The sequence below is a fragment of the Candidatus Phytoplasma tritici genome (assembly GCF_000495255.1).
Taxonomy (GTDB): domain Bacteria; phylum Bacillota_I; class Bacilli_A; order Acholeplasmatales; family Acholeplasmataceae; genus Phytoplasma; species Phytoplasma tritici.
The window spans coordinates 1-57,671 of sequence record NZ_AVAO01000001.1 but is presented as its reverse complement, the minus strand read 5'-3'; the positions used below and the strand labels follow the sequence as shown (position 1 = coordinate 57,671).

The window sequence follows — 57,671 nt, the reverse complement described above, 5'->3', positions numbered from 1 at the left end:
GAGGTCCTCATCACGGAAACAACGCGCTACTTGAAAATACCTTTCAAATCCTGCAATCATGTATAATTGTTTAAAAAGTTGGGGAGATTGAGGAAGAGCATAAAAATTACCTGGATAAATCCTAGAAGGCACTAAATAATCTCTTGCTCCTTCAGGAGTTGATTTAGATAAAATGGGAGTTTCTAGTTCTAAAAAATCATTTTTCAAAAGAGTTTGACGAATACTTTGGGTAATGTGGTGTCTTTGAATCAAAAAATGTTTAACTTCAGGATTCCTTAAATCCAAATAACGATATTTAAGCCTGGTTTCTTCTAAACTTTCTTGACTTTGAAACACATTTAAAGGTAAGGTTTGAGCCTCACTTAAAATTTCAATATGAGATACTAAAATTTCAATATCACCAGTTGGCAAATCAGGATTTTTATTGATTCTTTCAATTACTTGACCTTTAATTTGAACGACTGTTTCTAGTTTAATTAAAGCTATTTTGTCGTATTGTGGATTGTTTTCTTTAACTAATAATTGAATGATTCCAGAAACATCGCGTAAGTCAAAAAAAAGAGTTTTTCCTAAATTACGTTTACGAAAAATAAAACCTTTTAGAAAAACTATTTTTCCTTGATGGACTAGTGTTAATTGATTATTATAATGACTATATTTATTTTTCATGAATTAATTTAACTCCTTGTTGTTTTGAAAATAAGAAACAACATCTTTTTGCAATATGGTGGTTTGCTGTTGGGTGTAAGTATTTTTGATTGTAATTTGATTGTTGGCAAATTCTTTTGGTCCCAGAATTAAAAGATAAAGGGGTTGTTTTTTTAAGGCTTGTTTAAGGCTTTTGGAAAAAGATAAAAACTGATAATTAAGATCGGCGGAAAAACCTTGATGGCGGAGAGTTTTTGCAAGTGAAAGACCTTGATAAAAAAAATGCGGCACACTAACTAATATAAAGGCATCCAAAGAAGGTAAGACATTTTTGTTACAAAAAGAACGGGTAGCTAGAATTGACATTAAGCGTTCCATACCTAAGGCAAATCCAATACCAGGCGAAGGGTTTCCTCCAAATAAAGTAACTAAATTATCATAACAACCACCCCCACCCAAAACTGCTTGATGTCCTTGTTCGTTATTATAAACAATTTCAAAAACGCTATGAGTATAATAATCAAGCCCACGGACTAAATCATGACACAATTCAAAATTAACATTCATTTGTTTAAGTCCTTCTAAAACTTGTAAAAAACGAACTTTAGCATCGTCAACAAGGTGATCAAAAATGCGTGGTGCTTGCTTTAAAAAAGGTTCATTGTGACAATTTTTACAATCCGAAATACGCAAAATATTTTTTTCAAATCTTTCTTGACATAAAGGACATAATTGTTGATAATGTGTTTGTAAATAGTTTTTAAAAACTTGTAAATAATTATTGTATGTAATTTTACATCCCAAAGAATTAATTTTCACAGTAATATCACAAATCCCTAATGATTTAAGGGTTTCATAAGCAAGAGTAATTACTTCTACATCTAAAAAAGGGCTTGATTGTCCTAAAATTTCTACTCCTAATTGATGAAATTGACGATAGCGTCCTTTTTGAGGTCTTTCATAGCGAAAACAAGGTCCATAATAAAAAAACTTGTGTAATTGTGAGGTTTTATCTAATTTATTTTCCACATAACTACGAATAACACCAGCAGTTCCTTCAGGACGCAAAGTAATAAAACGTCCTTTTTTATCTGCAAAAGTGTAAGTTTCTTTGGAAACCATTTCTGAATGTTGAGCTGCTCTATCAAAAACACCACGATATTCAATTATAGGAGTTCTTATTTCTTGCAAATGATATTTAGCAAACAAAGTGCGAATGTGATTTTCTACTTTTTGCCAACAAACCGTTTTATCTGACATCAAATCATAAGTACCTTTAATTTTAGAAAACATCTTTGGTCTCCTTTGTTTTTTGGGGATTGTTTTTTGTTATTTTTTGGGATAAAAGTTTTAATAAAGATTTTTGAGGATTTGTTCTTGTTGGGGATTTTTTATATTTTTTAATTTTTAGCGCTAATAAAGCTTTAAAAAAGCATAAAAATAATTTAAAAAATACACACAAACACACAATAAACAAAATAATTTTAATAAGGAGAGGCATCATTAATAATTGAATAAAATAGAATAAATGGAGTAATAAATAATTGTCTGAATTATAAATAATAAATTATTTAATTATTGATTCTTTGAATTTGACAAATTTGCGGAATTTTATATAAATTAGTAATTAAATTATTTAATTCTTTAGTATTAGCTATTAAAATCCTAATCTTAATAATTGTTTCTAATTTTTGTTTATTAATAACATTAAATTCTAAAATACTTACATTAAAACTGTTGATTTTATTAATAATTTGTTGCACTAAAGTATCTTTGGTAAAAGCAATAATACTAATCCAAGCAGGATATTTAGCAATGGTGGAATCTTGTTGCCATAAAGCAGTAATTAGTCTTTTTTCATCACATTGAGCTAAATTATTACATTCCTTGCGATGCACAATAATACCTCTTCCTTTAGTGACAAATCCTAGGATTTCGTCGTTATAAACAGGGGTACAACAACTTGCCAATTTTAATTTAGGATTTCTAAGACCTTCAATAATAACGCCTGTCTCACTTTGATGTTTGAGTTTAACATGCGATTTTGCCATTTGTTTTTGTAAAATATTTTGACTTAAAGTTTCTTTGGCTAAAACAAACAATTTATTAATTACTGACTTAGGATTTAATTGTTTTTTAGCAATTTCATAATAAAAATCGTTAAGAGTTTGAATATTGTAACGCTCAAAATGTTTTTGGACAAAATTATTATCAAGTAAGGAAAGTTCAATTTTATTGGCAGTTAATTCTTTTTCAATAATATCTTTTCCTTTTTGAATCTCTGCTAAATATTCAGTTTTATTTTCTTTGATATCTTTTTTTAAAAAACCTTTAATTTTTCTTTTGGCATGCGTTGTTTTTACCATGCGCAACCAGTCTTTATTAACTGATAAAATATTTTTATTGGTTTTAATCGAAATAATATCGCCATTTTTTAGTTGATAATCAATTGGTACAATTTTCCCGTTAATAATAGCTGCTGTCATTTTGCTTCCTACTGCGGAATGAATACGAAAGGCAAAATCAATGGGCGTAGAACCTTTGGGAAGTTCAAATACTTCTTGAGTAGGAGTAAAAACATAGACATTATCACTTAAAATATCATTTTTAATAGCATCTACAAATTCTTTGGGCGTTTCTTCGGGATGATTTTTGGCATCCATAGTAATTTTAACCAATTCTTGATACCATCTTAATTTTTTGGCAAGTTCTAATTGTTTATCTTCTTGGGAATAAGTTTTATTTTCTTTATAAGCCCAGTGAGCAGCAATTCCTTTTTCAGCAATTTCATCCATTTCTTGAGTTCTTATTTGCATTTCAAATAAAGAACCATCCTTAGTTAAAACAGTTGTGTGCAAAGATTGATAAAGATTGGGTTTAGGAACTGCAATATAGTCTTTAAATCTTAGGGGCAATGGCGAAAAATAACCGTGAATAATCCCTAAACATTGATAACACAAATCAACAGTAGGCACAATAATTCGGATAGCTAAAAGATCAAAGATTTCTTCAAAACTAACTTTTCTTTTAACAATTTTTTTATAAATGCTATAAATATTTTTGACACGTCCTTTAATAGTGTAATTTTTGAGTTGGTGGCTGTCTAAAAGAGATTTGATATTGGTAATAATTTTGGTAATTGATTCTTCACGTTGTTGTTTTTTTAACCGAATTAAATTAGAAACACGGTAATATTCTTGAGGAAAAGCATATCTTAGAGACAAATCTTCTAATTGTGATTTAATTTCAAAAAGTCCTAAACGATGTGTTAAAGGAGCATGAATTTCTAAGGTTTCTTTGGCAATGCGTAATTGTTTTTCTGAAGGCATCGCATTTAAAGTTTGCATATTGTGCAAGCGATCAGCAATCTTTACAATAACAACTCTAATGTCTTTTGCCATTGCTAAAAACATTTTTTGTTGATTATCGGCATGTCCTTGATTTTTGTGAAAAGCAATTTTGGTAAGTTTGGTTGCTTGATAAACTAAATAAGCTACATCTTCGCCAAACAAAGAAGTTAAATCTTGCATAGTAGCATTAGCATCTTCCAAAACGTCATGGAGCAATCCTGCCATTAAAGTATTGGGTTCGCTGTTTAATTGTGCCAAAATTTTAGTCACTGCATAAGGATGAATAATATAGGGTTCTCCTGTAAAACGTGTTTGCCCGTGATGTTTTTCTTTGGCAAAAAGATAGGCTTGAGTAATTTTTTGCAAAATGGTAGCATCTTGAATATTTTTGGAAATCACAACCATTAAATCTTGATATAATGTATCTTTTTCTAAAGTTAAATCGAAATTTAAAATCATCTTATCACCTTCTTTTTTAAGGATTTGAAAAAAAACGAAAAGAAAACAAAAGGAATCAAAAAAAATTAAGTGTATAGTCTTTTTGTGCCTTTAAAATAAACTTCTTTAATAACACCTGCACCACAACAAATATTGTTATCATAAAAAGCACATATTTGCCCTGGAGTTACTGCTTTAATTTTTTGAGGATAATGAATTTCTAAGGTGTTTTGGTCTATCCAAGTTAAAATAACATCTTGATTGGGTTGGCGGTAGCGCATTTTGGCTTGCAAGTGCAAATTGGTTTTTTTGCCGCGCCAAACAATATCACAAATTAAGGCTTTGTCACTATATAAATAAGGATGTGTACTACCTTGTTCTACGTATAAAGTGTTAGTTGGAAGATGTTTTCCCACGACAAACCAAGGTTTTTGGCTGGGAATATCACCCAAACCTAAATTTTTGCGTTGCCCTATGGTATAATACATTACTCCTTTGTGATGTGCTACAAAAGTACCATCCAAAGTTTTAATATCACCTTTTTGAGTGGGTAAATAGTTGCTTAGAAATTGAAAAAAATTTCTTTCACCAATAAAACAAATCCCTGTGGAATCTTTTTTAGTGGCATTAATTAAATTATTTTCTAAAGCAATTTGGCGTACTTCTTTTTTGGTGAGATTACCCAAAGGAAACAAAATATTTTGTAATTGTTTAGTTGTTAGTTGTGATAAAAAATAAGTTTGATCTTTGTTTTGATCCACAGCACAAGCAAGTCGCGGAACTAATTTTTGGTCCGAAAAAGTTTCATATATGATATTAGCATAATGTCCCATAGCAATATATTGAGGGTCAAGTTTTGTTGTTGCATACTCAATAAAAGCTCTAAATTTAATTTCATTATTACACAAAATATCAGGATTCGGAGTAAGATTATTTTCAAAGGTTTTGATAAAAGACATAAAGACTTTTTGCCAATATTCTTCAATAAAATCAACACGATGCAACTTAATTCCTAGTTGTTCAGACACTTTTAAGGCATCTTTATAATCTAGTTCTTGCGGGCATATGTCATTTAAAGTGGGATTACCTTGGATATCAAAATTAAGATTGCTATCCCAATTACGCATAAAAACTGCTTCTACCAAATAACCTTGTTTTTTTAAAAGAAAAGCAGCAACAGCACTATCAACTCCGCCTGATAAACCAACAACAACTTTTGTCATTTTTTGCTCCTTTTCTTTGTTTTTAATTTGTTATGTGTTTTTTAATTTGTTATTTGGATGATATTTTATGATGTTTTGGTATTATTATGTTTTTGGAACTTTGATTTATTAATTTTTATTCTTGTCTTTGTAGATAAATAGGAAGTAAAAATTCATTTCTGGGAGAAAGACTATTTTCTAAAACTTTAGGACCTGGTGCCATATTTTGTCTTTTAAATTGGTTTTGATAAAAAGTTTTAAGATATGAAATAACTAATTGATTGCTTTTTTCTGGACTTAAATCAAAGGCAATTTGTAATAACCAAGCAATTTTGGTTTTGGTAAAACCTTTTTTGATATGGCAACAAAGAATAAAATCTTCCATAATTAATTTTTGATTAATGTTTTCTTGTACTAATTTTTGATATAATTTTTTTAAGGCAGGTGCAATTTGTAAATGGTTGTTTTCTAAATGATAAAGTAATAATTCTTTAACTAAAACGTTAGGAACGCCAACATTGACATTATAAATGTGGTCGTAATGACTACGAGGATTGTTTTTTCCTAAAGCCATATCCGAAAAATTATTATTTTCTAAAAACAAAAACTTTTGCGTTTGGGAAGCAAATTCCTTTAAAAAAACTTGATCTAGGTCTTTGGGACAAGAAGCAAACTCGTTTGACAAAGTAGAAATGTTGTTAATATAGTTGACTAAAGTAGCTGTTTCATTTGCTTCATTTGTTGCGCTTGTGTCGTTTATGGCATGGGTTAGATTAGTAGTGGCATCAGTTTTGTCAAGTCCCAAAAAAGCTAACAAATCTTTTTTCTTTAAAAAACTACTTTCACAAATGTGGCAAACTCCTTTAGTTTGTAAAAAATCTTTGAGGAGTTGATAATGAGTTGGGTTAGAAAAAAGAAGTGGATTTAGGATTATAATGAAATCTTCTAACGGTTTTTGCAATAAGGAAAAACTTTGAAAAGCAACTACCAAAGTTAATAAATCTTTAATATTTTCAGTAATTTCTACAATTATTTTGGCATTCAAATTACTAAGTTTGGTTTTAAGTGCTAATACTTGGATTTCGTTTGCCAATTTTAAGTGTGAAGCGACATTTGATTGAGGAATAAAAGGTGTTTGATTAATTGGTTTTTCAAAATAATAATGAGGCGTTTCTTTAAGTTCAAAATAAGCTTTCAAAAAAGGATGTTGTTTGCCTATTCTTTGGTCACCATAAGTAGTATCAATTCTTCTTTGAAATTTAATTAAATCAACACAAACATCAACTACTAAACTTACATCTTGATTAAATAAATCTTTTTCGGCGACCATTTCACCTAACAAAGCAGCCATTTTGTGGTTAGAAAATAAATTATCAACAGTGGATTCAGTAATTCCACTACTGGTGTAAAAATAGCCTCCAATTTGTTTGCGAGAATGATCAAGAACAGCATTTTTTCTTAAATCAAGTTTTCCTATGTGATCGGTTGAAGCAGAAGGATTAAAAATTAAATGAGCCCCATTTAAAGAAAGTAGATCGCCAGGAGAAAAGACAGTCCATAAATCTTGACAAATTTCTACTCCAAAAATAATATCAAATTGAGAATTAATAAATAAAACATCTCCAAAAGGAACTGTTTGACCCAAAATTTGGATGTATTGGGATTCGCAGGTGTTACCTGATTGAAACCATCTTTTTTCACTAAATTCTTTATAATTGGGAATAGTTTTTTTAGGGGTTATTCCTAATATTTTATCTTTTTGAATGATAACTGCTACATTAAATAAAACTTCATGCAAAGCAAGAGGCATACCTAAAATATAGACTCCTTCAAAAGAATTATTTTTTAAAAGCCAATCTAGAGCTTGAAAATTTTGTTCTAAAAAAGTAGTTTCAAAAAAAAGATCTCCTGCTGTATAACTACTTAAACAAAGTTCGGGGAACAAAACAAAACTGGCTTTACTTTTTTTTAGAACATTTTGCATACTATAAGCATTTTTTAAGGGATTGCCTACTGTTAAAGGAGGACTTGCTAATTCAATTTTAATAGCACCGTTTTTGTACATTTTCTTTAATTTGCTTCCTTAGTTATTAATTATTTAATAATTAAAGATTAATATTTATGATAATTAATATTTTTTTATTAAGATAATTTAATGATAATAACTATAATTTTTATTGTTTATATTTAAATAATTTTTTATAATATTAAATAAATTGATAAGTATTTAATTTATGGTTTGGGGGATGATAAAAAAATAAAAACCATTATATATATTATATAATTTTTTAATAATTTTCCCAAATAAAACCTTATAATTAATTCTTTTTTATTATTAATAATAATTTTTGATTATAATTGTATTTATAAAGATTATTTTATTGCTAAAAACTATTATTAATAATAAAGATAAACAAAAAAAACTAGGTTAAAAAACCTAGCTTTTTTAAAAAGAATATAATTTAGGGATTAATTAGTTTTTTTTGTTTTTTTTAACAAAGAAAACAACACCACTAGCAACAGCAACAACTGTAACAACTAATAATGTTAAAAACCACCATGATTTGTAAAAAGGTGTAGCAGCAGCAACGCCTTTATTAGCGTCAACTACATAATTTAAAGATAATTCACCTGTAACAACATCAGTTTTTGTAGATTTAGCTTTAATTATTACTTTTTTTGAATTTGTGTCAGTTGAATCGGTTGAAACATCAACATTTGCTTCTGTTAAAATATTAATTAAACTTTGGTCTGCTTTAAGAACTTTTAAAGCTTGAACAACAGAAGGTAATTTCCCAGCTTCTTCGTCTGATGAAAAAGTAAGTGGTTGTTTAGGTGCTTGTAATGAACCTAAATTGGTAGCAGTATCAGCAGCAAAAACTTGAACGCCAACAAACATTAAAAAAACAGCAGCAAATAAAACTATAACTTTAGAAACTAAATATTTTTGATTTTTTTGATTTTGCATTGTTTGTTCTCCTTTCTTGTATTATATAATCATATGGTTTGAGTTGTTTTCTAACAGAGAGTTAAAAGACAATCAAAACCTATTATTATTTTAACACGAAAAAAGAAAAAATGAGAGATAATAATTAAAAAAATAAAGCTTTATTAGTTACAAAAATTATTCTTGTGTCCCTAAATCAAAGTTATTATCTTTATTTTCTTTCAAACTTACAACAGCAGCCTCAGTTGTAATCATCAAAGCAGAGATAGAAGCAGCATTAAGAATAGTTTGACGAGTTACTTTAGTAGGATCAATTATACCTTCTTTTAAGAGACAAACATACTTACCTTCTTTAGCATTAAAACCAAAATTTAAGGGTTGTAAAAGCTGTTGTTTTACTACATCTTCACCTGAAAATCCTGCATTATAAGCAATTTGATAAGTAGGCACTAAAAGACTTTGTACTACTACATCAATTCCTTGTTGTACTTCTTTCTTATCAGATAATAAAGTATCTTTTAATTCTTGATAAACCTCAACTAAAGCTTTTCCACCACCAACTACAATTCCTTCAGTAATAGCAGCTTTAGTAGCATTAAGAGCATCTTCAATACGTAATTTTTTATCTTTTAATTCAGTATCAGTTGCAGCCCCAACTTTAATTAAGGCAACTCCTCCTGATAATTTAGCTAATCTTTCTTGCAAATTTTTAGTTTCATAATCAGAAGTAGAATTTTTAATTTGGGTTTTTAATACTTGAATACGTTTTTCTAATTCAGGACTTTTAGAATTACTTATCAAAGTAGTATTATCTTTTTTAATAATAACTTTATTGATATTTCCTAAATCATCTATTTTCAAATCTGCTAATTTCATATTAAGATCTTTAAAAACAAAATTAGCTTTTGTAAGTACTGCAATATCTTTTAACATTTCTTTTTGATTATCACCAAAACCAGGAGCATTAGTTACAACTACATTAAAAGTTCCTCTTAATTTATTAGCTACCAAAACCCCTAAAACTTCATTTTCCACTGATTCAGCTACAATTAACAAAGGTCTAGATGCTTTTACTACTTCTTCCAAAATAGGTACAATTTCTTGCACAGTACTAATTTTATGATCAGTTACCAAAACTAACGCATTTTCTAAATGTACTGTCATACTTTCTCTATCAGAGACAAAATAAGGAGAAGCATATCCTTTATCATACTGAAATCCTTCAACAACTTCTAATTCTGTTTCAAAACCTTTGGATTCATCAACATTAATAACTCCATCTTTACCTACTTTTTGCATCGCTTGGGCAATGATTTTACCAATTTCTTGACTACCTGATGAAACAGAAGCCACATTTTGAATATCTTCTTGGGCGTCTACTTTTTTAGATTTAGCTAAAAGTTTTTTGGCAACTGTTGATGAAGCTAACTCAATTCCTTCTTTTACTAAAACAGGATTAGCTCCTGCATCAATTGCATCAAAACCACGATGAATCATACTTTGTGCCAAAACGGTTGCTGTAGTTGTTCCATCTCCTGCTTTATCGTTAGTTTTAGAAGCTACTTCATATACTAACTTTGCTCCCATATTTTGATAAGGATTTTTTAATTCAATTTCTTTTGCAATAGAAACACCATCATTTATAATAGCAGGTGACTCATAGGTTTTTTCTAAAATAACATTACGTCCTTTAGGTCCTAAAGTCACTTTAACAGTATTTGCAATTGCATCTACTCCTTGTAATAAAGCTTTTCTTGCTTCTTTGCCATAAAGTATTTTTTTACTCATTTTATTACTCCTTATTTATTGATTTATTAATATTTTTATGATTTATGATTTTAAAAAGGGTTTAAAATATTGTCTTTTTATTTATTAATATTTAGTTTATAATTATTTATCTTATCTATATTTTATCTCTTATCTATATTATCTTATTTAATTTGTGCCAAAATATCTTTTAAAGCAACAATTAAATAATCTTTTTCTCCTAAAGTAACTTTGCTACCAGAATAGCTTTTATAAACTACTTCATCATGTTTTTTTAAACCTTCAACTTTGGAACCTACTTCAACAACAACACCAACAGAGGATTTTTCTTTTTCTGATAAAGCCAAAATAATTCCACTAGCTGTTTTAGTTTCTTCCATTTTCAATTTTAAAACAACATTATCATGTAAAGGGATAATTGTTTTTTGTTTCATGATTAAACTCCTTTTAATTTAGTAATTTATTATAGTAAATAAAATATTTTTGTAATGAGACTTAATTTTAGCACTAAATAATTTAAGTGCCAAAGCAATTTTATTATATCATAAGATTTAATAATTAGCAAGTGTTAAAAGAATTAATTAGGTTTGGGATGATTCAAAAAATTATTTTATGTTTGTAGTAAATATTGTTAAATTATCTTATTGGAAATTGCAACAAAGTTTTTTATTTATTTTGTTTGTTATTATATTTATTCATTTATGTTATTATTTATTATCATAAAAATAAGTTTGATAAATAATCTTTAATCTTGGATTAAGATAAATAATACAACCCAATAATAATAAATTACAAGTAATAACTGTTTCTAAATTAAGAACAAAAATAGTAATAAAAGAAATTATCCCATTAGCAAAAAAGATATTATAATGGGGATTGTCTTTTAGAATATATTTAATACTTGGCAAATAACATAAATAACCATTTATAGCATAAAGACAAGTATGAATTAACATAATTATAATTAAAATGATTAATAAACGTATAATATTTTTTTTATTAATATTAAAATGACTTAAATCTTTACAATATAACAATCCTGTAAAAGACCAAGATAAAAGAGGCATTAAAGTTTTTAAAAGATAATTCAGTATAAAAAAAGGTACTTTATTAATATTTATTTTTTCAAGCAAAAAAATATCATAATCAGCTAAAATCCAAAAATGCCCCAAAGTAGTTACAAATTCACAAAAAATATAAATAAGAAGCATTAAAGAAGCTTTCTTAAATCCAAAGAAAAAACCTAAATAAAATAAAGGTACTAAAGCAAGATTCAAATAAGCTTTATAAGTTAAAGGAGACCTAAAATAATCATATAATCCCATTTGTTTAGAGAGATGAAATAATATAAGAGCTAAAGCAAGTATATGAGCTGCTAGAATATATTTATGCAAAGGCTTTTTAGTCTTTTGAGTGATTGAAGAATACAAAATATTGCTCCTTTTAATTTTCTAATATACTTGATAAATTTATTTTTAAAGAATTATTATATCACTTTTATCACCTCAATTATAACATATATCAAAATACAATAACATAATGTTAATATAAATAATTTATTCAAATTATCCAACAAAGATAAAAAATGTTAATTAATAATAAAAAAAATAATGGATATAAATATACATTATTTAATATAATTATTTAATTGTATTTATTATAAAGATTTATAATTATATATAATTTTCTATATTAATTTTAATATATTATTATATTTATTGATAACTATTATACTTTAATCTTTATATTTGGTTAATTTTTCTATGCCTCCATAAATTTTTTGAAATGCTGCATATAAATCTTTGTTTTTTAATTGTTCTTTATTTTTTTGAATAAAATTTCTTTAGGATACCACTAACTGTTCAATTAATTTATCAGCACAAACTTCTTCCATTAATTAATCAATTTTAGGATTTAAGGTTAGGTTGAAATAATCAATTTCTTCACCTGAATAAAGAGGTCTTCCAATTTTATCATTATAAGCATTAACTAATGTTTTAAATTCAGTAAAACGTTTTTCTGCATCAATGATTTTTAATACCATAAGCTTGATAAAAAGCCCCTCTTAAATCACTTAAAAAAATATCTTTTTTTTAATAAATATGTTTGTGATCTTTTAATTGTAGTTTCAAAAGGTGTTTGTTGTTTTTGTTTTAATGCATTCATTTAATCAAAGGGGGGTTTATAGGCGATTAATGAGTTTTTTCAAAATATTGTTTCTTTTTAAAAAAATCTTTTTCTTATTACTTATATTATAACATTAATAATTTTAATAATTTGAAATTTTTTTAAGTTTTTTTTACTTTATGAATAATTTTGTTTATTTTTTTCCAACAAAAAAAGCCGTCTAATAATTAGACAGCAAAATTAATTAAAAATATTTAATTTAAACTAATTTAATTAAATCAAATTAAATTAAGGAGAAGATTGAAAACTTTGAATATAATTATTTTCAAGATATCTATACCAATATTAACATTCAACTTTATTTAATATTTTAATATCTTGTTTTTCATAATCTTTTTTAAGTTTTAATTTAAGTTTTTGTAATTTAAAATATTTTTTAAAATTCTTATTAAGAAAATAATTTTTTGGTTGAATACTAGATAAATTTAAACTAAAATAATTAGAATTTTGAAATTGATTTGGAGCCATATAAGATTTAAACAACAAAGTTAAATTATGTGGAATTTTAATATTTCTTCCATTAATTGTTTGTTTAATATTCCATTCAAATATATTAGAAAAATTAAAATTAACCATTGGAAATGAACTTAATTCTATTTCTTTAATTATATCATAAGGAAATAACGCAAAAAAAGATTCTTTGGGACAAGAAAAACATGTACGAGAAAATCCAAACAAATGACGACTATAAAAATCAATTCCAATAGAAGCATTAGTTTCAATTTGTTTATCATTTTTAGTAATATATTTACTAACATAAGAAACAATTTTTGGAATATAATCTTTTATATCAAAAGTTCCTTTATCAAAAACTTTACATTTATTAATTTCAATTTTTAACATTTTTTTAAGATTAGTTTCTGATGGTCTATAATGGTCTATAAATTTGCACATTTTGACTAATTGGATTTAAATGTTTATAATGTTTTATATTATTTTTATTCATAACAGATGCATAAGCATTAGCCCAAAACAAAGTAATTTTTGGGACTTTAACATTCTTTTTCTCGTAATAATTTTGAGGTATTTTAATATTACCTTTTTCATCTATTTTATGCATTAAATAATCATCATAAAAAATACTCTTATTTCCTTTAATAGGTCGGTTTTTCAAACCCAAAGCATAATTCTTTAATCAGTACATAAATAACGAGAATATCCACCAAAAGACTTTAAAACATCAACACTAAAAAGAAAATGATAATGAATAGTTCCTAATCTAGTAGTTTCCAAAGAACAAAAATAACGAAAATCTTGCATTTTAGAATAAACCAAATCTTTTTGAGAAAACTTTTGAAGCAAATTTGATAAATAAGTTTTTCTTACTAAACGAATAAAACGTTTTCTTACTTGTCCCATAATATTAGGTTCACAAGTATATTTTATAGATTTACCTTATTATATAAAGGTTTATCCTTAGCATTTTGAGTAGATTCTCGATAATGCCTTAAAATTTTTAATTTTGGTTTATTTTCTTTAACTTTAACTTTTTTTAATTGTTTTTTCAAAGAATAATCAAAATTCAAATCATCATCACTTAATCCTAATTGTCTTTCTTCTTCTTTTAATTTTAGATATTTTTTATGATATCTAATTCTTTTCAAAGGTTCAAACATAGGATAATTAAAACCTTTTAAACAAGTCTCTAAACCATTATATATTTTTTTTACTTTATAAATATTTTTAGAAATTTCCTTAAATAAACACATAATTTCCAATAACATTTATTATAATCAGATTCAGTAATTTGATTTAATTTATGTTGTTTTTCTAATTAGTTAACTTTTTCATTATAAGTTTTAATAGTAGTAGATAATTCATCATAAATTTCTATATCTTCTAAATTAAGTAAATTAATTTTTAAATAATCTAAATTAAAAATTTTATCACTTAATCCTTTTGCAAAATCATAAGAAATTAATTCTTTTTTTACCAAAGAATAAAAATAATCTATAAAAATAGAAGAATCATTTGAAGTTAAAATTTCAATATCATATTCAACACGAGTTATTGCAGTATAAATTAATTTTTTTTCTAAAACTTTATCTTGTGATTCATTTCGGTTTTGCCAACCAATTAAATAAACACATGCATTTTCAGATCCTTTATATCCATGTATAGTTGACAAAATAATTTTGCAATCTTTACTGTTTTTATCAACAGTAGTAAAAGGAATTTGATTTTTTTCAAACTCATATTCAAGTTTTTGTAATTCACTATTACTACGACAAAGAACAGTTGTAGGATGAATTAAAGAATTTTTAATTTTTTCACACAAATAATTAACTTGTTGATAAAAATTATTAAAAAAAGAAAAATTTATAAAATCTCTATATTTTTTTTCACTAAAAGATAATTGTAAATATTCCTTATTATCAATTAATTCATTAGCTGCTTTAACAATATTAATACCTTTAGAACGATAATTAACATTTAAAAAATGTTTTTGAGGTCTAAAATCTTTTAAAAAAGTTCCAAAATGCGTTCACTAGAACCAAAAGAACTATAAATATAAAAAATAATTTAAATCTTGGAATTCATCAATAAAAACAGAACGATTATAAATTAAACCATTATTTCTTTCAACAAATTCAATAAAATCACTAGTTTCAATTAATAAACCATCAAAAGTTATTAAAGTTATAATAATTTAATTTTTTCATAATACAAATTTAATAACAATTCAAAAGATTTTTTAAAACTTTATCATCAATTTTAATAGATGAATAACGGTTTTCTTTTTGAAAAGTTAAACGTATTAAATTATTTAATTCCTGTAAAAGATTTCTAAATGAATATTTTCTTTGTTCTTTAAAATACAATTTTAAATCTTGATTTTCTTTTAAAATCAGTTTTAAAATATTTAATTTAGTTTCATCATCAATAAATTTTCGTTGTTTTGTTGTTTCATCAAAAATATTATATTTTAAATAACAAGAATAAGCAAAACTATGAAATGTTCTAATTTCATAATTATCTTTTAAATATTTTTCTAATTCATAATCATTATAAGAAGAATAATCTTCTTTTAATGATAAAAATAATTTATCATAAATAATATTTTTAGTAGCATTAGTAGCTACCAAAATTAAAGGTTTTTCTTTTTCTTTTTGTCTTAATTTTTCAATTAAAATGGTAGTTTTGCCAGAACCAGCTCCACCATATATATACATGCAAGAATCATCTAAATTAATAATATCTTTTTGTTCTTTTGATAAATTAAATGACATCTTGTTATCCTTTATAATATTAAAAGACCCTCAAACCCCCAAAAGGGGCCTTATACAAAAGGGGCCTTATAAGAGAGAGTGTAATATAGTTAATCTCAATATCCATCAGCTAGCCGCCTAATTCGCTATGCTCGTCTTTGAATATTTTTATACTTATTTTATTTGCTTATGCATGATTAATTATTTATGATTTCTTTAACGGTTCCATCAGGGTTATAATAAATTTTAATCTTTTTGCCTGTTTGAAGGTCGTATTTCTCAATATAATCAATTGTTTTACCATCACGACAAAAATAAGTTGTTTTAATTAATTTACCTATGTCTTTATTATATTCTTCAATATAATCAATTATTTTACCATCCGTTTTATAATATGTTTTTTTAATTAAATTACCTGTGTCTTTGTTATATTCATTAATATAATTAATTGTTGTGCAATCAGGTTTATAAAAAGTTATTGGAAGATATTTAAGTGATGAAGTTTGGTCTGGTTGTTTTTGTTCTATTTTGTATCTAATTTCTAATTCTTTATTATTTTTGGTAAAAAAATTAATATATAAAAATATACCAATAATTACACCAATCAATAAACAAATAAAATTATCAAATAAATTATATTTTTTCATCTAATTCTGTTTTATTAATAATTTTTCTTTATTATTTTTCAACCTTTTCATAATCTACTTTTTCAAATAATATTAAAGGATAATTTAAATTATCCTTTAATGAGTGCTTTTTAAAAAGCACTCATTATTTAATCCATGTAATTTTAGTTGAATCAAGAACAACAATGCCAAACTTATATAAAACAAAAATAAATATACCACTAAGGACAATAAGTGTTAAAACTTGTCTTAAAGTCATTATTTTAAATCTCTTTTTTTATTATTTAGCTATTGACAAATAACCTTTTGAAGCAAAATAAACAATCAAAGGAATAACAATACCTATTGTAGGCAAAATCCAATATGTAAAAAACTGCCTAAGGTTAATTTATTTCTTCTAAAAGATTTTTTACTGGATGCTGAATAAAAACGTCTGTAATTTCTCGCCATTTTAATCTTCTTTTTTTTATTTTTATTTATAAGAAAAATATTTTTTAATATTTAGAAACAATAAGGAAACCAACTTTAAAAGTTGGTATTTTTTTTAATGGTTCTTTAATCGCCTACATAATTCAAGTAATTCATTAATTTCTTTATTTATCAATTTTTTTTATTCTATAATCTATTTGTGTTATTTGTGGATATATATTTGTTCTATTTGTTGTTCAAATATTTCAATAAAATTATTTAATTTATCTATTTGAGTTTCTATTTTTTTTAACTTGTTGTTTAACTAAAACTTTTTCTTTGGCTTTAACTTCTTTTAATATTGTTTTATGTTTTTTAATGTTTTCTTCTATTTCATCTTGTTTAATTTGAATTTGAAGTAATTCTTTTTTTAATTGTCTTCTGTCGTTGTTTAATTGTTCTTTTTGTTCGGAATATAAATTAGATTTTATTAATTCTTTTTCTTTTTATTTCATTTGTTGTTCTATTTTACCAATATTATTATTAAATCTACTATCATTATTTCTAGCAACTTTTTCAATCATCATAATAAGACGTCTATTAGAATGGTTCTTCTTAAGCAAATTTATAAATTAAAGAATTAATGGTTTAAAAAAGATAATTAAGTGTATTTTCGCAACAAGGGGTTTTTCTTTTCTTTTTTTTAATCACGAAATTTAAAAAAATGTCTTGAAGCTTTTATCACCGACTTTAATTTCAATATGATATTCTAACTAAACCGACATAACTTTGCGGATATCTTAAATAATTTAAAAAATATTAAAAAGCAGTTATAAAATCACCCTTTGATGCATCTACTTTCATTATCTTTATCTTTTTAATTAACACCTTCATCTCTATTATCTGCTAATAAAACAATTTGATAAGTTAAACCACAACGAAATAATTTTTCAAATAATTTTAAATTTTCTTGTTTGTTTTCTGGTTTTTTACGTTCCTTTTTTAAACTTAAATAATGTTTTACTAATTGTTTAAAATATGATTATCATCTTCATTACCTAAACCGGCGTCTTGATAATCACGTGACATTAATGCTTTTTCTAATTGTGCGTTTTCTGTTACATCTTTAACTTCAAAAAACTCATCAGCTTGGGATTTAAAAGTTTTAAAATTATTTTTTCTCTTTTGAGTATCAAAAAAATTAGACAGCCTATAAAATCCCCATAAAAGCAACAGTATAAACAACTAAAACTACTAAAAATTAATACTTGCGATATCCTCTCCTGTAATTTTCTTATTCTTATTAATATTAACGCATATATTTATTCTAATTCCTTTCCAATATTGTTTTTATTATGAAAACAAAATATTTATAATTTATCAATTAGCTATTATTAAAGATTAGATAATAATAATTAATTTGATAATAAAAAAAGTTAGCCTTAAAAAATACCCAAAAAACAATTTTAATTAATTATTAATTAAAGATAATAATTTGATAATTTTTAAAGAACTAACTTAATAAAGATAAAAAGGAACATTCCTATAATAAAGAACAATTTATTCTTAAATTAGGGAATAATAATGTTCTTAAAATGAAGAACATTTAAGTAATACAAAAAATGATACTAAAAATAAATTATTGGTCCTTTTTTCAAATATTAAATGTTTTCAAACATGCAAAAAAAATAATTGAGGAATAACAAAATAATAATTTACTTAGCTTTATTAATGCAACAATTAAGATGCATGAAGGGGCAAAAAGTGATAAAATCGAGGTGCAAAACCAAAAATATGACACAAAAAATAGTAAAAACTAGTCTCTTTTATCTTTAAATAATAAATATTTGATTATAGATGAGATTTGCAATATTATTTTATTAGATTTAAAATAAATATACAAATATAATAACACAAAAAAATCAAATAAAATAATATTGCAATTAAAATCAATCCCTATACTCGATATAAAATTATCCCGAACTAAACAAACAACAATAAATTTATTTTTAAAAAAGTAAAAAAACATCATCCAAATAAAACCTTATTATGATATAATAATTTATATACTGTAATTAATAAAGGAGAAAAACAATGAGTAAATGTTATATCACTGGAAAAACCACCCTTTTTGGTAATCGTCGTAGCCACGCTATGAACGCAACTAAAAGAATTTGGAAAGCCAACTTACAAAACGTAAAAATTGTTGACGAAAACGGCAAGGTTCAAAAAGTAAAAATCTCTGCTAGGGCTTTAAAAAAACTCAAATTACAAAGAGCCTAAAAAATCTTGGATTTCTTATTTTTTATATTTTCTGATTTTCTCAAAAATAAGAAATCCAAGGATCAAAAAGCCAATAAAAAAAATAAATAATAAAACACAAAACACATCGCATAACACATAACAAAATAAAAAATAAAATCAAAAAAGGAGCTCTAAATGCATGAAAGCAAATATTCACCCTCAATTTGAAACAGTGGAAGTATCTTGTGCAACTTGTGGCAAACAACACCTAATTGGCACCACAGTTACTAGCATCAAAATAGAAACTTGTTCTAATTGCCACCTTTTTTACACTGGCGCCCAAACTTTTGTAGTTAAAGCAGGTCCAGTTGACAAATTTAACAAACGTTATGGAATTACCCAAGAACAAAAAATTAAAACAGTTTCTTCAAATGCTGATAAACAAAAAGAAACCACCAAAGAACAAGAATAAAAATAAATAATAAATTCAAAAATTAAATACTTAGCCTTATCACCAAATATTTAAAATAAAATAGCAAATCGCCTTCTAAAAGTTCTTTTGGACCAACTATCACACCACAAAAACCAAAAAAATTAATTCAAATTATCTTATTTATAAAGGAGTTCAAAAAGAATGACCCAAAAAGAACAAGGGCAAGGTTTTATTGAAGTTATTTGTGGACCAATGTTTGCAGGAAAAACAGAAGCATTAATTCAACGAAGCAATCAAGCATTACAACTCAACAAAAAAATTTTATCCTTTAAACCACGAATAGATGACCGTTATTCTGTTAAAGAAGAGATAATTTCTCACAATCGCAACACTATTCCTGCTATTTTAATTGACAAAAGCAAAGACATTCTCGCGTTTATTACTCCCGAAATTGATGTTGTCATAATAGATGAATCCCAATTTTTAGATAACGACATTATCGCTATTGTAGATTATTTAGCTAACTGCAATATTGAAGTTATTATATCAGGTTTAGAACTTGATTTTTGCGGAAAACCATTCGGACCAATGCCTTATTTATTAGCAATTGCAGACGCCGTTACTAAATTAACTTCCATTTGTGCTATCAGCGGGAAAAAAGCTAACCGAACTCAAAGATTAATTAACGGCAAACCTGCTCAAAGCAATGAACCTGTGATTTTGGTAGGTGGAAAAGAATGCCATGAACCTCGTTGTCGCAAACACCATTGTTTAGCAGATATTGATAAAACAAAAATTAATTGGCAAAATTTCACCGACCAATCTAAATAACTCCACTAAAATAATTCATCTCAATAATTCGTTTGGAATGCGGATTAACACTTAAAATATGGAAAATAATAAACAACAACATATTTTTTTTATGAAAGAAGCTTTAAAAGAAGCTTTAAAAGCCTACCTCAAAGAAGAAGTCCCCATCGGAGCTGTCGCTGTTTTAAACCAAAAAATAATTGCACGTTCTCATAATAACAGAAACACTAAAAAAAAATTTTTTGGACACGCTGAATTTTTAGCCCTCATAAAAGCAGGCAAAAAAATAAACAGCCGTTTTTTAAATGATGTATCTCTTTATGTAACTTTAGAACCTTGCTTAATGTGTACAGGAGCTATCATACAAACAGGCATCAAAAATCTTTATTATGGCGCAAGCATGGAAAAATCATATTCTTTTAATGATATGTTATCTATCAAAAATATGCCTTTTATGAATAAATTAAATATCCAATCAGGACTTTTAGCTCAAGAAAGCACACAACTTTTACAAAAATTTTTTCAAAAAATAAGAATCAAAAAAATAATTTATTATCCCCATTAAAACAATAAAAACAAATTCAGCAAAACAATAACAAATCTTATCACAATACAATTAGACCATCAAAACCGATGGTCTTTTATTTTCAAAAAAAATAATTTTATTTTAATATATTGACGCATCCTAAATAATGAACCTACATTAAAATCACAAATAAACACTAATAATAAAATTACTAATATTTACAAATATTTACCAAAAAATAAATAATAAAACGTACTAATGAAAAAACAAAACTTTAACAAACAAAATAAAAAAATTAGAAATATTACTAAAAAAACCAAAAATATGAAACATTCCAATCAACTAAAAATAGCTCAAAAAATAATTACTATCTTAAAAACAAAAGGCTTCGAAGCCTTTATTGTTGGTGGTACTGTCAGAGATTATTTACTCAAAATAAATGCTAACGAAGACATCGACATAACTACTAACGCCGATCCCCAACAAATAAAACTCCTTTTATGCCCAGAAAAAACAAACCAAATACAAATTTATTATGATAGCCTTAAAATAACTTTTGAAAATTATCTTTTCGAAATTACTACTTACAGAAAAGAAGGCACTTACAAAGACTATCGCCACCCTAGTGAAATTTTTTTAACTAAAAACATCCATCAAGACCTTTTAAGACGTGATTTTACTATTAATGCTCTTTTAATGGATGAAACTGGTAAAATATTTGATTTCACACCCGAAAAACAAGGGAAAAAAGATTTAAAAAAAAGATTAATTCGCACTATCAAAGACCCTTTTATTAGATTCCAAGAAGATCCTTTAAGAATTTTAAGAGCTTTTTATTTTCAATCTAAACTAGGTTTTTGCATAGAAAAAAAAACCAAAAAAGCTATCATCCAAAAAAACCATTTATTAGCTAAAATTTCTTCTCAAAGAATCTATGAACACATCGAAAAAATAATAACTCACAAAAACTGGCACCAAACTTTTAAAACTATGATAGAAACCAAAACCCATCTATTTTTACCCCAACTAGAACAAAGTATTCTTTGTTTAGGTTATCTACATGAAAATCAAATTAAATACATTCAAGCACACCACAAATTAAAAAGAAGAATTTTTTGGTCAATTTCACTTTTACTAAAAAACAAAATCCTTACATCTTTTCCTTTTACCAAACAAAAGAAAAAAAGCTACCAAAACATTGCCTCTTTAAGTTTATATCTTTGGGAAAATATTACTTTTAATTTATTTAAACATGGATTAAAAAATTGTCTCCTAGCTAATCAAATTAATTATCTTTTACAAAAAGAACCTTATGAAGCAGCCAAAATACAATATATTTATCAACATTTACCAATAAAAACAATTACTGAACTTAATTTTAATTGGCAAGAAGTCTTAAAACAATTACCCCATAAGCCCAAAGGAACATGGATTAAACATACACAAAAACAATTAATTACCAAAGTACTTAACAAAGAAATACCCAACATCAAAGAACAATTAATTAATTTTGTACTTAGCCAAAATCAAACCCTAGATAAAGAATAAAAAAATAAACAATATGAACTTAATTGTGTATTAACAAAATTATAAACATCAATTTATTTTTTTGTTTACAAATGTAATAATTCAAACTCACTATTTCCCATTTACAAACAACCTTCATCAATATATTTTTATCAATCACAATCTAGACCAATAGGAAACAAACGTATGAAAAAAAACCAAACCAACAACTTACCGAAATATCAAAAAGGACAAATCAACTTTTTTACAGGCAAAGTCACAAGCATCAATCAAGGACTTCATTTTTATAATATCACCTTGCAATTACAAGATAAAAGCGATATTAACATCAAATTAGAACCTCGAACCAAACCACCTATCCAAGGACAAATATATCATTTCAAAACTATTTGTCTTCTCAAAAATGAAGAAATTATTTTGATGAATCAAACATATAATTTAGCTTATAATGTATTAGATATGAAAACTTTGTACGAAATTTATTTAACTTTTTATGAATGTTCTCCTATTTCTTTTGCAATAGTAAAAGACGAGTTAGAAAGCTATTTAAATAAAATAAAAAATAAAATCTTAAAACAAATTACTTATAATTTATATTACAAAAACAAAAATAAATTTTTAATTTCCAAAGCAGCGTTAAAAATTCATCACAATTATTATGGTGGACTTGGTTATCATACTTTAACTATGTTAAAAATGGCAGACTCTCTTTTAAAAATTTATCCTTTTATCAATAGTGATTTACTATTTGCAGGTACTATTTTACATGACATGGAAAAAATTAAAGAACTAGATTTAGAACAAAAAAATTATACACCCAAAGGTTTGCTATTAGGTCATTTAGTCATGGGTGCTTGTGAAGTGGAAAAAGAAGCCCAATTATTGGGTTTTCAAGATAAAGAAGAAGTGTTATTATTAAAACATATGTTAATTTCTCATCATGGACTTTTAGAACATGGAGCTGCCAAAAGACCAAAAATAGGAGAAGCTCTTTTACTTTGGTATTTAGATAATATTGATTGTAAATTAACATCTTTACAAGAATTTTTAAAAAAAACCGATACCCAAAAATTTACAGAACCTATCCCTGTTTTAGAAAAAAAAGGGTTTTATAAATCATTAGATTTAAATCAAAATAATGATGATGAATAATTTTTTTAATTACAAAAAATAGTTATTTTCTAAATTTATTTATATTATTTATTATCTATTTTATTTTTGTATAATATCAAATATTAAAAGTTTTGTAATAAATTATTCAAGTAAGAATTCTTGCAAAGTTTGCCAAGGCAATAAAACACAATTAATTTTACCTGGCAATTGATAAACTATATCAAATGCTTTTAGAGCTGAATTAAGCAAATCATCATCATAAGTTTGATTTTGAACCATAGCCATAAAATGATTAGTTTTATTTAAGGCTTGTGATTTGGTTAAATGTTGCAAATAAAATGACATAACACTGGCAGAAGCAACACAAATAGAACAAGCATTAGCTTCATATTTAATATCTATAATTTTATTGTTATCACATTTTAATTGAATAATAACTTTATCACCACAATAAGAAGTTTGTTTTTCAAATTGAATATATCCTGGGAGTTTAGCATCAGTTTGATTTTGTGGATTGTGATAATGTTTCATAATTATTTCGTGTTTTTTAGGATCAAACATTTGGTTATTTCTTTCTTGTGGTTTGCGCTTATAATGCAAAATATGTTAATAATTTGATTATAACCATTTTTGTTTAATTTTTTCTCTTAACTCATTCTGGTCTTTTACCATAATATAATCCTGGGTTATGCCACCTTGTAAAAATTGTGCTTTTTTATAATGAATGTCATTTAAAACTTGTTTAAGGATTGTAACTTTAGAGCTTGTCTCAGTTCCTGTTTTAGCAGCTAAAATAACAGCATAAGATAAAAACACATCTTCTTGGGGTTCAATATTTTCTTCTTTTCCTAAACCAATAGAACCAACTCTTACAAAATTACTATCTCTCATCATACCAGGACAATTAATTGCAAGATCATATTTTTGAGTATCTTGAAATTTTTGAGAAATTTCTAAAAGATGTGAAGTTTTAATAAATTCAAAATCATAAATGTTTTTGACATCCTTTAAGGATAGATTAAAACCTTTTTCTTTAATGGTCTGTTCGCTTACTTCAACTAGTTCTAATTTTTTAAGTAAAAATAAAGAGCGAGCAAAATCACAAGGAGCTATATGCAATTCATTAAAAGGGGCGTACAAAACACGTAAATTTTTGTGTTTTTTAACATCTTCCAAAGTTTTGAGTCCTAGAGTGTTTTTTTTGTGGATGTATAATCCATATTTAGGATGAAATAAGGGGCTTACCATTGTTAAAGGCAAAGTTCCTTCTTTGGTTTTATAAATTTGATTATATCCTTGCATAGTGTGAAAATTATTACCAATATTAGCGTCAATCAAACCTTGTTTTAAGGCTTCATTACCTGACAATTGATATTGGATTTGAACTTCTTGTTCACTTAAAATCTCTAATTTAGCGTTGTATTGCAAAAAATCATCTTTAATTTCAACAAGAGCATCAAGAACTCTTTGAAAAGGGCTTGCAATTTTAATTATTTGTTCCATTGTTAATTCCTTTTTTGTTTTTGCTTTATAATGGTGTTGTTTTTAGATTGGGAATAGTGTTGTTTGTAGAATTGAATAAATAACAATATTAATAAACTAAAATATTTTTACTATCATATTTTAAATTTTAATGTTGTAGCCATAATTCTTTAAGGTGTTTAGTAGTTTTTTCTGGGTCTTTGACCATAACATAGTCTTGTTGGACACCACCTTCTTGTAAATGAAATGCTTTTACTTTAGGATTGTTTAAAATGGCTTTAAAGGTTTTTATCTGTTCGCTATCTTTATGACTTTTTAAACAAGAAAGCCCAATAGCATAAGAGGCAATAAAATCATCTGTTGGTTCTTCGTTGCCTTCAATGATAGCTCCGATGCGGAAAAAATCAGGATAAGGATTCATAAAGGCAGGCCAGTTCACCATAAGATCGTATTTTTGGGGATTTTGAGCAAATTTATCAGGAGTTTGAGAAGCCTTAATAAATTCTAAATTATAAGGATTTTGGATGTCTGCAAAAGAAATACCAAACTTTTTTTCTTGTAATACTTTAGGATCAATTTTAATTAAACCTAATTTATTTAACAAAACCAAAGAGCGAGGAGTATCGCAAGGACCAATATAAGAAAAAGCCACAGCTAAAAGAACTTTTAAATTAGAATGTTTTTTGACATCTTCTAAGTCTTTCAAAACGGGATTACGGTTTTTATTGATATAAAGTCCGTATTTAGAATAATAAAAGGCTTGAACATATTCAAACATTTCTTTATTGTTAGTTTTTAAAATTTCATTGTGATAATTAACAACATGAATATTAAAATATATTATACCATCAACTTTACCAGAAGAAATTAAATCTGTTCCTTCTGTGTAATAATTTACCTTAGTGACTTGGAGGTCAATGCCGTCTTTTTTGACTAAATCACTAGCTTTATTCAGGGTATTTACAACTGATTGCAAAGGGCTTGCAATTTTAATAATTTTGGGAATTTGCATAAATTTAAAACCTTTTTCAAGCAAATAAATAATTTATTTAAATTTGAGAATTTGAATAGCAATGTAGTTATTAGAAATATTTTAATCGATAGTATAAATAAAAAATAAATTCATAATATTCTTAATAATGGTTAAAGCGTTGCAAAACCTGTAATTTAAATTTTTTCATAAATTAAAATAGATAGATTGCAGTAAATAAAATTTTCATTATCTAATTAGATTATACAACAAAAGCAGTAAAATAAAATAATATTTTTTAGTAATTTTTAGTTGATGATTGATTTTGGTTATTGTTAAAATGTTTTAGAAATTTATTATATATAAATAACTTTGGAAATGCATGAAAATGATAGCAATTTAGTCAACAAAATAAAAAAAAGACCAACTTTTGTCATAGTTGATCTTAAATATTATATTCAAATTTGATTGTCTTAATGTTGAACAAATGAAATAGTTCAAAAAAAATTATGCTTTTGGAACAGTTAAAATAATAGTTAAAGGATTTTGTTTTAAGACTTTTTTTAATTGCTTTTTGGTTGAAACATAATTTAAGAAAAAAGGATAAGCAAAAGCTAAAACAAAAAATAAAACTATATTTGACAAAAATAAATAAAGAGGTACGATTGCTTTTAAAAATGAGCAAAGCTTGGGCAAAAACGTTAAAAATAATTCTAATTTGCCTTTCAAAGAAGCCGATATCACCATTAATAAAACAAATATAAAAAAGAATAAAGGAATCCCCAAAAATTGAATAATAGTTAATTTTATATTTAAATGATGAAATATTTTGTGAATATCCTGATCAGAAGCCCCTAAAGATTTTAGAATACCAATATCTTTGTTTTTTAAAGTGATAATATTTCTCATATGAATAATCATTTGATAAAAAGATATACCTAAAAAATATATGTGAAATAATAAAGGTGCTAATATCCACCAAAATGTCTTGTTTTTGGCTTGACTTTCTGGTGTTACATAACCTAAATTACAAATCCACAGAAACATATTGAAAAAAAATAAAAAAGAAAGAGTTAAGAATAAAGAACCATTACTAGATGTAGAAATGATTTTAAAAGCTAATTTCTTATTATTTTTTAAAATATTTTTAGTTACTAAAAGAGCTGTTTGTTTGGAAAGATGAGGAGTTTGTACTAAAGGCAAATGAATTGATTGGTGTTGATAATTATAATTTTCATTTGCCAAAGTAGGTGCAAAATCTAGTTCCATAACATTATTTTTTTGTTTTAATAAATTAACAACTTCTTCTTGGGTATAAGTTTTATTTTGTAATATTTGGGTTTTATCAGTAGAAGTTTTAGTTGCTTTTTTAATAAGGTCTTTTGCAATTTTACCATCAACAAATTCAATGATGCGGTCTGCATATTTATAAGCACTTTGTTTATCGTGAGAAACTACAACAACTAAGGTATCTTTTGATATTTGTTTTAAACATTCAAAGATTTTTTGTCCTGTTTTTTCATCTAAATTACCAGTAGGTTCGTCTGCCAAAATCATTTTAGGATTTTTAATTAAAGCACGAGCAATACTTACTCTTTGTTTTTGTCCGCCTGAAAGTTGATTAGGATAGCGAGTTTCTAGACCATCCAATTCTACTTGTTTTAATATTTGTTGCATTTTCCAATTGTCTACTGGTTTTGATTGTAGTTCGCAGGCCATTTGAATATTTTCAAAAACTGTTAAATTATCTAATAAATTATATTCTTGAAAAACAAATCCTAAAAAATAATTGCGATAAGCATCTAGTTCAAATGAAACAAATTCATTAATGTTGCGTCCTAAAACTGTAATATTTCCTTTAGTAGGTTTGTCAAGCCCTCCTATAAGATTCAATAAAGTGGATTTACCAGAACCTGATTTACCAGTAATAAACACTAATCCTTTTTGAGGTAATTGAAAAGAAACATTTTCAAGAACTTCTGTATTTTGAATTTTTTTAAATAAATGGTTGATTTTTAGCATAAAATTAATATCCTTTTTATTTTTCGTTTGTTGTATTTAAGGCAACTTTTTTACTTAGTTGTGGTTTTTTAATTTGATGTTTTTTAATTTTTTTAACTATGAACCAATAAAGAAATGCAACAACTAAAGAAGTAAAAGCAACAGCAGCAGTAATGACTTCAAATATATTGTCTTTAACCCCTTGTTTTAATTTTTCAGGAAAAGTTCTTTTAACATCTGCAAATTCTTTTGTAACTTCTTTTTTGGCTTCGTTTCCTAAATATTTAGCTAATATACGAGTTAAATTAGAAGCTATTAAAGAAACATCATTACTTTTTTCTCCTAAACACAAACCAAGAAGTTTAGTTGCAAATTTATGATTATTGAAAAAATTTCTAATAGTAGAGATTTCTTCTTGGGGATCTATGTTTAAAGATGAAGGAGCAACATCAGCATTAGCAGAAGGCCAAAAATTATTAATTTTATCTTGAATAGATGCCCAAAGGGAGGGTTTTTCTTGTTTATCTTCAGGGTTTTGTAATTTATCCAAATCTTCTTTCACTTGTTGAACTTTTTGTAAATTATCCAACGCAGTTTTATAAGCTTCTTTTAAGGGTTGAGGAGTTTGATTATCCAAAAAAGGAAAAAAACTTTTAAAAGATTGCCACCAACTTTTAGAAGGTTTTAATAAATTGGAAACATCTTGAAACTTATTTTCTTTTAAATTGTTTTCTACTTCTTTATATTGTTGTTCTGCTTTTTGATATGCTTCATCAGATTCTAAAATATTTTTTAATATTTCGTTTTGTTGAGTTAATTCTTTAATTTGTTCTTTTGTGTTTTCGATGGCAGTTATTTCTTCTTGTATTTGATTTAATAATTGTGTGTCAATATTTTTAGGGGTTTTGGTTTCTGCCAATTTATTATAAATAGATGATCCAGCTGCTTTGGTTATATTCCACAACCAAGAACCCCATCCTTCTTGGTTTTCTTCTTTTGGTTTGTTTAATTGATTATCTTTTGCATCATTTTGATTTTTATTATTCCCCTCATTTGCACTTTCTTCTTTTTGTGCATAAACAAAATTATTATTAAAATAAGAATTTTTATTCTTAAAAAAACTAAAACTACAAACATTAAAAACTATAAAAATAAAAAAAATAACTAAATTTAATATTAATGCTAAACATAATATTTTTTTACCTATAAATTTCATCGTTTTACTCCTTAGCTTTATAGGACATTTAAGTATTAAATTAAATGTTATGATAAGATATTTTATTGTAATTTAATTTATTTTTTTCTAAGTTAAATCAAATAAATTAATTTTTTGGATAGTTAGGTTTTTGAGATGCATAGTTAAAGATAATTCATGATGTTTTTGACTATAATAAAGTCTAAATATAAAATAGTAAAATGTTATTTCTAATTTCTATATAATTATAAATACTACCTTATTTATATTATAACTTAATTTTATAAAACAAAAGCAAATTTGTGATGTTGGCAAGCTAAAAATACCCTTTAGGGGATTTAGGGGGTTTTTTATTTAAGTGTTTTTTGAAATTCTTTAAATATGATAAAAACCCACTTTATTAAAGTAGGTTTTTTGGGTGTAAGTTTTTATATCCAAAGAGCAATTTTTTCTTCTAAAATATAATTTCCCGAATCATTTAGTATTACTTGATTGTTCTTTATTTGAATATAGCCTTTTTTAAAAGCATTGTTAAGACATTTATTATAACGAGATAAAGACCATTTTAGATCTTTATAAATCTCTTGAAAATGATTTTTTTTCAATTGATCTTGGTTATTTTTGAGATGCATTAGTAAAGAAATAATCATAAATTCTTTTTTTTGCAAATTATTTTTAATCATCTTAGCAACAATTCCAGTTTTGGGGGCTAAAAAGAAAAAGAGCAAAAAGTTAACTAAATTAATAAAAGCAATTAGTCCTGATACTGGTAAATTAAGTCCAATTGCCAAATAATAACCAAGGCTGGAATTCACAAATGCAAGCCATAAAGAAAGTAAAAAACTATTACATAGATTCTTGGTAACTAAAAGAGATATAGCAGCAGGTCCAATCATACAAGAAATTACCATAATAGAACCAACTACATCAAAAGAAATAACAGCTGTCATAGAAACTAAAAACATCAATAAATAATTAATTAAAGTAATGGAAAATCCTAGGATTACAGCAAGATTAGGATCAAAAATATAGATTTTTAATTCTTTATAAAAGAAAAGAACAAACAACAAATTAAGACATAAAAGAGGAATAATTTTTTTGAGTTGTTTAATGTGGGTAAGTTCAATATTGCCTAAAAAAACAGCATCAGTATCTAAATGTTCGTGCCTTGTATAAAGACTTATCAAAATAATAGCTATCGAAAAGAAAAAAGTAAACACAATCCCAATAGAAGCATCTTTAGTAACTTTAGAATGTTTGCCTAAAAGTTCTACCATATAAGCTGTAAGCACACCTACTAAAGCAGCTCCCATAATTAAAAGAGGAGAATTAATATTTTTAACTACCAAAAAAGCTACAACTATCCCTAATAAAACACTATGACCCATAGCATCAACTACCATAGAAGACTTTTTCAATACTAAAAAAACTCCTAAACTAGACAAAGTCAAAGAACAAAATAAAATAACTAAAAAAACATCTAGTTCAAAGCCACAAACAACATTATTTATAAAACTTATCATTAAACAATGCCATCAATTAAATTTTCAACTAATTTAATTCCTTTAGGTGTTAATTGGGCTTTTTGATTTTGTAACATTAAATATTTTTCCTTCCATAAAAAAGTTTCTATTTGAATTATTGGCAAACTTAAAATATGATTTTCTTCTTGTTCATAATAAAGATGAATAAGTTGACGAAATTTTTTAATCTTTTTTTGATATTTAATTTTTTGCACATATCTACTAATAACTCCATATTTAGGAGAAAACAACAAGGAAACAGCAATAAATAAAGTAGTGATAACAATAATAATTGGTCCTGTTGGCATATCTTGTATATTGTTACTTATAAAAACTCCAATCAAACTAGAAAAAAAAGTAACAATGGAAGCAACAATAACATTAGTGACAAATCTATCACTAAATTGACGAGCAATTACTCCTGGCATAATCAAAAAGGCACTTGTCAAAATAATACCAATAATTTTTAAACTAATAACTACTACTCCAATTAATAAGAAATTAAGAATAAAAGCCATAATTTTAGTATTAAATCCTATACTTTGGGCAAACTTATCATCAAAAATATAGATTTTAAATTCTTTCCACAAGCCAACTACCACAACTAAAGTAATTAAAGCCATAATGCCAGTAGAAATCATATCTAATTCAGTTACTAAAGCGATTTGTCCTAAGATAAATTTTTCCAAAGTAGCTATTTTATTATCCTCACCAGTATTTTGAGCAATGGCAATTAAAACATTCCCAAGACCAAAAAAAGAAGCAAGCACTAACGATAAGACTGTATCTGATTTAATTTTGGAATATTTTTTAATAATTTCCACCAAAAGCAAAGTAACAAACGAGGCAAGAATAGCACCCAGCCATAAAACCCAAATATCTGTACTACGAGCAAAAAGATAAACTAAGGTAATTCCTGGCAAAGCGGTGTGCGAAAGAACATCTCCAATTAAGGCTTGTTTTTTCAGGATAATAAGAACACCTAAAATACCTGATGTAAATCCTAAAAAGCTAGCTGCTAAAAGCACTTTAACAACAGTATAATTAAATTCTAAAGTAAACATATTTAATCCTTTCTTATCTATATTTAATTTTATTCTTTTTATTATATGATTATTTATTTTAATCATTTATATTTAATTTTATTTTGATTCTTTTTATTTAATTATCTTTGGGGTTTGCAAATTATGAATATCTTTTTTTAATTGTTTATTTTGAAAAGTTTTAGTTAAATTAGTTTGATTAAAAACTTCATCCGTAGTGCCACTTGCAATTTTTTGTACATTTACCAAAACTACATGATCAAAATATTGAGTCACCGTTTCTAAATCATGGTGCACTACAATAATGGTTTTATTTTCTTTTTGCAAATCTTTTAAAACTTGAATAATTTTTTTTTCTGTTTGGACATCAACTCCTTGAAAAGGCTCGTCCATAAAATAAATATATCCTTGTTGAGCTAAGGCACGAGCTAAAAAAATTCTTTGTTGTTGTCCGCCTGAAAGTTCAGATATTTGACGGTCCTTAAGATCTTGCATTCCTGTTTTTTCCAAAGATTGCATTACTATTTCTTTATCTTTGGCAGTTGGTTTTTTAAACCATCCTAAATGTCCGTAACGCCCCATTAAAACAACATCAAACACAGTAGTTGGAAAATCCCAATCAACTGAATTTCTTTGTGGTACATAGGCTACTTTTTTTCTTACTTGCCCATATTTTTGATTATAAAATAAAACTTCTCCAGACACTTTAGGAATTAATTCTAAAATGGTTTTAATTAAAGTAGATTTTCCAGCACCATTAGGACCCAAAATTGCTGTCAAAGAGCTTTGATAAATATCTAAATCAATATCCCACAAAACTGGTTTTAGATGATAAGCTACAGTTAGATCTCTAATTTTAATGGCTATTTCTTTTTTCATTATAATCTCCTTATTTCTTTGTTATTGTTGTTATTGTTTTAATTCTTTTTCTATTGTGTGAATATTGTGTAATAAAGCTCCAATATAAGTGGAATGTTTGTATTTTGTGGGATTTCCTTGTGCATCTTTATCGTCTTCAAATTCTATTGGCTCTTCACTTTCTGAACCCAAAGCATCAGCGTATAATTCTTCATCACTTTTTTTAATATTATGACCTTTACTTTTTACAGATTCTTTAAGAGAATCAAGCGTTCCTTCTGGAAAAGCACTTTCTACAAAAATAGCTTTTACTTGGTTTTTAACCAGTTTATTAGCTAATTCTTCAATATCGCTGATACTGGCTTCTGTTTGGGTAGAAATTCCTTGAATTGGGTTTAATTCGAAATCATATTTTCTAGCTAAATAAGAAAAAGCATCATGAGCAGTAACTAGAATAAAAATTTTGCCTTGAGAAACAAATTGTTCTTTTAATGCTTTAAATTTCTTGCCTACATATTTATGTAATAATTTTAATTTGTGTGCATATGTTTGGCAATTGTGTTCTAAATTATCAACATCACTTGGAAGAAAACGCGAATCTTTTCTTAATATTGTTTTTAATTTGTATTTTAATTGTTGTAAAACTTTAATCCAAATATCTATATCAAACCAAATATGAGGATCTGGTCCATGAGTATCTTCATCTCGTTTAATATCTCCTTCTCTAATTCGTTCATCCTCCTTGCCTTCTTGATTTATAACTTCGGTATTCGTTTCATCTAACTGCACTACTGTAAAGGAATTATTCGTTAAAAGCAGAAAGGCTTCTGCCATTTTAGCTTCCAAATGGAGTCCATTAATCACAACTAAATCAGCTTCTTTAATTTTTTTGCGATCTGATAATTTGGTTTTGTAATTGTGCGGATCAATTCCTACTCCCATCAAAGAATCAACTTGAATATATTTAATTTTGTTATATTTGTTTTCGTTTTCTTCTTCTGACACATCACCAACTAAATGCTTGACTAAATCTTTTAACATGGTAGTAGTCGTTACTATTTGTAAATCTTTTGAAACATTTTTGGCATTTTTGGCTTTTGTCAAAGATAAAAAAGGAATAGATAAAATCAGCGTTGTTATTGTTGCCAAAAGAAAAATGATTATTTTTTGTTTATGTTTAATAAAAAAATCCATAATTATAGTCTCCTTTTTTGCCTTTTTTGTGAGGTAAAAAAAATCAATGTTGTAAAATCAATGTTGTAAAATCAATGTTGTAAAATCAATGTTGTAAAAAATATCTAAAAATATGTAATTATAAATTAGTGATTTTGGAATTTCTTTATAAAATCCATCATTAAAAATTTCAATTTTGATATAGCTGTGGCTATACATTTATAATAAAGTAGCAAAATATTTAATTATAATAAGAACTAATTTTTTATTAGGGGTTTGTGGGGGTTAATTTTAGTAATAAAATGTTTTTATTTTATGTTTTACAAACAAGTTTATTATTTATGATTTTATTTTTTAAAATGTTTTTCATATTTACATTATAAAAAAACTACAACTTTAAAGATATTTATTATATCTTAATATAAATTAATGCAAAATGTTATGAAAGTTATTTTTTGAAATTGTTTTGCAATACCTTGTATAAATGACCCTGCACAAATACAAAAAAGGGAAAGTCCAAAAAATAAATTAAGATATTTAGGAAAAGGCGTGAATATAATAATTTAATACCAAAGTTATTAAAAAACGATACAAATATGGCTTTAGGGTGTAAAATTGATAAAACTTGCAATAATTAACAAATCTAAATTATAATTAACGTTCAATTTGTTGTTGGGGGGTTGCATAAAATTATTATGGCCAAGAACTAAATCAAAGAGGCTATTAGCACAATAATAAATCATAAAATATGCTTATTATTTTCTAAAACATTGCAAACATATTATAAAAATAATTATTTTAATTAAATACAATGGGGGTTACTATATAAATCATTATACAAATAAGGTATTACTTGTTTAAATCCAATTGCAAAAAATAGTTTTTGTCTTAAATTTAGAATTCATTGCAAAATAAAAATGTATCCATTATGTAAATTATATATAATTAAAAATAAATAATAAATATAGTTTTAATTTAATATCTTACTTATTTGGATAATATGTGATTTGTGAAAAATTAATAAATTTAGAAATAAATAACTTATAAAGTTGGTAGTTGCTTTTAAATATTTTAAATATAATAGAAGTAAGAGTTTAGAGTTAAGACTCAAAATATTTAAATAATTATAATTATATTATAATATAAAATTGTGAAAATTAAACATCAAAAAAACAAAAAAATAATTTTTGATAAAATATTTTAATTCAGCTTTTTTTATTTGGGGCGTATAACAAAATTAAGGGATGCAAAGTTATTAAAAAAGGCACAATAATAAAATGTGATAAATACAAATGTTGCATAAAAAATACAATTATAATGTAATATTTTAATGGGGTATTTTTTAAACCCTTTAATATTTATAGAAAAGTAAAATATTTGTAATATGAAAAACAAAAGCAAAGCAATTATGAGTTTGTTTCCCAAATACCTTACTTTAATTTTATTCATGATTTTATTGGGCATACATTTTTGCAATCAAATTAGTATTTATGCTGTAAAAAAACAACAACTAGAAAACATACAAGAAGAGGAAAATGGAATAGGGGTTAAAAAAAATGCAAATAACGCACAACAACCCCCCCAAATGATAAATAATCCACCTTCAAAAAATTTAAAGAACTCCAAAAATTTTGAACAATTATTTCCCCCACAAAAAAGAACAATCAATGATTTTAGTTATTATAAACAAAATAATCAATTAACCAAACAAGATATTATAATCGCTTTAAATGGCATACTTAAAGAAATAAATAAAGAATCAAACATCCAAATAGAAAGTGATGATTTTGAAATAGCAAGCGAACAATTAGAAGAAAAATATGAAGCACAAACACAAAATCCAGAAGAAATGCAATGGAAAGGCAGTTTTCAAATTGAAGATATATTGGGTAATAAAATAGAATTCAATTTTACTAAAAAAATGATAAACTTAGATGAAATTATTACAAATAATCATTTAGGAACAATACAAATAACACCCAATATTACTGAGGAACAAAGAAAACAATTAATATGTGAAGCTATTTGGCAAAAAAATCCTCAACTCCAAAATAAATTTTTACCTAAAGATTTTCAATTTACCAAAAACAAAGATGGCAGTAATAATTTTTGTAGAATAGAATACGATTTAATAAACGAAGACAAATATCACGAATATGAAGGCATAATTGACCTAGAAATTAACTATCAACAAGAAATAAGCACACCTCCAAGAACTCAAACTACTAAAACAAATTCAATAATTTTTTATAAAATTATAATAATTATAACTGGTCTAATATTTGCTTTTTTACTCATTTTAATTTATAAAATCAAAAATCAAAAAAAATAAATGAATTGTTTTCTTTACTTATTTTAATATCTTTCAAGAAATATCACAATATAAAAGCATAAAGAAAATGAAAGCCAAACTTTTCAGTTTGGCTTTTTTATTTATAATAAAAGGAATTGATAATTTCTAAATTACTTAAAAACAAATAAAAATACAATAATTATAAATGAATAATATAAATTAATATTAATTATAATTCTTACCAAAATATAGATATACCAAATAATAAATATAATGACAAACAAATAATCTTTATTGATTTTGAAATTATTTAATAAAAATAGGTCAATGTGCATAAGCCATGTTCTGTTCTTGTTAAACAAGTGTGGCTATTTATCTTCTACTAATAAGTAGTGCAAAACTAATTTCATTTAATCGCTTTGCATGCCCCTACCATTATTTTGGGTTGTTAGCTTGAGGGGTTTATCACGTTTCACTTAATTATTTCTAATTAACTCGTCTCTGTGACACTTTCAGTTTTTATCTCATAGATTAAAATAATGTAATTATCTCAATCCTTAGAGCTAAAAAACGCCGTTACTTTTTGAAGTACTCTAAGTTATTAATTCCTTAGACACAAACACTACATGCAATCGCAGCATGTGCTAACATGGACTTTCCTAAGCTTAAAATTAATTATTTTTAAACCTCAGCCACTTCCATTGACCTATTTTTATTGTATCAAACATTAAAGTAAAATGCAATCTTTAAATTATGTTTGTAGATGTTTTAATGATAAATTAAGAAAACAGATGTGTTTTATTGGGTGCTTTAATATTAGGATTTCAAACATTGGATAATTTTTTTGAAAAAACCCCCTTCATCAGTAGGAGTCAAAACACTTAAATAAGCAATATAACCCCCAAATAGGGTATAATTATCACCATGCCCAATAGCAAACAAATAATAGGAATATGCGCGAATTTAAAATAGCTTATATTATTAATAGGTCATTAAAATCAAATAAATTTATTCCCTCCTCCTCTAGCAATAATCAAAAAAATAACTTTTTTTATCTTTATTAATTGTTTCAATTTGATAAAGAATTTATTCTAAAGTATTAGTTCCTTACACTTCAACAGGAAATAATTGAAATTCTACTAGGTATATTTTTTTATTATTCAAAGCTAATTTTTCAAAAATCATAGTCAATACTATTAATTGGTTTTTATTAACATCAAAAGAACCCGCGATTAAAACAAAACCCTTGTTATCCCTCGATGTTTATAAATTTGGCATTATATTTATTGCTATAATGAGGAAATAAACATAATTTTAATTTCGGGCATTTCTTTTAAATAAATTTCATATATCCCATAAAGTTTTGTATCCTAAACAGAAATTTATCCACGAACTATTTTTTTAAATATTTTTGTTTTTCTATTGATTTATAAATACCACTTTTAGAGTAAACAATATCTCCTTTTATTAATTTTGATTTTGTTGATTTTATATAGTCTTGAATTTGATTGCTTGTTGTTAAACAATTATCTCATAATTGTTGTTTATTTATTTTCTTATATTTTTTAAGGTTTTTAAAAAAGACAATATCTTTTATATTTACAAAAAGTCGGTTTCTTTTTTTATCTAAATGAGTTTTTTTAGAATATTCACCTAATACCTAAAAGACAAATATCTTTTTCTAACAACAAAAACTTTTGAATATCTTCACAAAAATCCGTAACCATAATTTTTATTATCAAGAATATTTTGTTTATTATCTTTAGATTTTTTATTATCGGTTATAATAATGGAAATAACGTTTTTATTATAATTTTGTTCTTTAATGTTTTGTTTTTCTTTAACAATATTTTTTTCTTCCACTTTGGATTCTTTTAATGGAGAATTTTGGAATTTTTCTTCTTTACCATTATTTTAATTTTAAAAAGTTGCAAATTTTTCTTTAGTAAAATAATGTAAGTGTTAAGGAAGTTATACAAAAAATGTCATCTTCTGTATTCCCAAACGAGAATATGAATTGTTATACTTACTTTTTTTAAGATCTTTATAATTAACATAAAATGTTTTTTTAACTTAATTATAATTGGTAAACTAATTAACAGATTCTTTTAGGTAATAAATATCTTTTGGATTTAAAAATAAAGTGTCTGTCAATTCATCTCATATTGAGTTTGGTAATAGCTTTCTTTCCGAATTACTATTTTCATATTTGTATTTGATTTTTCCCACAAAAAATATATTGTAGCAAACAATCCTTTCCTAACTACAATACAATATTATCTATATTAAAAAATACTCAAATAAAAGAATAATGACACTTATAATAACTACTATATTTTATTATAGCACAAAAAAGATATTTAACATTTTTTATATTTTATCGCATAAAACAACAATAAATAAGCCAAAATAAGCAATAAAGATTTAGGAAGAAAAATAAATTTACAAATCATCAATTAAAATTATAAAATTATAAAAAATAAGTTACATCCTTTATATAGAAAGAATATAACTTATTATATGAATATACGAAATAAAAACTTAGATAACAATATTTTTACATATTTTGTAAACAAGTAGGGCAATATTTAGGAAAAACACACCAATTACTAGAATCTTTTAAAATAATGATATATTTGAATCATCAGGAATATAACAGGCTTTGGGAAAAATGATAAATTGGAGCTTCTCTCACGGATTGCATTATAAAAGATCCCGCATCTACCCATCCATATTTGGAAATAATAAAATCCATTACTTGTTTTCTTTCCCAATTTAATTTATTTTCACAAGTTTTAGAGACAAGATTTTTAATAATTTAATCTTTTTCATAATGTTTAATTTTTTTTGATATAATCTTTTAAAGATAGGTCCTTTGCCACACTTAATACTAGATTGACAGCCAAAGATTCTTTAATATTTAACTACTAAATAAACAGCATAAGAATAATAAAGTAACTTTTGGAGTTTCATATGATTAACACAATCAGATATATAAATTCTAGTGTTCCTAGTTAAAAAAACCATGATTTAGTGTTTTTTTGGATTAAAAATAAATTTCTTTGTTGTTATAATTCACCAAATTATAAAAAATCAAACAAACGATCACAAATTTTAACTTGATCTCCTGGTTTGGCTCCTTGTTTTTGTAATTGTTCTTCAATCCCTATTTTTTTCAATATTCTATTAAATCTTTTTAAAGCTTCTTCGTTGTTAAAATCGGTACGATGAAAAAAAGTTTCCACTTGCTTGCCAGACACAACAAAAACAGAATCACTTTCTTTAATAACAGAAATGGTGTTTTGATTATCAGGAAGGGTGTATAATTTAAAGTCATTGTTGTTATTTGAGTTAACTTCTAAAGGAGTATTTTGCAAAAGGGAGCTCATTTCATATTTTAAGATTTCTAAATTATCAAAAGAAATCAAAGAAAGAGGCATAATGGGTTGATCTTTGATTTGTTGTTTCAAAAGATGAAGTTTTTGTAAAGCATTAGGTAAATCCATTTTATTGGTAACAATAATTTGTTTTTTAAGTAATAATTGGGGATTATATTGACTTAATTCTTGGTTTAAAGTTTGAAAATCTTGGTAAGGGTTGGAACTTTCCATACTTAAAATATGAACTAAAACACGACATCTTTCAATATGTTTTAAAAATTGAATTCCCATACCACAACCTAAATGAGCATTGGCAATTAGGCCTGGTAGATCAGCTACTATAAAACTAAAACCATCTACTTCAACAACTCCTAAATGAGGTTTAATTGTGGTAAAAGGATAGGAAGCAACTTTAGGTTGGGCTTTGGAAATAGCAGAAATAAGAGAGGATTTACCAACACTTGGAAAACCTAATAATCCGATATCAGCTAAAACTTTAAGTTCTGTTTTAATTTTAAAACTTTCACCTAAATCACCTTTTTCAGCATAACTTGGGGCTTGATTTTTAAAATTAGCTAATGCTTTATTGCCTCTGCCACCTTTACCACCTTTAGCAATAACTAAAGTTTGTTGGTCGTATAAAATCTCTCCTAAAAATTTGTTATCAGCAGTGTAAAAAACTGTTCCCAAAGGAACTTTAACATAAAGATGAGGGGCATTGGCTCCATTTTGACCTTTATTTTTGCCATTTATTCCATGCGGTGCTTTAAGATGTTTTTGATATTTTAATTTTAATAAGGTAGTCTCACCTTTGTCGCCCACAAAAATAATAGACCCGCCGTTGCCACCATTGCCACCAGCAGGTCCTCCAAAAGCTACATATTTTTCTCTTCTAAAAGCAACGATGCCATGACCACCATTACCAGCAAAAACTTCATTAAAGGCTTCGTCAACAAAATGCAAACTAAATACCCGCTTTCATTTTAAATGTATAAAAAAATTATTGCAGATAAACAGAAACTTTTTTACGACCATGCTTTTTTTCAAATTTAATGATGCCACTCATTTTAGCAAATAAAGTGTCATCTCCGCCTCTACCAACATTAAAACCAGGGTGAATTTTGGTTCCTCTTTGACGATAAATAATAGCGCCTGCTTTGGCAAATTGACCGTCAGAAAGTTTAGCGCCTAATCTTTTGGAATGAGAATCTCTACCGTTTCGAGTAGAACCTGCTCCTTTTTTAGAAGCAAATAACTGAATTTGTAATTGCAATAACATGTTATAACCTCTTTCTTGTTTGAATTTGAGATATTTTTTTAAAATGATTGGGATATTGTTTGGCTAAATTACAGATAGTGTATTCTAAATTATCTAGCAAAGTAAAAAGGGTCGTATTTTGAGTGGTTTTAACTTCTAATTCAAACAACTTATCTTGTAGATTGTAGGTAATATCTGTTTGGAATTGAAGTTTTTCTAAAATATTCAGAGTAACAATAATAGCAGTAGAAACCGAAGCACACACAATATCAAAACCTTTAGGAGCGTATAAAGCGTGCCCCAAAACTTGAATACTAGTAATTTTTTTTTGTTCTTTGTAAAAACAATAGCGAATCATAATTTTTAAACATTGATTTTAGTAATCAAAAGTTTAGTATAGGATTGTCTGTGTCCTTGTTTACAGCGATATTTTTTACGTTTTTTATACTTAAATACAATAATTTTTTTAGCGCGGTTGTGCTTGATTACTTGAGCTGTTACTTTAGCGTCTTTAACAAAAGGGGTACCTAAAACAGGATTGGAGCCACCAACAGCTAAAACTTCTTGAAATTGATAAGTTGTTTCTGGCTCAACATTTAGTTTTTCAACATAAATTTCTTGTCCTTCAGAAACGCGGAATTGTTTTCCCCCAGTTTTGATGATTGCAAACATTTTCTTTCCTCCTTGTAAAAATTGCAAATTATCTTGGATAATTTATTGGATCTGATAATAATTAATTGTTTGAAAACAATGGTTTTTATATTTTTTTTATTGGGTATTACAACCAAACCAAAAAAATACAATAATCATACATTATTATAACATATCTTATTAAAATATGAGTGTTTTTTTGTTATGAGGTTTGATTATTGTGCTTTTTGAGATATCTATTTTGCGGATGGGTGCTACATTTATCACTACAAGCCCCTAAATATTTGTGTTCGTTGTATTCGTGGCACAAAATTTGTTTGTTGCATTGAGGATTAGAGCAATTAATATAACGTTCACAAGGAGTGCCATCAAAATAGTCTTTACCAACGATAATATGTTCTTTTTGATTAACAGGAACTGCTATTCTTTGATCAAAGACATACATTTTACCATCCCATAAAGCACCTTGAGTTTCGGGGTTTTTGCCATAAGAAATGATGCCTCCTTCTAGTTGATAGACATCATTGAAACCTTCTTTTTTTAAAAAAGTGCTAAATTTTTCACAACGCACACCACCAGTGCAATAAGTTACGATTTTTTTATCTTTTAATAAATGGGCGTTTTGTTTGACCCAATTTGGCAAATCACGAAAATGTCTAATGTTAGGATTAACTGCATTTCTGAAATGTCCTAAATCATATTCATAGTCATTACGAGCATCAAGAATTAAAATGTCTTTTTCTTGCAAGGCTTTCAAAAATTCTGGAGGAGCTAAATAAAAGCCTTTGTCTTTGGTAAGATCAACGTTTTCTTCAAGACTCAAATTAACCAATTCGGGCTTGACTTTAATAGAAAGACGCGGGAAAACATGTGCTTCCACAGTTTCAATTTTAAAAATAGTATTACAAAAACGCGCATCTTGTTTTAGTTGATCCATGTATTTATATATTTGTTCTTTTAGACCTGACAAAGTGCCGTTAATACCTTCTTGGGAAATAATAATACGTCCTAAAAGTCCTAGAGATTCGCAATATTTAAAATGTTGGTCTCTAAAAGTTTGAGGGTCTTTTATTGGAGCATATTGATAATATAAAATAACTAAGTATGGGGAGTTAGAAGTTTTTGTCATAAAATAATTATGCCTCTTTTCAATTGAGAATGCATGCAAAATCTGATTAATTTAGATTTTATTTTATTATTAAATAAATTGTTAGGAATTTAAAATAATGAATGATTGATGTTTTTTACTTCATTTATAATTTTTTATTTAGGATTTTTTTAGATAAATTATTAAGGTTTATAAAATAAATTTTAGGAGTGTTCTTTCCAAAAAATATACATATTTTGAGTACCATTTGACATTTATTTTAAATCATCTAAACTATATTTTATTTCACCTTTAAAACTTGCAGTCCTTGTACCACCCCCATCAAAAAAGACACCCAATAAAACCGAAGGAGCGTCTTTAATGCGACACAAAAGGCAAGGATAAGTTTGGATGGTCTCGTAATTATAACAAGGATAATCAGATACAAAACCCCAAAAAGATGGATTAATATTGGTTTTAATATAGGTTTTTATTTGTTGAGGAAAAATTTGAGAATTATGGGGGCGTAAATAAATGTTTTTAATTTGCATATTGATATTACCTCGCAATTATTTTAGTAAATGGAAATAATGAATTTTTGGGATTGCCTTTGAAATAGTTATAAAATTAGTAAAGGTTTTATTAATTGCTTTTGTTTTGCCAATAAAAAATGCCGAATCACTTTATTTTTCATAAAAGATTCGACTCTATATTCTAAATTATTCTTGTTAAAAAACATTCAAATTACTTAATAATATCAGTTCCTAAATAAGGCTGTAAAACTTCAGGAACTGTAATAGTACCATCTTGATTTTGATAATTTTCTAAAATAGCAATAACAGTTCTTCCAACAGCCAAACCTGAACCGTTTAGAATATGAACGTATTCGTTTTTATTGTTTTTAGGATTTTTCATTTTAATATTGGCGCGTCTTGCTTGGAAATCACAAGAATTACTGATAGAACCAATTTCACGATAACAATTATAACTGGGTAAAAAAACTTCTAAATCATAAGTTTTTGCCATACTAAAACCCAAATCCCCAGTAGAAAGCAAAACAACACGATAAGGAAGTTTGAGCAGTTTTAGTACTTCTTCGGAATCTTTTAACATTTGTTCTAGACATTCATAAGAATTTTGGGGATGGCAAAACTGGATTAATTCTACTTTATTAAATTGATGTTGTCTAAAAATACCTCGGGTATCTTTACCAGCTGAGCCTGCTTCTTGGCGAAAAGCAGTAGTGTAGGCGACGTATTTAATGGGAAGTGTGCCTGGTTTAAAAATTTCTTCACGATGCAAATTAATGGTAGGAACTTCTGCTGTAGGATTCAAATACCAATTATTTTTAGAATTGTAAAGCTTGTAGACTTCATCTTCAAACTTGGGTAATTGGCCTGTTGCAAACATGGATTTTTCATTGATAATATAAGGAGGAATGATTTCTTGATAACCTTTTTTACTATGAAAATCCATCATAAATTGAATTAAGGCTCTTTCGAGGCGTGCTCCTAGTCCTTTGCAAACTACAAATCCACTACCAGAAATTTTGGAAGCCCTTTTAAAGTCGAGAATATCTAGTTTTTCTGCTAAATAAACGTGGTCTTTGGGCGTAAATGCAAAAGTTCTTATTTGCCCTTCGCAATACAATTCCTTATTGCCTTTATCGTCTGCTCCAATCGGCAAAGAATCGTGTGGCAAATTAGGGGTAATGCTCAAAATATCAAAAATTTCTTGTTCTTTGAGTTTTAACTTTTGTTCTAGTTTTTTTAAATCATAACGCAAAAAAATAGTTTCTTGCAAAACAAGGGTAATATCTTCTTTGGTATTAGCTTTTTGGGCAACTTTTTTAGCTAATTGATTTTTTTGTTTTTTAAAATCCTGTATTTGCAAAAGTAAAGATTTTCTTTGTTGTGCTAAAAGAGGTAATTTATTTAAATAAGCAAAGTTTTGTTGCCTTTTTTCTAATTTTGCAATAATAGATGGCAGATTTTGGACTACAAAATTAAGATCTAACATAAAAAAATACCTCTTTACTTTGGAAAAAATTAATTTAATGGGGTGGCCAAAAATAAAATAAATTAAAAGGGGTAGAATAATAAATCTTTTAATTGAATGTTTTACAATATTTTTATTAATTTTTTTGTTTGTTTGTTGATAAAATTAAACTATAAATACATCAAATTATCAGATAAAGAAGGTGGCATTAATACATCTTTGCCAATAACTTTATGCGAAAAAATATTATTAATTGTAGTGCCAGAACCTTTTTTAAGGATATAATATTTAAGTTCATTTAATAACGATCCAAAATACAAACTTGTCCCCCAAAACTGATCCTACAATAAATCCTGAAGTTATATAAATTATTTTATTTACCGAAAAAAATAAATTTATTAACCTTTTTCACTCAAATATATTTAAATAAATATAATTACAATTAAAATATTAATATTATGTTTGTTGGTACAATATTATGATAAAGTTTTATTGTTTTATTTTAATTAATATGGTGTTCTATGAATCTTTCAAAGAAAAATTAAAGTGTGTCTACTAATTTTTGTAAATCAGATTTATTTCTAGCAGAAAAGTTAGCATGATAAACTCTTTTAGAAACTCCTTTATCAAATTTTTTATAAGCTACACTTAGTAAAGTTAAAGCTTTTTGTTTATCAGCATTTGCCACTGCAGTTTTTACTTGTTTTACCACTGTTTTTACAGATGATTTAAAAGAAACATTTTGTAAACGACGTTTTTCATTAGTTTTATTACGTTTTTTTTGTTGTTTAATATTAGCCATGATTATAATCTCCTCTTTTTTAGTTACTTAATTATCAATTCATTATTAATAACTCTAATGAAAATTATACCAAAATTTAACTAAAAATAAAACAAATAATCAATTAAGGCAACATATAAAATCAATCCCACTTGAAAAAAAAATTTAAATGTTTGTTTTAAAATTATATTTTCACTATATAAGTATATTTTTTTTAAAAAATGATTTTATAACGAATATATAATTAGAAATTTGAAAATCAATATTAAATATTTGTTCATTATAATTATTCATCATATTGTTAACTGTTTCTTCTATAATATCAAAAATAAAAGATATATAATTAATAACTAAAATGCGTTGCTATTTAGAATGATAAATTTGTAAGAAATCAAAAATCTTCAAAGAAAGCCTTAGATTTAGGAAACTTATCGGTTTCAAAAATTTCTTTCGGAGTACCTTTTTCAAGAATTTTACCTTGTTCCATGAAATAAATAGTATCAGATACTCTTTGAGCAAATTTCATTTCATGAGTTACAATAATAAGATTTATTTTTTTCTCTGATAATTTTTGTAAAGTTTGTAATACTTGCAAAGTAGATTCAGGATCTAGAGCAGAAGTTGGTTCATCTAAAAGAATAACTTCAGGTTTCATACATAAAACTCTAGCAATAGCAACACGTTGTTTTTGTCCCCCTGAAAGTGTTTCTACTCTTTGATTAGCAAGAGCTTCTAAATCTAGTTCTTTTAACCTTTCTAAAGCGTTTTCTTGAGCTTCTTGTTTAGATAATTTTAATACTTTCATCGGAGCTAAACAACAATTTTCTAATACTGTCTTTCCTTCAAATAAATTAAAACTTTGAAACACCATTCCTACTTTAGTTCTTAGATCAGATAATTTTACTCCTTTATCTAAGATATTTTTATTATCAATTAAAATTTGTCCAGAATTAGGTTCTTCTAATAGATTAAAACACCTTAATAAAGTAGATTTCCCTGAACCCGAAAAACCAATAATAGTTACTATTTCTTGTTTTTTAATTTTTAAATTAATATTTTTTAAAATCTCTTTATCTCCAAACTTTTTACAAAGATCCTTAACTTCAATTAAATATTGCATTTTCTAAACTCCTTTTTTTGTTTTTCTAAATATTTAACAAATAAATTGGCAATCGTAATTAACACTAAATAAATAAAAGCAGTAATAGCATAAGGAATAGCAATACTTCCTGTTTTAACAATTTGAGTTTTGGCTTGCCATGCTACATCTAACAAACCAACCAAACCACCAAAACAAGCACTATCTTTAATATTTACAATAAATTGTTGTACTACAAAAGGAAGTGATCTTTTAAGCGTTTGGGGAAAAATAACACAAAAAAATGTTTGTCTTTGATTCATTCCTAAAGCTAGAGCAGCTTCTACTTGTCCTTTATCTAAAAACTTAATATTTTGTAATAAAATACTTGTAATACTAACTGCTGAATTTAATAATAACACTATAATGCCTGAATACATCGGATTTAATTCAGGATTATAAGCTCTCCAACCAAAATGAACTATAATCATTTGAGCTGCTACTGGAATTGATTTAAAAATATAAAGTATTGCATCAAGAAAGTAAAGAAAACTTTGTATTAACCCCACAATAAAGGGATTTTGTGTTTGATAATTAGGTTTAATACTTTTAATCATTGTTAAAACAATAGATAAGATAAAACCTACAATAACTCCATCTAATGCAAGTAATAAAGTAGTTTTTAAAGGTGTTACATAATCAGGTAAAGCAAGAGATACTTTTTGATACCACTTTAATCCTTGTTTTTGACTTAAATCTTTTAAAGATTTTTCTAACCATTTATTAGTTATTTCTTTAAACTTGGATATTTTGTATTCTAATTTTTTTATTTTAATGGGGTATTGTTTGTCAGTTGGTTTTGATTTTTCGTCTTTTAATTCTTTGATTAACTCAATTATACCTTTAACATTTAAACCGTCGCCTTCTAAATCAAGTCCTTTTTCTTTTAAAACTTCTTTAAAGGCATTATTAATTTGAGCAACTAATTTTGTATTACCTTTTTTAACTACAATTCCTAAACCCGCAGGAGAAACAGTAAAACGAGTATCATCAGATATGATTGATATATGTTTCAATTTATCATTTTGCAAAGCATAATATTTAGTAATATAACTATCAGTTACAAAAATATCAGAAGCTTTATCTTCAACACTTTTAACACACATAACAACATCATCAATAGGATTTAATTTGGTAATGTGTGATAAAGTTCCTAAATCTGATCTAATATTTTCAATAACTTTATCAGCCACAGAACCAGTAAAAGTTAAAAATTTAATTTTGTCTTTTGGATCTTTTAATTTATCTTTTATATATTCATAATTTACTTCTAATGGCAAATCTTTAAAACGTTCATCATCTGCTCTTACTAAAAACCCTGTATTATCTAAAGTATAGGCAATAGTAAAATCAAAGTTTTCTTTTCTTTCATTAGTAATACTAATAGAAGAAATAGCTATATCAACTGAACCATTTTGAACAGCAGTAAACATCCCATCAAAATCAAAAAGACTAAATTTACAACCTTCATACTTTTCTTCTTTGGGTAATGCTTTTACTATTTTATCAATTAAATCTATATCAAATCCTGAAATATATTCACCTTGAATAGTTCTATGAGTTTTACTTGTTGTATCTTTATCAGATTTAATAGTCAAACTATTAGGAGCTGCATCAGCTACCACAGCTACTCTTAAATATTTCTTAGAATTATTAACTCTTTGAAATAATCCAACACTAAAATGAAGCCATACCCAAAAAATCACAAAAATAAATAATAAAACATATTTAGTATATTTTAGATATTCAGTAATTTTGTATTTTTCTTTTTTCCTTTGAATCATAATATATTTTACCTTCACTTTCAATTTTGGTGTTTGTAAAAACTATTTATTTGACAAATTTAATTTAAAATGCCAAAAAACAAACATCATTGTTATAATAGATACAACAATTTTAATATACTTATGAATAATAAAATCTATATTTGGGAGGCATCTTTTTAATTTTCCTTTTTTAACCTTTTTATTTATATATTATAAATATACATAAATTGTAATATGCATCATTTATAAATATTTTTTCAAATTACCCTAAAAAAATATCAAATTTTTAATACTAAGATATTTTCTTAAAATAATACTTTATTATTTATGATAGCATAAAAATAATTAAAATTAACATTTAATTAATATAAGTATAATCATTTTAATATAAAAATTCCAAAAGGTAAGAAATAAATATTGGTTTAATAATTAAAATGTAGTTATTTATGCATTAATTATTTTTATATTTTATATTAAGAATTAATATTTATTTTATCTTAATATTTTTTTCTTATAATTCTTAAATTAATTTATTAATCACTAACTACAGTTTTTAAAGCAGGATTTATTTTTTTCTAAATATTTACTTAACATGTTACTAAATTGAATTAAAACTAAGCAAACAACAGAAAGTATTACAAACGAAGAAACTAAATCTCCTGTAATATTCATAGAGCATCATTTGTAACAAATGACATATCAATTAATGTAATTAATCCGAAGAAAATACAAGCTTTAATATTAGTAACAAATTGTGTTACTATTAAAGGAACTGATTTTTTTAATGCTTGTGGAAAAGTAACATAATAGAAAGTTTGTTTTTTTATTCAATCATCTAAAGATTGAGACGCTTCTACTTGTACTTTATCTACAAATTTAATAGTTTGCATTAAAATAACAGCAATATTAGAAGCTGAATTTAACACAATGACAATTAATTCTGTATGAGTTTGATGCATTGTGGGAAACTTACTAGGCCACCATAAATGTCTTGAAAACAAAACTAACAATCCTTGAGCAGCAATTGGAACTCCATTTAATAACAAAACATAAAAATCTACAAATTTAGAACTTACTTATTTAACACCTTTTACAAAGACATTATTTTTTCTAGAAAGAGTAGATTTATTTTTAACTGCTAATAGAACTAATGATAATAAGAATTCAAAAACAACACCATCAAAAGTAAATAATTGATGGACGAAAAAATATTCGTGACGTAAACATAAAGCTTGAATGTGTTTTTATTGTAATAAGTGTTTTTTTGTTTAAAAAAGGGGTTAGCGCATTGGAATTAATAATATCCAATTGTATTTTCTATATCATTAATTATTTCATTAGTTTCAGAGTTGGTTTTGAATGAATGAAAATAATATGCTGCATTGCTAAATTCTTCTTAATACAACTCTTCATCTTTTTTAATGAATATTTCTTATAATATCTTTAACTTTGCTTTCAATATCAATTAATATTAATTCATCTTTATCTTCAGTAATCATTAAACAAATAAATTGATAAGTTTTTTAAGTTTATTAGGATTACTTCTTAAAGATAAATAATATTTATCAAGCATAGGTCTCATATTTAATTTAATAAATTCTATTTTTTATTTGATTTCTTTTTCTTCATAACTAATTATTAGCTAATTCATAAAAATAATAAAAATTAGTTAAAATATATTGATTATCAGAAAAAATAATGCCAATTATTAGATTCATTTAAATCTTGTAATTCTTGTTGAATAAAAGCTATTTTTTGTTTGATAAGTTTTTTAAACGAGATTTTTTCATAGAATTTATAAGACGATATAATGTAAAGACATAAACTTAGAAAAGCAACCTTTCTCGAAATTAAGTAGCCTTAACAAAAAATAAATTATTCTCAAAATCTTTAATTTGCTTTTTATTAAAAGTACCTCTTTTAATTGCATTAAATGTTTTAAGAGCATGAAAGGATAAACTAATATATTCTTTATTTATATTTACTATTACTAGAAGAAAAATTATCATTTTATTTTTTCTTCGATGGTAAAAAAGTTTTATTAACTAAAATTTTTTTTATTCTAAATAGGATAGGAATAACAATTAATAAAACTAATAACAAGAAAACATTATTTATTAAAACGCCGAACCACCCTTGAGACGAATTATTATAAAAATTTAAATCAAAAAGATTATTAATTATTAAACTAATATTACAGGATGAAAAAGGATTCATAAAATTATAAGGATATCTATAAAAATATTGATTTTTAATTGAACCTAAAATTAAGGAATAAAAAAGATAAAACAAAGGATGAATTAAAGCTAAATAATTTTTGCGACAAGAAGTAAAAGGAGGATTAACATAAAAATTACTAAAATAAAAAATAGTAAACAATATTGGAATATAAGTGTGTTCACATAAACTCACTGTTAAAAACTCATATTTAAAATTTTTATAATCTACAAAAGGATCGGCGATTAAATTCCAAACAACACCAGTTAATAATATGTTAACCAAAATACAAAAAGCCCATAAAGAATAATTTTTAGAATTTCGAAATTTAGAATTTAAAGTTCCAATACAAAATAAAAGAACTAAAAAATTACTTTGAAAAGTGAAATTATAAAAAGTATTATAACAAACACCACGTATCAAAGTTAATAAATTTTGTTCTGGACAATATATAATCCCCTTAATACAAAAAGGACGACGAAAAGAATAAGTGTTTAATTTAATAAAATAAGTTGCACTTGATAATATAATGAATACAATTAAAAAAATAAAAGCTTTACGAGATAATTCTTTTTTTGATTTATCAAACATAAATAATTTCCCCCTTTTTATTTAATATCTATATATAATAATAAAATGAAATTGATAAATTAAACTGTTCTGTTTTCTAAAACAACTTTTTATTTTAAAAATGGCTTTGAAGACTAAAAAATTAAGTTGATAATTTCACAATTAATCCCCATTATCTTTATAAATTATTTTAAATATATCAACTATTATAAATTAATGAAAAATGATAAAACAAAACTCAATAATATTATAACTTTTTTCAATACAAATAAAAAGAATTTTAAAACAATTACAATAATATCTAATATTCTTAAAAGAATTTTAAATAACAAATCACCTATTTTAATGAAAGAATTTAAAAGAAAATTATTAACTTCTTTCAAAAAATAAATAACAGAACCACCAACAGCAACACTAAAAATCATCTTTGCTATTTCTTTTATTTTTTCCCACATACTTTCATTAGGGTCCATTAATTTTTGACCTGTAAGACTTGTTACAGAACTTTTAATATAACCTATAATAGTATAAAAAACATCAATAAAAATTTTTAATATTTGCATTAAAAAATCAAACAATGAACTAAATAATTTTAAAGGATAAATTAAAATTATTAATTTTTCCCATATAAAAACAATTACTGTTTTTATCATATTAAAAATAATTAAAAAATTATTATTCCAACCAACATTAAAACCAAACAAATAAGATGATTTAGTAAAAAAAATACTATAAAAAATACTATATAATAAATAAAAAAAATCTTTAAAATCAAAGGAAATTAAATATTTTAAAAAATTAAAACTAAAAATCATTTTCATTATCATCAATAGATTCTACTATTAAAGGATTTTTTGTATTATTTAATTGTTTTTTTAATTCTAAATTTTCTTTTAACAATTCATCTAAATCATTATTATTGTTTTCTTTTTTTTCTTTTTCATCAAAAATACCTTCAGAAAAATTAAGACCACCATTTTCTCCAAATTCTTTAATCATTGTTTCAACATGTTTTCTATATATACCTAAGTAATTCCCCATATGTGCCATTAATCTAATTAAGGCTCCATATTCACTCAAATTCATTTTACCTTTTTTAATATATTGATTAACTACTTCACGTAATTCATCACTAAAATCATATTTACTTTTTAATTCTTTGATATATAAATAAAACCAATATGAAAAAATACCTAAAAATATTGAAATTAAAGATATAAATGATTTAGATTCAACAATATTAATAATTGTTTGTTGTATATCCATCAATTATTCCTTTCTATAAAATTATTACTTTTTTAATTTCTTTATTATTTAAAAAATAACCAAAATAATTAATATATTTTTTCTTTGCTTATACATTATATGGATAAGTTTTTATTTCTTTAATAGTTCCATCTGGATTGTAATAAGTTTCTTTAATAATTTTATCACCAGAGTTATACTCCTCAATATAATCAATTATTTTACTATAAGATTTATAATGAGTTTCTTTAATTTTATTACCTGTTTGTAAATCATAATCATTAATATAATCAATTGTTTTACCATCAATTTGATAATAAGTTAATTTAATTCTTTTACCTGTGTCTTTGTTATATTCCTCAATACAATTAATTGTCTTACCATCGATTTTATAATATGTTTTTTTGATTAAATTACCTGTGTCTTTATTATATTCTTCAATATAATTAATTGTTTTACCATCAGGTTTATAAACAGTTATTGGAGGATATTTAAGTGATGGAGTTTGATGTTGTTTTCTTAATACTGTTTTATCATCTTTTTGAGTTATGTCTAAATCTTTATTATCTTTGATAAAAAAATTAATATATAAAAATATACCAATAATTATACCAATCAATAAAGAAATAAAATTATCAAATAAATTATTTTTTTTCATCTAATTCAATTTTATTAATAATTTTTATTTATTATTTTTTCAACCTTTTCATAATTTACTTTTTTAAAAAGTAAATTAGGCATAAAGTGAGCTATTAAACAAAATGAAAAAAAACCAATAAAAAAAATATAAATAAGGGTTGTAAAAATTTCATGATTAATTTGAAAAAATGAAAATAAACTTAAAAAACCAAATAATACAAAAATTCCAAAACTAATTAAAATCATTAAAACCATAATTACACCAAATAAATCCAAATCAACATCATTTATATTCATTCCCAAATCACTTCCACAACATTGACAATGTTCGTAAAATTCTTTCTTTATTTTTTGTTGTTTATCCATTTTTAAAAAACTCCTTAATTTTAACTTAATTTATTCATATATTATACTTTAATGAGTGCTTTTTAAAAAGCACTCATTATTTAATCCATGTAATTTTAGTTGAATCAGGAACAATAATACCAAACTTATATAAAACAAAAATAAATATACCACTAAGAGCAATAAGTGTTAAAACTTGTCTTAAAGTCATTTTATTATAATCCTTTCTTTTTATGCTTATACTAATTACTTAGATAAACTCAAATAACCTTTTGAAGCAAAATAAAGCAAAAAAGGTATAACAATACCTAAAGTAGGTAAAATCCAATACGTAAAAAAACTGCCTAAAGTTAATTTATTTCTTCTAAAAGATTTTTTACTGAAATAAGAACGTCTGTAATTTTTGGCCATTTTAATCTCCTTTTTTTATTTTTATAAATCTAATAAGAAAAAGATTTAGAAACAATAAGGAAACCAACTTAAAAGTTGGTATTTTTTTTTAATGGTTCTTTAATCGCCTACATAATTCAAGATGATAATTTTGATATGGTTAATTTTGATAAATTAATCCCTAGAGGTTATTTACTGTACGGACCCCCAAGAACAGGAAAAAGTTTTTTAATTAAAGCTTTATGTAATGAATTAGGTATACACTATATTAAATTAGAGCCATCAAGATTTGATAAGACTTATCAATATTCCCAAAATCTTATATAAATTATTTTTTAATTTATTTTAATGTTTAGCATTGAAAAAGAGGTTACCTTTTTGCACATTTTTTTGACCAAAATAACATAATTACGTAAAAAAATAATTATATTTTCATTTTCTTAACGGAATTTTAACTTTTTTTATCTAACTAGATAGTGTAAGGGTAAAATATTTAAAAAAAATATCTTTTGAAACTAAAGAATTATCAAAAAAAGTTTAGACACTTTTTTGAATGAAAACAATATTTCTTTAGTTTGAAAAGATATGAAATTATCTATTAATTTTAAAGTCTTAAAGAATAATTTTAGAGACAAAAGTTGTCTAAAAACGCAACAGCGCATCATAATGATCATTCTTTCTTAAATATTTTCTTTAATTTAATAATAATAAAAGATATTTTCCTAAATAACAAATAAATTTAATTATATGATAAAGACATTTAAAGATAAAATCAAGTAAATATAATAAATGAAGAAGAAATAATAAAATAATTATTAATAAACCTAAGTTTAACCATTGATTTCGATAAGTAAAGAAATCACTACTTATCTTATGAAGACTATGATTTAACTTAGTTAACTAAGTATTAATGAAATGCCACATGATGATTGGGTTGCTTCGTGGTTAAATGTTGATAAAATTGAACCACTATTCCTTGTTTTAATCGGTGAATACTTAGTTTGACAGTGAAAAGATATAATTTAATGACATAATAAATGGTTATAATTGGAATAAATGAAAATAAAATAATGATGAAAAAAGATGAAATTACTATGTAAAGATTAAAAGTTTTTTCATTATAGTTTTTGTTTCCTTTCCAAGGTTTATGTGTTGTTAAATAAAAAAAGACCCTGTGAAGGGTCTTTATAAATAATAAAATTTTATATATAAATTATTTTTTTTTCTTATTGGGATTTTTTGAAGAAGAACCTTTTTCCTGATTTTTGATTTCTTTAGTTTTTTCTTCTAATATTTTTGTTATTTCTGGGTTTGATAACATTTGAATAATTTTATTTCTTTCTTCTTCTGAATAATTTTCAAGAGTATTATATAATTCATAAAAATTTTTTATATCTTTTTTAGATTCTTCTTTTGATGAAATTATATCTTTTTCATGATTTTTTTTAGGCGTAGCTATTACTTGATGAACATTATTATTAATTAAAAATAATCCCAAGAAAACAAATAAAAAAATACTTATTATTTTAAATTGTTTTTGTAATTTAAACATTAATCAAATCTCCTTTAATTTTTATTATTTTAATTTTAACATATTTAAAATTGTTAAATTTTATCACCAGTCAGATCTGGTTCTTTTATTATTTTCGTCTTTTTGGGCTTTATCATAGTTGTGTTTATTTTGATAAAGAGATAAAGTTTTACGGACAGGGTTGAAGTGAAGATGGGAACGGGTTAATTTGAAGTTATCATTGTGAACGAAAGCACTGCCAAGGTAATAGTCTTTGTCGTCATCTAAGAAGTGTTTAGGGCCTTTGTATTTAAGGATTAAATAGTTAAGACCTGGGCCTTTGTGTTTTTGCTGTTCGAAATTTATATAACGCCATAAATAAATATAATCTTTGGTATCGAAAGAAGCAGAATTGAATCTGTTTAAAGTAGTGCGATCATAAGTTAACCCTCTTTTATTCCAAAGGTCGAAAGGATGACTATCTTTAATGTAACAAATTAAGTTAGAGGGTCCTTTTTGGGTTTGGAGGTGGCGTTGAATGGTTAAAATATCATTAAAACTGCCTTTTTTGTCTTGATTTTGTTGTTGATAATAACCGATGCCATCAAGGCCCATCAAAAGTATATTTGGCTTTAATCATTGTACATTTATCATCATCATACCATTCTTCAATGTTTTCAGATTTAGTTTCATTTAAACTAAGAATCTCTTCTTTCGGTAACTTAATGATTCCCGTTTCGGTTAACACAATCCAACCGATAATTAAAAAAAGAAGTATCCCTAACTCGGTTTAATTTTGAATATACAAACATTTTAACACATTTGACTTTTTTAATTTGCATTAAAACCTTCTTGTAAACCAAGAAATTAATTTATCGACTTTTTCTTAAAATTTCTTCTTGAGATTGAAGAGTTTTAAGATTATTTTTAATATCAATGATTTCTTGATTTTTACCTTTTGGGGTTTGTTCGTATTTGTCAGGCGGTTGGTTTAAAGTTACTAATTCTTGTTCTAATTGGGAGATTTTGTTTTCTGGGTGGAATTTTAGCTAGTTTTGTTTGAACTCCTTTAAAGTCATTTTTTATACTCCTTTTTATTATTTAGCTATTGATAAATAACCTTTTGAAGCAAAATAAACAATCAAAGGAATAACAATGCCTAATGTAGGTAAAATCCAATATGTAAAAAACTGCCTAAAGTTAATTTATTTCTTCTAAAAGATTTTTTACTGAAATAAGAACGTCTGTAATTTCTCGCCATTTTAATCTCCTTTTTTATTATTTAATAAGAAAAATCTTTTTATTATCACTTATATTATAACATTAATAATTTTAATAATTTGAAGTTTTTTAAGTTTTTTTTACTTTATAAATAATTTTTGTTTATTTTTTCCCAAAAACAAAAGCCGTCTATTTGTTTATAAAAAAAGTCCCTTTTGGGGGCTTAATTTTGTAAATATTATTTGGTTTTGTTATCTAAAAGATGACGTTTTGGATAATTACTTGGGGTGTGGTTCGTGTTTGGCCTTCGTTTTTGGTATATTTTTGGATGGATAATGCGCCTTCTGCATATATTTTTGAACCTTTATTTAAATATTGTATTCATGTTTTCAGCTTGTGTTCGAAAATCGACACAAGGGATGAATTGGGTTTTATCTTTGTTATTAATTGCTAAATTGAAATCTATTTTAGGAATTTGTTCGTTATTGCTATTAATATATTGTTGTTCTAGGTCGTGGGTAATATTTCCAATTAGTTGGACTTTATTTAACATTCTTTATTCTCCTTATTTTTATAATTTGGGTTTAGTTTTCTAATTGCATTATCTTTTAAATCTTCAATTTGTGAGAGTTTTAAATTAAGTTCTTGGGCGATTACATGATTGGTTAGGGGTTGTTGATTGGGTTCGTTGTTGTTTTCTAGCGAGATACCAAAACTTAAACAAATAACATTGAATTCATTTTTACTTAGTTTAGTTTTAGTTTTTTTTATTAATAATTCATGTTTTACTTGTTTTAGCCATAATTGATGCGGATTAAGGATTTTATACCAATTAGGTTGTATGTATTGTTCTTCTTTAAAACTGATATTGTTTGGTTTAGTTGTTTTTTGTGGGATTGAAGGTGAATGGCTTTTTCTTATTAGTTCATTGATTGCAAATTTTATTTTTGGAGTTGCATAAGTAACAAAGTCATAACCTAAATCTTGGTAATTATTTAGGGCTTTGATTAATCCTAAAATCCCTTCTTGATATAAATCCTCTTTAGTTAAAACTTTAGGGTAATATTTAAAATGATAAGCTAGTTTTTTTACTAAAGGCAAATGAAGTTCGATTAATTAATTACGAATTTCTAAATTCTTTTTATTTTTTAAAAAATCTTTAAATAATTTTTGTCTTAACGTTTGATTCCTTTCTAAAAAATGTTTTTTTAGAAAAGATAGGAAATTATTTTTTTTAGCCTTAGAAAAGAAAAAAAGACTAACTATTAAGTTAGTCTTAAAGAATTTTTAAAAAGCAAAAAGTGTCTAAACTTTTGGAACACCTCGAGCTAACAACAATTATAAGCAAAAACAAACAAAAGAAGAAGAAAAATAAAAATCCCCCAGTTGCGCGCGACCCCTTTTTTTAAATATATATAATCATTTAAAGTTATAATGATTATATATATGATATAAAAAAAGGAAACGATATTTAAATCATGAAAATAATAGAAAAAATAATA

General features: G+C 25.2%; 54 protein-coding genes, 1 other RNA gene and 4 pseudogenes (1 of these 59 running past the window's edge). 8 read left to right on the top strand and 51 right to left on the bottom strand.

The window, feature by feature from the left end:
• From aspS to N747_RS0100220, 18 genes are all read right to left on the bottom strand, one after another.
• On the bottom strand, positions 1 to 669 hold the 5' portion of the coding sequence (aspS, locus tag N747_RS0100305; protein WP_024563338.1) for an aspartate--tRNA ligase. It extends 1,095 nt beyond the left edge of the window; 669 of the gene's 1,764 nt are visible here — the first part of the coding sequence; it begins with the start codon at positions 667 to 669; the stop codon falls past the left edge of the window.
• 3 nt (positions 670 to 672) lie between these two features.
• Positions 673 to 1,941, bottom strand: coding sequence for a histidine--tRNA ligase (hisS, locus tag N747_RS0100300; protein ID WP_024563337.1), 1,269 nt, complete (start codon positions 1,939 to 1,941; stop codon positions 673 to 675).
• A 278-nt stretch (positions 1,942 to 2,219) separates the two neighbouring features.
• Complete coding sequence (locus N747_RS0100290; protein ID WP_024563335.1) at positions 2,220 to 4,457, bottom strand: RelA/SpoT family protein; 2,238 nt, start codon at positions 4,455 to 4,457, stop codon at positions 2,220 to 2,222.
• Between the two features lie 65 nt (positions 4,458 to 4,522).
• On the bottom strand, positions 4,523 to 5,686 hold the full coding sequence (mnmA, locus tag N747_RS0100285; RefSeq protein WP_275039426.1) for a tRNA 2-thiouridine(34) synthase MnmA: 1,164 nt from the start codon (positions 5,684 to 5,686) through the stop codon (positions 4,523 to 4,525).
• 88 nt (positions 5,687 to 5,774) lie between these two features.
• Complete coding sequence (locus N747_RS0100280) at positions 5,775 to 7,703, bottom strand: nitrilase-related carbon-nitrogen hydrolase (RefSeq protein WP_024563333.1); 1,929 nt, start codon at positions 7,701 to 7,703, stop codon at positions 5,775 to 5,777.
• 408 nt (positions 7,704 to 8,111) lie between these two features.
• On the bottom strand, positions 8,112 to 8,606 hold the full coding sequence (locus N747_RS0100275) for a hypothetical protein (RefSeq protein ID WP_024563332.1): 495 nt from the start codon (positions 8,604 to 8,606) through the stop codon (positions 8,112 to 8,114).
• Positions 8,607 to 8,762: 156 nt separating this feature from the next.
• Entirely contained in the window at positions 8,763 to 10,373 is a 1,611-nt protein-coding gene (groL, locus tag N747_RS0100270) for a chaperonin GroEL (protein ID WP_024563331.1), read from the bottom strand.
• Between the two features lie 143 nt (positions 10,374 to 10,516).
• Entirely contained in the window at positions 10,517 to 10,786 is a 270-nt protein-coding gene (locus tag N747_RS0100265) for a GroES family chaperonin (protein ID WP_024563330.1), read from the bottom strand.
• 273 nt (positions 10,787 to 11,059) lie between these two features.
• Entirely contained in the window at positions 11,060 to 11,782 is a 723-nt protein-coding gene (locus tag N747_RS0100260) for a hypothetical protein (protein ID WP_024563329.1), read from the bottom strand.
• A gap of 467 nt (positions 11,783 to 12,249) precedes the next feature.
• Positions 12,250 to 12,396: a hypothetical protein gene (locus tag N747_RS03965; protein WP_240992275.1), complete on the bottom strand. Its 147-nt coding sequence runs from the start codon at positions 12,394 to 12,396 to the stop codon at positions 12,250 to 12,252.
• A gap of 428 nt (positions 12,397 to 12,824) precedes the next feature.
• Positions 12,825 to 13,382 carry a hypothetical protein gene (locus N747_RS03960; RefSeq protein WP_240992274.1) on the bottom strand — a complete coding sequence of 186 codons (558 nt, stop codon included), beginning with the start codon at positions 13,380 to 13,382 and terminating at the stop codon, positions 12,825 to 12,827.
• Positions 13,383 to 13,407: 25 nt separating this feature from the next.
• Positions 13,408 to 13,659, bottom strand: coding sequence for a hypothetical protein (locus N747_RS03955; protein WP_024563328.1), 252 nt, complete (start codon positions 13,657 to 13,659; stop codon positions 13,408 to 13,410).
• A gap of 11 nt (positions 13,660 to 13,670) precedes the next feature.
• A complete protein-coding gene (locus N747_RS03950) occupies positions 13,671 to 13,898 on the bottom strand; it encodes a hypothetical protein (RefSeq protein WP_024563327.1) in 228 nt (75 codons plus the stop codon).
• 23 nt (positions 13,899 to 13,921) lie between these two features.
• Entirely contained in the window at positions 13,922 to 14,155 is a 234-nt protein-coding gene (locus N747_RS03945; protein ID WP_240992273.1) for a hypothetical protein, read from the bottom strand.
• A gap of 158 nt (positions 14,156 to 14,313) precedes the next feature.
• Positions 14,314 to 14,919 carry a 3'-5' exonuclease gene (locus tag N747_RS03940; protein ID WP_240992286.1) on the bottom strand — a complete coding sequence of 202 codons (606 nt, stop codon included), beginning with the start codon at positions 14,917 to 14,919 and terminating at the stop codon, positions 14,314 to 14,316.
• Positions 14,920 to 15,211: 292 nt separating this feature from the next.
• Positions 15,212 to 15,769 (bottom strand): UvrD-helicase domain-containing protein, encoded by a 558-nt coding sequence (locus N747_RS03695; protein WP_024563324.1) that lies wholly within the window; start codon positions 15,767 to 15,769, stop codon positions 15,212 to 15,214.
• Between the two features lie 176 nt (positions 15,770 to 15,945).
• Entirely contained in the window at positions 15,946 to 16,395 is a 450-nt protein-coding gene (locus N747_RS03690) for a DUF2963 domain-containing protein (protein WP_084193794.1), read from the bottom strand.
• Between the two features lie 1,410 nt (positions 16,396 to 17,805).
• Complete coding sequence (locus N747_RS0100220; RefSeq protein ID WP_024563323.1) at positions 17,806 to 18,027, bottom strand: hypothetical protein; 222 nt, start codon at positions 18,025 to 18,027, stop codon at positions 17,806 to 17,808.
• A gap of 849 nt (positions 18,028 to 18,876) precedes the next feature.
• Between N747_RS0100220 and rpmB the strand changes: the two genes are divergently transcribed.
• From rpmB to N747_RS0100190, 6 genes are all read left to right on the top strand, one after another.
• Positions 18,877 to 19,065 (top strand): 50S ribosomal protein L28, encoded by a 189-nt coding sequence (rpmB, locus tag N747_RS0100215; protein WP_011160481.1) that lies wholly within the window; start codon positions 18,877 to 18,879, stop codon positions 19,063 to 19,065.
• 160 nt (positions 19,066 to 19,225) lie between these two features.
• Positions 19,226 to 19,498: a 50S ribosomal protein L31 gene (gene rpmE / locus N747_RS0100210; protein WP_024563322.1), complete on the top strand. Its 273-nt coding sequence runs from the start codon at positions 19,226 to 19,228 to the stop codon at positions 19,496 to 19,498.
• A gap of 162 nt (positions 19,499 to 19,660) precedes the next feature.
• Positions 19,661 to 20,290 carry a thymidine kinase gene (locus N747_RS0100205; RefSeq protein WP_024563321.1) on the top strand — a complete coding sequence of 210 codons (630 nt, stop codon included), beginning with the start codon at positions 19,661 to 19,663 and terminating at the stop codon, positions 20,288 to 20,290.
• Between the two features lie 58 nt (positions 20,291 to 20,348).
• Positions 20,349 to 20,834, top strand: coding sequence for a nucleoside deaminase (locus tag N747_RS0100200; protein WP_024563320.1), 486 nt, complete (start codon positions 20,349 to 20,351; stop codon positions 20,832 to 20,834).
• 219 nt (positions 20,835 to 21,053) lie between these two features.
• Positions 21,054 to 22,343 carry a CCA tRNA nucleotidyltransferase gene (locus N747_RS0100195; RefSeq protein ID WP_024563319.1) on the top strand — a complete coding sequence of 430 codons (1,290 nt, stop codon included), beginning with the start codon at positions 21,054 to 21,056 and terminating at the stop codon, positions 22,341 to 22,343.
• Between the two features lie 165 nt (positions 22,344 to 22,508).
• Entirely contained in the window at positions 22,509 to 23,474 is a 966-nt protein-coding gene (locus tag N747_RS0100190; protein WP_024563318.1) for an HD domain-containing protein, read from the top strand.
• Positions 23,475 to 23,576: 102 nt separating this feature from the next.
• Here the strand turns inward: N747_RS0100190 and N747_RS0100185 are convergent, their stop codons facing one another.
• The 9 genes from N747_RS0100185 to N747_RS0100145 all read right to left on the bottom strand — a co-directional run bounded on the left by N747_RS0100185 (position 23,577) and on the right by N747_RS0100145 (position 33,701).
• Complete coding sequence (locus tag N747_RS0100185; RefSeq protein WP_024563317.1) at positions 23,577 to 23,996, bottom strand: iron-sulfur cluster assembly scaffold protein; 420 nt, start codon at positions 23,994 to 23,996, stop codon at positions 23,577 to 23,579.
• 57 nt (positions 23,997 to 24,053) lie between these two features.
• Positions 24,054 to 24,938 carry a type 2 periplasmic-binding domain-containing protein gene (locus N747_RS0100180; protein WP_024563316.1) on the bottom strand — a complete coding sequence of 295 codons (885 nt, stop codon included), beginning with the start codon at positions 24,936 to 24,938 and terminating at the stop codon, positions 24,054 to 24,056.
• 127 nt (positions 24,939 to 25,065) lie between these two features.
• The gene (locus tag N747_RS0100175) at positions 25,066 to 25,929 is read right to left on the bottom strand and encodes a MetQ/NlpA family ABC transporter substrate-binding protein (protein ID WP_029783855.1); all 864 of its coding nucleotides are present in this window, start codon (positions 25,927 to 25,929) and stop codon (positions 25,066 to 25,068) included.
• Positions 25,930 to 26,394: 465 nt separating this feature from the next.
• Positions 26,395 to 27,909 (bottom strand): ABC transporter ATP-binding protein, encoded by a 1,515-nt coding sequence (locus N747_RS0100170; protein WP_024563314.1) that lies wholly within the window; start codon positions 27,907 to 27,909, stop codon positions 26,395 to 26,397.
• A 16-nt stretch (positions 27,910 to 27,925) separates the two neighbouring features.
• The gene (locus N747_RS0100165) at positions 27,926 to 29,104 is read right to left on the bottom strand and encodes a serpin family protein (RefSeq protein WP_024563313.1); all 1,179 of its coding nucleotides are present in this window, start codon (positions 29,102 to 29,104) and stop codon (positions 27,926 to 27,928) included.
• A gap of 407 nt (positions 29,105 to 29,511) precedes the next feature.
• Positions 29,512 to 30,606, bottom strand: coding sequence for a metal ABC transporter permease (locus N747_RS0100160; protein ID WP_024563312.1), 1,095 nt, complete (start codon positions 30,604 to 30,606; stop codon positions 29,512 to 29,514).
• Positions 30,606 to 31,670, bottom strand: a complete 1,065-nt coding sequence (locus N747_RS0100155; RefSeq protein WP_024563311.1) for a metal ABC transporter permease — start codon at positions 31,668 to 31,670, stop codon at positions 30,606 to 30,608. Before N747_RS0100155 ends, N747_RS0100160 begins: the two co-directional genes overlap by 1 nt.
• A gap of 93 nt (positions 31,671 to 31,763) precedes the next feature.
• Positions 31,764 to 32,528, bottom strand: a complete 765-nt coding sequence (locus tag N747_RS0100150; protein WP_024563310.1) for a metal ABC transporter ATP-binding protein — start codon at positions 32,526 to 32,528, stop codon at positions 31,764 to 31,766.
• A gap of 30 nt (positions 32,529 to 32,558) precedes the next feature.
• The gene (locus N747_RS0100145; protein WP_024563309.1) at positions 32,559 to 33,701 is read right to left on the bottom strand and encodes a metal ABC transporter solute-binding protein, Zn/Mn family; all 1,143 of its coding nucleotides are present in this window, start codon (positions 33,699 to 33,701) and stop codon (positions 32,559 to 32,561) included.
• Between the two features lie 1,363 nt (positions 33,702 to 35,064).
• Here N747_RS0100145 and N747_RS0100135 point away from each other — a divergent pair.
• Positions 35,065 to 36,012: a hypothetical protein gene (locus tag N747_RS0100135; RefSeq protein WP_024563308.1), complete on the top strand. Its 948-nt coding sequence runs from the start codon at positions 35,065 to 35,067 to the stop codon at positions 36,010 to 36,012.
• A gap of 290 nt (positions 36,013 to 36,302) precedes the next feature.
• Here the strand turns inward: N747_RS0100135 and rnpB are convergent.
• From rnpB to N747_RS03925, 20 genes are all read right to left on the bottom strand, one after another.
• Positions 36,303 to 36,676, bottom strand: an RNA gene (gene rnpB, locus N747_RS03685) — RNase P RNA component class B.
• 1,004 nt (positions 36,677 to 37,680) lie between these two features.
• On the bottom strand, positions 37,681 to 37,836 hold the full coding sequence (locus N747_RS03935; RefSeq protein ID WP_240992272.1) for a hypothetical protein: 156 nt from the start codon (positions 37,834 to 37,836) through the stop codon (positions 37,681 to 37,683).
• Positions 37,837 to 39,056: 1,220 nt separating this feature from the next.
• A complete protein-coding gene (obgE, locus tag N747_RS0100125) occupies positions 39,057 to 40,316 on the bottom strand; it encodes a GTPase ObgE (RefSeq protein ID WP_024563307.1) in 1,260 nt (419 codons plus the stop codon).
• A 37-nt stretch (positions 40,317 to 40,353) separates the two neighbouring features.
• Positions 40,354 to 40,632 carry a 50S ribosomal protein L27 gene (gene rpmA / locus N747_RS0100120; RefSeq protein ID WP_011160463.1) on the bottom strand — a complete coding sequence of 93 codons (279 nt, stop codon included), beginning with the start codon at positions 40,630 to 40,632 and terminating at the stop codon, positions 40,354 to 40,356.
• A gap of 1 nt (position 40,633) precedes the next feature.
• Positions 40,634 to 40,969, bottom strand: a complete 336-nt coding sequence (locus N747_RS0100115) for a ribosomal-processing cysteine protease Prp (RefSeq protein ID WP_024563306.1) — start codon at positions 40,967 to 40,969, stop codon at positions 40,634 to 40,636.
• Between the two features lie 5 nt (positions 40,970 to 40,974).
• A complete protein-coding gene (rplU, locus tag N747_RS0100110) occupies positions 40,975 to 41,283 on the bottom strand; it encodes a 50S ribosomal protein L21 (protein ID WP_024563305.1) in 309 nt (102 codons plus the stop codon).
• Positions 41,284 to 41,464: 181 nt separating this feature from the next.
• A complete protein-coding gene (trhO, locus tag N747_RS0100105; RefSeq protein ID WP_024563304.1) occupies positions 41,465 to 42,391 on the bottom strand; it encodes an oxygen-dependent tRNA uridine(34) hydroxylase TrhO in 927 nt (308 codons plus the stop codon).
• 233 nt (positions 42,392 to 42,624) lie between these two features.
• The gene (locus tag N747_RS03300; RefSeq protein WP_051345681.1) at positions 42,625 to 42,900 is read right to left on the bottom strand and encodes a hypothetical protein; all 276 of its coding nucleotides are present in this window, start codon (positions 42,898 to 42,900) and stop codon (positions 42,625 to 42,627) included.
• Between the two features lie 193 nt (positions 42,901 to 43,093).
• Positions 43,094 to 44,368 carry a serine--tRNA ligase gene (gene serS / locus N747_RS0100095; protein ID WP_024563303.1) on the bottom strand — a complete coding sequence of 425 codons (1,275 nt, stop codon included), beginning with the start codon at positions 44,366 to 44,368 and terminating at the stop codon, positions 43,094 to 43,096.
• Positions 44,369 to 44,517: 149 nt separating this feature from the next.
• Positions 44,518 to 44,667, bottom strand: a complete 150-nt coding sequence (locus tag N747_RS03930; protein ID WP_240992271.1) for a hypothetical protein — start codon at positions 44,665 to 44,667, stop codon at positions 44,518 to 44,520.
• Positions 44,668 to 44,888: 221 nt separating this feature from the next.
• On the bottom strand, positions 44,889 to 45,149 hold the full coding sequence (gene rpsT / locus N747_RS0100085) for a 30S ribosomal protein S20 (protein WP_024563302.1): 261 nt from the start codon (positions 45,147 to 45,149) through the stop codon (positions 44,889 to 44,891).
• Positions 45,150 to 45,519: 370 nt separating this feature from the next.
• Positions 45,520 to 46,248 (bottom strand): amino acid ABC transporter ATP-binding protein, encoded by a 729-nt coding sequence (locus N747_RS0100080; protein WP_024563301.1) that lies wholly within the window; start codon positions 46,246 to 46,248, stop codon positions 45,520 to 45,522.
• On the bottom strand, positions 46,236 to 48,050 hold the full coding sequence (locus tag N747_RS0100075) for an ABC transporter substrate-binding protein/permease (RefSeq protein WP_024563300.1): 1,815 nt from the start codon (positions 48,048 to 48,050) through the stop codon (positions 46,236 to 46,238). The genes N747_RS0100080 and N747_RS0100075 overlap by 13 nt, the downstream gene beginning before the upstream one ends.
• Positions 48,051 to 48,859: 809 nt before the next feature.
• Entirely contained in the window at positions 48,860 to 49,078 is a 219-nt protein-coding gene (locus tag N747_RS0100070; RefSeq protein WP_024563299.1) for a hypothetical protein, read from the bottom strand.
• A 964-nt stretch (positions 49,079 to 50,042) separates the two neighbouring features.
• On the bottom strand, positions 50,043 to 50,840 hold the full coding sequence (locus N747_RS0100060; protein ID WP_024563298.1) for a hypothetical protein: 798 nt from the start codon (positions 50,838 to 50,840) through the stop codon (positions 50,043 to 50,045).
• Between the two features lie 185 nt (positions 50,841 to 51,025).
• A complete protein-coding gene (locus tag N747_RS0100055) occupies positions 51,026 to 51,646 on the bottom strand; it encodes a hypothetical protein (RefSeq protein ID WP_051345680.1) in 621 nt (206 codons plus the stop codon).
• A complete protein-coding gene (locus N747_RS0100050; protein ID WP_240992270.1) occupies positions 51,624 to 52,085 on the bottom strand; it encodes a hypothetical protein in 462 nt (153 codons plus the stop codon). Before N747_RS0100050 ends, N747_RS0100055 begins: the two co-directional genes overlap by 23 nt.
• A gap of 88 nt (positions 52,086 to 52,173) precedes the next feature.
• The gene (locus N747_RS03605) at positions 52,174 to 52,722 is read right to left on the bottom strand and encodes a DUF2963 domain-containing protein (protein WP_024563295.1); all 549 of its coding nucleotides are present in this window, start codon (positions 52,720 to 52,722) and stop codon (positions 52,174 to 52,176) included.
• Positions 52,723 to 52,736: 14 nt separating this feature from the next.
• Positions 52,737 to 53,069: a hypothetical protein gene (locus N747_RS0100040; RefSeq protein WP_024563294.1), complete on the bottom strand. Its 333-nt coding sequence runs from the start codon at positions 53,067 to 53,069 to the stop codon at positions 52,737 to 52,739.
• A 225-nt stretch (positions 53,070 to 53,294) separates the two neighbouring features.
• A complete protein-coding gene (locus N747_RS03925; protein ID WP_240992269.1) occupies positions 53,295 to 53,459 on the bottom strand; it encodes a hypothetical protein in 165 nt (54 codons plus the stop codon).
• Between the two features lie 114 nt (positions 53,460 to 53,573).
• Here N747_RS03925 and N747_RS0100025 point away from each other — a divergent pair.
• Positions 53,574 to 53,741, top strand: a pseudogene (locus N747_RS0100025) (AAA family ATPase); the annotation flags it as partial.
• A 910-nt stretch (positions 53,742 to 54,651) separates the two neighbouring features.
• Here the strand turns inward: N747_RS0100025 and N747_RS0100020 are convergent.
• From N747_RS0100020 to N747_RS03285, 4 genes and pseudogenes are all read right to left on the bottom strand, one after another.
• Complete coding sequence (locus N747_RS0100020; protein WP_024563292.1) at positions 54,652 to 54,990, bottom strand: SVM family protein; 339 nt, start codon at positions 54,988 to 54,990, stop codon at positions 54,652 to 54,654.
• A 63-nt stretch (positions 54,991 to 55,053) separates the two neighbouring features.
• Positions 55,054 to 55,726, bottom strand: a pseudogene (locus N747_RS03295) (effector).
• A gap of 681 nt (positions 55,727 to 56,407) precedes the next feature.
• A pseudogene (locus N747_RS03290) lies at positions 56,408 to 56,722 on the bottom strand (single-stranded DNA-binding protein).
• Positions 56,716 to 57,297 (bottom strand): annotated as a pseudogene (locus N747_RS03285) (sigma-70 family RNA polymerase sigma factor). The pseudogenes N747_RS03290 and N747_RS03285 overlap by 7 nt, the downstream one beginning before the upstream one ends.
• Between the last annotated feature and the right edge of the window lie 374 nt (positions 57,298 to 57,671).

Excerpts from the sequence above, each read along its gene's own strand:
- N747_RS03925 (WP_240992269.1), bottom strand. The coding sequence starts at position 53,459 with ATGGCCAAAAATTACAGACGTTCTTATTTCAGTAAAAAATCTTTTAGA.
- N747_RS0100115 (WP_024563306.1), bottom strand. The coding sequence starts at position 40,969 with ATGATTCGCTATTGTTTTTACAAAGAACAAAAAAAAATTACTAGTATT.
- N747_RS0100020 (WP_024563292.1), bottom strand. The coding sequence starts at position 54,990 with ATGTTTAAATTACAAAAACAATTTAAAATAATAAGTATTTTTTTATTT.
- rpsT (WP_024563302.1), bottom strand. The coding sequence starts at position 45,149 with ATGGCTAATATTAAACAACAAAAAAAACGTAATAAAACTAATGAAAAA.
- rpmA (WP_011160463.1), bottom strand. The coding sequence starts at position 40,632 with ATGTTATTGCAATTACAAATTCAGTTATTTGCTTCTAAAAAAGGAGCA.
- N747_RS0100280 (WP_024563333.1), bottom strand. The coding sequence starts at position 7,703 with ATGTACAAAAACGGTGCTATTAAAATTGAATTAGCAAGTCCTCCTTTA.
- N747_RS0100055 (WP_051345680.1), bottom strand. The coding sequence starts at position 51,646 with ATGATAATGAAAATGATTTTTAGTTTTAATTTTTTAAAATATTTAATT.
- N747_RS0100185 (WP_024563317.1), bottom strand. The coding sequence starts at position 23,996 with ATGTTTGATCCTAAAAAACACGAAATAATTATGAAACATTATCACAAT.
- N747_RS0100135 (WP_024563308.1), top strand. The coding sequence starts at position 35,065 with ATGAAAAACAAAAGCAAAGCAATTATGAGTTTGTTTCCCAAATACCTT.
- N747_RS0100290 (WP_024563335.1), bottom strand. The coding sequence starts at position 4,457 with ATGATTTTAAATTTCGATTTAACTTTAGAAAAAGATACATTATATCAA.
- N747_RS0100155 (WP_024563311.1), bottom strand. The coding sequence starts at position 31,670 with ATGTTTACTTTAGAATTTAATTATACTGTTGTTAAAGTGCTTTTAGCA.
- N747_RS03300 (WP_051345681.1), bottom strand. The coding sequence starts at position 42,900 with ATGCAAATTAAAAACATTTATTTACGCCCCCATAATTCTCAAATTTTT.
- trhO (WP_024563304.1), bottom strand. The coding sequence starts at position 42,391 with ATGACAAAAACTTCTAACTCCCCATACTTAGTTATTTTATATTATCAA.
- serS (WP_024563303.1), bottom strand. The coding sequence starts at position 44,368 with ATGTTAGATCTTAATTTTGTAGTCCAAAATCTGCCATCTATTATTGCA.
- N747_RS0100080 (WP_024563301.1), bottom strand. The coding sequence starts at position 46,248 with ATGCAATATTTAATTGAAGTTAAGGATCTTTGTAAAAAGTTTGGAGAT.
- N747_RS0100170 (WP_024563314.1), bottom strand. The coding sequence starts at position 27,909 with ATGCTAAAAATCAACCATTTATTTAAAAAAATTCAAAATACAGAAGTT.
- N747_RS0100200 (WP_024563320.1), top strand. The coding sequence starts at position 20,349 with ATGGAAAATAATAAACAACAACATATTTTTTTTATGAAAGAAGCTTTA.
- rpmB (WP_011160481.1), top strand. The coding sequence starts at position 18,877 with ATGAGTAAATGTTATATCACTGGAAAAACCACCCTTTTTGGTAATCGT.
- N747_RS0100195 (WP_024563319.1), top strand. The coding sequence starts at position 21,054 with ATGAAAAAACAAAACTTTAACAAACAAAATAAAAAAATTAGAAATATT.
- N747_RS0100190 (WP_024563318.1), top strand. The coding sequence starts at position 22,509 with ATGAAAAAAAACCAAACCAACAACTTACCGAAATATCAAAAAGGACAA.
- N747_RS03945 (WP_240992273.1), bottom strand. The coding sequence starts at position 14,155 with ATGTTTGAACCTTTGAAAAGAATTAGATATCATAAAAAATATCTAAAA.
- N747_RS0100180 (WP_024563316.1), bottom strand. The coding sequence starts at position 24,938 with ATGGAACAAATAATTAAAATTGCAAGCCCTTTTCAAAGAGTTCTTGAT.
- N747_RS03965 (WP_240992275.1), bottom strand. The coding sequence starts at position 12,396 with ATGGTATTAAAAATCATTGATGCAGAAAAACGTTTTACTGAATTTAAA.
- N747_RS0100160 (WP_024563312.1), bottom strand. The coding sequence starts at position 30,606 with ATGATAAGTTTTATAAATAATGTTGTTTGTGGCTTTGAACTAGATGTT.
- N747_RS03605 (WP_024563295.1), bottom strand. The coding sequence starts at position 52,722 with ATGAAAAAAAATAATTTATTTGATAATTTTATTTCTTTATTGATTGGT.
- N747_RS03950 (WP_024563327.1), bottom strand. The coding sequence starts at position 13,898 with ATGGGACAAGTAAGAAAACGTTTTATTCGTTTAGTAAGAAAAACTTAT.
- N747_RS0100175 (WP_029783855.1), bottom strand. The coding sequence starts at position 25,929 with ATGCAAATTCCCAAAATTATTAAAATTGCAAGCCCTTTGCAATCAGTT.
- N747_RS0100265 (WP_024563330.1), bottom strand. The coding sequence starts at position 10,786 with ATGAAACAAAAAACAATTATCCCTTTACATGATAATGTTGTTTTAAAA.
- N747_RS0100040 (WP_024563294.1), bottom strand. The coding sequence starts at position 53,069 with ATGGATAAACAACAAAAAATAAAGAAAGAATTTTACGAACATTGTCAA.
- N747_RS0100060 (WP_024563298.1), bottom strand. The coding sequence starts at position 50,840 with ATGTTTGATAAATCAAAAAAAGAATTATCTCGTAAAGCTTTTATTTTT.
- N747_RS0100275 (WP_024563332.1), bottom strand. The coding sequence starts at position 8,606 with ATGCAAAATCAAAAAAATCAAAAATATTTAGTTTCTAAAGTTATAGTT.
- N747_RS03960 (WP_240992274.1), bottom strand. The coding sequence starts at position 13,382 with ATGTTAAAAATTGAAATTAATAAATGTAAAGTTTTTGATAAAGGAACT.
- N747_RS0100205 (WP_024563321.1), top strand. The coding sequence starts at position 19,661 with ATGACCCAAAAAGAACAAGGGCAAGGTTTTATTGAAGTTATTTGTGGA.
- N747_RS0100150 (WP_024563310.1), bottom strand. The coding sequence starts at position 32,528 with ATGAAAAAAGAAATAGCCATTAAAATTAGAGATCTAACTGTAGCTTAT.
- N747_RS0100165 (WP_024563313.1), bottom strand. The coding sequence starts at position 29,104 with ATGAAATTTATAGGTAAAAAAATATTATGTTTAGCATTAATATTAAAT.
- N747_RS03695 (WP_024563324.1), bottom strand. The coding sequence starts at position 15,769 with ATGTCATTTAATTTATCAAAAGAACAAAAAGATATTATTAATTTAGAT.
- groL (WP_024563331.1), bottom strand. The coding sequence starts at position 10,373 with ATGAGTAAAAAAATACTTTATGGCAAAGAAGCAAGAAAAGCTTTATTA.
- rpmE (WP_024563322.1), top strand. The coding sequence starts at position 19,226 with ATGAAAGCAAATATTCACCCTCAATTTGAAACAGTGGAAGTATCTTGT.
- rplU (WP_024563305.1), bottom strand. The coding sequence starts at position 41,283 with ATGTTTGCAATCATCAAAACTGGGGGAAAACAATTCCGCGTTTCTGAA.
- hisS (WP_024563337.1), bottom strand. The coding sequence starts at position 1,941 with ATGTTTTCTAAAATTAAAGGTACTTATGATTTGATGTCAGATAAAACG.
- N747_RS0100145 (WP_024563309.1), bottom strand. The coding sequence starts at position 33,701 with ATGGATTTTTTTATTAAACATAAACAAAAAATAATCATTTTTCTTTTG.
- N747_RS0100050 (WP_240992270.1), bottom strand. The coding sequence starts at position 52,085 with ATGGATATACAACAAACAATTATTAATATTGTTGAATCTAAATCATTT.
- N747_RS03690 (WP_084193794.1), bottom strand. The coding sequence starts at position 16,395 with ATGAAAAAATATAATTTATTTGATAATTTTATTTGTTTATTGATTGGT.
- N747_RS0100075 (WP_024563300.1), bottom strand. The coding sequence starts at position 48,050 with ATGATTCAAAGGAAAAAAGAAAAATACAAAATTACTGAATATCTAAAA.